Source organism: Herbaspirillum sp. NPDC087042 (genome assembly GCF_044745245.1).
Lineage (GTDB): Bacteria > Pseudomonadota > Gammaproteobacteria > Burkholderiales > Burkholderiaceae_D > Herbaspirillum.
In genome coordinates, this window is record NZ_JBIUZW010000011.1 from 34733 (window position 1) to 90679 (window position 55947).

Genomic DNA, 55947 nt, shown 5'->3' on the forward strand with positions numbered 1-55947 from the left:
TCGACCTATACCTTGGCAAGGTATCGCTCTACCAACTGAGCTACTCCCGCAGGAGACTTTACTGCGCGGCATCAACAACATGCCGCTTGCTGCCGGAATACAGCTGCCAGGCCGTATTCCTGAATTTGGAGCGGGAGAAGAGTCTCGAACTCTCGACCTATACCTTGGCAAGGTATCGCTCTACCAACTGAGCTACTCCCGCAGGAGACTTTACTGCGCGGCATCAACAACATGCCGCTTGCTGCCGGAACACAGCTGCCAGGCTGCGTCCCTGAATTTGGAGCGGGAGAAGAGTCTCGAACTCTCGACCTATACCTTGGCAAGGTATCGCTCTACCAACTGAGCTACTCCCGCATGGAGCGTTTTGGAGGCGGGGGTCGGGATCGAACCGGCGTAGACGGCTTTGCAGGCCGCTGCATAACCACTTTGCTACCCCGCCTTGGGGACACGCATACTACCTAAAACACGTGTTGTTTGCAAACATCTTTTTTGACTTTTTTCGAAAATCGTCGAAGCCAAATTTCAATGCGTGCGCACCTATCACAATAAAAAAAGGAAGCTTTGTTAGGCTTCCTTTTTTCCAAGTAACCTGGAGCGGGAGAAGAGTCTCGAACTCTCGACCTATACCTTGGCAAGGTATCGCTCTACCAACTGAGCTACTCCCGCATCGAAAACAGAACGCTATTATAAGGCCCTGTTGGCCGTTGTCAACTATCAATCTTAATTATTTAATTATTTTTTTGCGATTCCCCGCGTCGGCATCGCGGATCGTCGGCATCGCGCGACGCAGGTAGTACAGCATCGACCAGACCGTCAGCACCGCCGCCACCAGCAGCAGCAGGCTGCCCCACAGGCGGGTATCGACCAGTCCGAACAGGGTGTCGTAGTACAGCAGCATGGGAATGGCGATCATCTGGGCAGTCGTCTTGATCTTGCCCAGGGAGCTGACGGCCACCGATTTGGAGGCGCCGATCTGGGCCATCCATTCGCGCAGGGCCGAGATGGCGATCTCGCGACCGATGATGATGAAGGCGATCACCGGATGCACGCGGCCCAGGTGTATCAGCACCAGCAAGGCGCCGGTGACCATGAGCTTGTCGGCGACCGGGTCGAGGAAGGCGCCAAAGGCGGAGGTCTGGTTCCAGCGGCGCGCCAGGAAGCCATCGAACCAGTCGGTGGCGGCCGCCACGATGAAGATGGCGGTGGCAGCGATGCCTTGCTCGTAGCGGTTCAGGCCGATTTCGGGCAGATAGTAGACACCGACGACCAGGGGAATGAGCGCCACCCGCAACCAGGTCAGCAGAATCGGAATATTGAAGGGCATACGTCTTGGTAGGTTGGAGCGGCGTACACGAAAAAAATTTTACCGAATAGTAGCAGAGTCGCCCCCTGCTGCGCCCGCCTTTACGCGATCGGGCGCAGCCAGGTCTGTGCTCAGTGCAGCTGGCGATAGATTTCCTCGGCCAATTGACGCGAGATGCCATCGACCGACGCCAGGTCATCGACACTGGCATCGACCACCCCGCGCAGGCCGCCAAAGCGCACCAGCAGGCGCTGGCGGCGCTTGGCACCGATGCCTTCGATCTCTTCCAGGCGCGAGGTCTGGCGCGCCTTGGCGCGCTTGGCGCGCATGCCGGTGATGGCAAAACGGTGGGCTTCGTCGCGGATCTGGGCGATCAGCATCAGCGCTGCCGATTCCTTGCCCAGCTCCCTGGCTTCGCGGCCGTCGGCAAAGACCAGGGTTTCCAGGCCGACCTTGCGCCCTTCTCCCTTGGCGACACCGACGATGAGGCTGATATCCAGCCCCAGCTCGCTCAACACCTGGCGCGCCATCTCGACCTGGCCACGGCCGCCGTCGATGAGCACGATATCGGGCATGACGCCCTCGCCATTGGCGACCTTCTCGTAGCGCCGCGTGAGCACCTGGCGCATGGCGGCGTAATCGTCGCCGGGGGTGATGTCATTGATGTTGTAGCGACGGTATTCACCGTTCTGCATGGCGTGGTGATGGAACACCACGCAGGAAGCCTGGGTGGCTTCGCCCTGGGTATGGCTGATGTCGAAACATTCGGCCCGCAGTTCATCCAGGTCTTCGCGCTCCAGCTCCAGCACCTCGGCCAGTGCGCGCGTGCGCGCCTGTTGCGAACCTTGCTCGGAGAGCAGCCGCGCCAGCGCGATCTCGGCGCCCTTGGCAGCCATTTCCAGCCACTGGCGCCGTTGGCCCTGGGGCTGGAAGGTCAAGGTAATACGGTGACCGCACTGCTCCATCAAGGCCATCATCAGCGCCGGATCGTCGAACTCGGTGCCCACGATGAGCGAGCCGGGAATGAACTTGTCGATGTAGTGCTGGGCCAGGAAGGCCTTGAGCACCTCGACCTCGATGCTGTCCTCGGCGGTGTCCATGGCATCGTCGACATGGGTGGGGAAGTAAGCCCGGTCGCCCAGGTGGCGACCGCCCCGCACCATGGCCAGGTTGACGCAGGCCCGACCGCCCTGCACCACCACGGCCAGGATGTCGATATCGGCGTCGCTGACCGTTTCCATGCTCTGCTGGTGCAGCACGCTGGAGAGCGAACCGATCTGGTCGCGCACGGCAGCAGCCTGCTCGAACTTGAGGTCGGCAGCGAAGGCGTGCATCTTCTTTTCCAGCGCATCCATCACCTCGCTCTGGCGACCGCGCAGGAATTTGGAGGCATTCTCCACATCGATGGCGTAGTCCTCGCTGCTGACCAGGTTCACGCAGGGTCCGCTGCAGCGATGGATCTGGTGCAGCAGGCAAGGCCGGGTGCGGTTGGCGAAGACCGTGTCTTCACAGGTACGCAGCAGGAACACCTTCTGGAGGATCTGGATCGACTCCTTGACCGCGCCGGCATTGGGGAAAGGCCCGAAATACTGGCTGCGCTTGTCGACCGCACCGCGATAGTAGGCCATGCGCGGGAAGGCATGCGCGGTGATCTTCAGGTAGGGATAGGACTTGTCGTCGCGAAAGAGGATGTTGAAGCGCGGACGCAGCGTCTTGATGAGGTTGTTTTCCAGCAGCAGCGCCTCGGCCTCGCTGCGCGTGACAGTGGTTTCCAGGCGCGCGATGCGCTCGACCATCATGGCGATGCGCGGGCTGGTCAGTGTCTTCTGGAAATAGCTGGAGACGCGCTTCTTCAGGTCGCGCGCCTTGCCCACGTAGAGCACATTGTCCTCGCCATCGAAATAGCGATAGACGCCGGGCAGGTGCGGCAACCGGGCGACCGTCTCCAGCACCAGTTCGCGTGGATCGAGGGGCTGGGTGGCGGGCGTGGCGGGCGTAGTGGGCGTGGTAGGCTTATCGGACATGGCCAGACGGTCGGACAGTTACAGCGACTGCACCAGTGCGCGTGCTGCCAGATAGCGCGGATCGGCTTGCAGGGCATCCCAGTCCAGGGCCTCGCCGCAGGGCAGCAAGGTAGCACGCCGCGCCGCGGAGGCCGCATCGGTACCGCCCTTGAGGCCAGCCAGGATGAGGTCGGCCTTGTCCGGCGAATTGCAGATCAGGGCGACGTCGCACCCGGCATCCAGCGCAGCCTGGGCGGCCTCCAGCGGGCCGCCGGCGACACTGGCGCCATGCATGCTGAGGTCGTCGCTGAAGATGACGCCCTGGAAGGCGAAGCGCTGGCGCAGCATATCGAGCCAGACCTTGGAGAAGCCGGCCGGTCGGTCATCGACCTTGGGATAGATGACGTGGGCCGGCATCACGGCCGCCAGGCTCATGCCCAGCCAGTCGTAGGGGGTGGCATCGTCACCCAGGATCTCGTCGAGCGCGCGCTCGTCGACCGGAATGGCCACATGCGAATCGGCCGTCACGAACCCATGGCCGGGAAAATGCTTGCCGCAATTGGCCATGCCAGCCAGTGCCAGGCCGTGGTTCAGGCTCTTGGCCAGCATCGTGACCACACGCGGGTCACGGTGGAAGGCGCGATCGCCGATCACGGTCGAGACGCCATAGTCGAGGTCCAGTACCGGCGTGAACGACAGGTCGATGCCACAGGCGCGCAATTCGGCTGCCAGCACGAAGCCGGTGGCCGTGGCCAGCTTGGTGGCCAGCAGCACATCGCGATCCCAGCACTGGCCCAGCTGGCCCATGGCCGGCAGGCGTGTGAAGCCGTCGCTGCGGAAGCGCTGCACGCGTCCGCCTTCGTGATCCACGGCGATCAGGATGCCGGGACGGGCCTGGCGGATGGCGCCGGTCAGCGCGACCAGTTGCGCGCGGTTCTCGTAGTTGCGGGCGAACAGGATGACACCGCCGGTCAGCGGATGCTGGATACGGGCGATATCGGCGGCATCCAGCCGGGTGCCGACCACGTCCAGCATGACCGGACCGAGGGGCTGGGGCTGGGGTTGGGTGGCTTGATTCATGACTTCTCCACGATGACAAAGGCGACGGCGTATTCCGCTTCGTCGGTGATGGAAACCTGGGCGCTCAGGCCCCGCTCGTCCATCCATTGTTGCAAGGCGCCACTGCAGACCACCACCGGCTTGCCGCTGGGGTCGTTCAGGACCTGCATGGCGCGCCAGGTCATGGGCATGCGCATGCCCATGCCGATGGCCTTGGAAAAGGCTTCCTTGGCGGCGAAACGGGTGGCCAGGAAACGGATGCCGCGCACCTCGACCTTGGCCTTGCGGCGCAGGTATTTTTCCATTTCCTGCGGGCCCAGGATCTTGCCGGCGAAGCGGTCGCCGTTACGCTTCAGGGCCGCCTCCACCCGCGAGATCTGGAGGATGTCGGTACCGATGCCGTAGATCATGCGGCCGGCCTCAGCGCTGGCCCTTGAGGGCGTCCAGGCGTGCCTTGACCATGATGGCCTTCATCTCGGAGACCGCATTGCGCCAGCCGGCGAAGACCGCATGGGCCACCACGGCGTGGCCGATGTTGAGTTCGGCGATCTGCGGGATGGCGGCGATGGCCTGTACGTTGGTGTAGTGCAGGCCGTGGCCGGCATTGACCTTCAGGCCGAGCCTGACGCCTTCAAGCACGGCGGCGCGGATGCGTTCCAGTTCTTCCTGCTGCTCCTTCTCGCTGGTGGCGTCGGCATAGCGGCCGGTATGCAGTTCGATCACCGGGGCGCCGGCTTCGGCGGCGGCCTTGATCTGCTGCAGGTCGGCATCGATGAACAGCGACACGCGCACGTTTTCGCCCTGCAGCTGGCGGATGGCCGCCTGCACGTCGGCAAAATGACCGGTCACATCCAGGCCGCCTTCGGTGGTCACCTCGGTGCGTTTTTCCGGTACCAGGCAGACATCCTGCGGCTGGATGGCACAGGCGAAATCGATCATCTCCGGCGTCACCGCTGCCTCCAGGTTCATGCGGGTCTGCAGCAGCGGACGGATGGCTTTCACATCGTCGTCGCGGATGTGGCGGCGGTCTTCGCGCAGGTGCAGCGTGATGGCGTCGGCGCCGGCTTCCTCGGCTTCCAGCGCCGCCTTGATCGGGTCGGGATAGCGGGTGCCGCGCGCATTGCGCAAGGTGGCGACGTGGTCGATGTTGATGCCCAGTTCAATGGTCGGGCCGGCGGGCTGCAGGAAACTCATGGCGTCAGGAAGCTTCGTTCGTGTTCGTATCGGGATGGTCGGATATGCTCAAGGCCGCACTTCAATGACGGTGCGGCCAGACATGGATTGTAGCGACTTGTGCGCGGATGTGGGACGACTGGCGGCCGGCAAGCCGGCGCCAGATCACAATTGCATGAGATCGATCAGGATCTGGCGCGTGTTCAGCTGCGCGCCGCCCAGATGGTGCGCCAGCAGGTAGCGCATCAGGAACTTGCTCTGCAGCTGGGTGGTGGGGTCGCTGTAGTCTTCGCGTTCCATGTCCAGCAGGGTCTTGCCCGACACCTTGGGGGCGCGATCCGAGATGCGCTCGGGGCGGGTGCCCTGCTCCGGGTCGACCACGTAGATGCCATCGGCCTGCACGGTCTTGCCGCTGGAGACGCAATGACTCCAGTTGCCGGCCACGCCGGTCTGCCGGAGCAGGATGCGTTCGAACTGGCGCAGCACGATGGGTGCATTCTCGCCATGGGCCAGCTTGTTGAGGGTGGCGACGTAGTGGTCGAACAGGGCCGGGTGCGCATCTTCGCGCGCCAGCAGCTTGACCAGCAATTCATTGAGATAGAAACCGCACAGCAGCGCCGATTTTTCCAGCGGCAGCAGGCCACCTACCCATTCGGCATCGGTCAGCGTGCGCACCTCGGACTTGCCGCTCCACGACAGCGAGAGCGGCTGGAAGGTCTGCAAGGCACCGCGCAGCTTGGAATGCGGACGCTTGGCGCCCTTGGCCACCAGCGCCACACGCCCATGATCGCGCGAGAAGACGTCGATGATGAGGCTGGTTTCCTTGTAGGGATAGCTGTGCAGCACGAAGCCCGGCTGCGCCAGTACCTTGTGCTCCTTCTCCGGGACGGCGCGACTGCGTGCACGCGGCGCGGCGGGCTTGCGCGCCGGCGCCTTGGCGGGAGCCTGGGGAGTGACCGGTGCGACCGGCGCAACCGCCGTCACTGCCGTGTCGGCCTGGCTTGCCAGCTGGGATTCGGTGAGCATGGTGGTCATGGATGGTCGTCCTGGATGCGGTAAGCCACGTCGTTACGGCGCGGCGCAATCCTGTCATTATGCAGCCATTGCGCGCCGGCCGCACGGCCCGGACTTATTCGTAACCGTAGGCGCGCAGGCCGGCTTCGTTGTCGGCCCAACCCGACTTGACCTTGACCCAGATCTCCAGATAGACCGGACCGCCGAAGAGGCGCTCCATGTCCAGCCGCGCCTGGGTGGAAATCTCCTTCAGGCGCGCGCCCTTCTGGCCGATCACCATGGCCTTGTGGGTGTCGCGTTCCACCAGGATGGCGGCGAAGATGCGGCGCAGATTGCCTTCCTGCTCGAACTTCTCGATCAGCACCGTGCTGGTGTAAGGCAGTTCTTCGCCGACAAAGCGGAACACCTTTTCACGCACGATCTCGGAGGCCAGGAATTTCTCGCTGCGATCGGTGATGTCGTCTTCATCGAACATCGGCGGATTCTGCGGCAGCAGCTTGCGCACCTCTTCCTGCAGGCGATCGAGCTGGAAGTGCTGCTTGGCCGAGACCGGCACCACGGCGGCGAAGTCGTGATGCGAGGACACGTCGCGGGCGAACGGCATCAGCGTGGTCTTGTCCTTGTTGCGGTCGGCCTTGTTCAACACCAGGATACAGGGCACGTTGGAGGGCAACAGGTCCAGCACCTGCTTGTCGGCCGGACCGAAGGTGCCCGCCTCGATGACGAACAGGATCACGTCGGCCGCCGTCAGGGTATTGGTGACGGTGCGGTTCAGGGTCTTGTTGAGCGCATTGCTGTGACGGGTCTGGAAACCCGGCGTATCGACGTAGACGTACTGCGTGTTCTCGATGGTCTGGATGCCGGTGATGCGGTGGCGCGTGGTCTGGGCCTTGCGCGAGGTGATGCTCACCTTGGCACCGACCAGCACGTTCATCAGGGTCGACTTGCCGACGTTGGGACGACCGACGATAGCGATATAGCCGCAGCGATAATCGTTATCGGGGGTCGGTGCCGACGCATCGTCGGTCATGGGGAAATCTGTCATGCTGTTCTGGATTGCGTGGCGGATGAAGCCGCCGAAATGGGTTCTGCTGCGACCGTTTCAGCGCGGTCGCCGATGTTCTTGCCTTCATTGCGGGGAGTCGGGGTCGGGGCCGGGGCTGCACCCGCAACCGCGCCAGCAGCGCGGGCTTCCTTGTGCTCCCTGGCGACCTTGGCCGGCTTGGTACCGGCCGTGCGTTCGGACGCCTCGGCACGATTGCCCTTGCCGGCTTCCTGGTCCGGGGCATCCGGCTGGACGGTGGCAATGCCGGCCAGCTTCAATTGGGTGGTACGGGTACGCGGCTTGCGGCCGGCCGACGGGGTCTTGGCCAGGGCCAGCTGCACCGCTTCCAGCGCCAGCTTGGCCGCGGCCTGCTCGCCTGCGCGGCGACTGCCACCGGTGCCGAAGACCTGGATATCCAGCTTGGGCACCAGGCATTCAATCTCGAATTCCTGGCTGTGGGCGGCGCCGTGGGTGGCGATGACGTTGTACTGCGGCAGCGGAATCTTCTTGCCCTGGAGGAATTCCTGCAACAGGGTCTTGGCATCCTTGCCCAGGGTCTTGGGATCGACATGATCCAGTACCGGCACGTAGAGCGAGCGGATCACCGCGCGCGCCGCCTCGAAACCGGAATCCAGGAAGATGGCGCCGAACAGCGCCTCCAGCGTGTCGGCCAGGATGGACGGACGGCGGAAACCGCCGGACTTCAGTTCGCCCTCGCCCAGGCGCAGGAATTGCGACAATTCCAGCCGCTGGGCGATCTCGTAGAGGGATTGCTGCTTGACCAGGTTGGCGCGCAGGCGCGAGAGGTCGCCTTCGTCGATCTTGTCATAGCGGTCGAACAGCAGCGACGCTACCACGCAGTTCAGCACCGAATCGCCGAGGAATTCCAGCCGCTCGTTATGCAAGGCGCTATGGCTACGGTGCGTCAGTGCCTGCTGCAGGAGGGACGCATCCTTGAAAGTGTGGCCTAGCCGATGTTGCAAGAGTTGAGGATCCATTTTTTCATCCGTCATTCAGTCTGTCCCCGATACGCGCAGCGGCGCGTCGATCGGGGAAAACCAGCCTGACCAGTCAGCGGGATCGGTTCAAAGCAAAGCTGAAAACTGCTCCGGGTCTGCCTCCACAACGCAAATAATGCCAAATGGAAACTACACGAACTGCCCAATCAGGGTCCGGCAGGATACGGCGCTTAGTGGAAGCTGCCGATCCGTTTCAGGTCGCCAAGGTTCATCCAGACGAAGAAGGCCTTGCCGACGATGTTCTGGTCCGGCACGAAGCCCCAGTAGCGGCTGTCCAGGCTGTTGTCCCGGTTGTCGCCCATCATGAAGTATTCGCCCGGCGGTACCGTGCAGGCAAAGCCCTCGGCGTTGTAGGTGCACAGCTCGTGATGCGGGAAGGCATCGGGATTGGGCACGTAGTTGGGGGCACGCTCATCAGTGAGGATCTTGTGCTCCACGCCGGTCAGGTTTTCCTGCCATTGCTTATAGTACGTCAGATTTTCCTCGTCCAGATAATCCGGCAGCGCTTTGTAAGAAATTTCTTCACCATTAACCGTTAAGCGCTTGTTTTTATACACAATTTTATCACCGGGCACACCAACAACACGCTTGATGTAGTCCACCGACATATCCTTGGGATACTTGAAGACCATGACATCGCCGCGCTGCGGCTGGTTCACTTCGATGATCTTCTTGTTGACGATGGGCAGGCGGATGCCATAGGTGAATTTATTCACCAGGATCAGGTCGCCCACCAGCAGGGTCGGCACCATCGAGCTGGACGGAATCTTGAACGGCTCGTAGAGGAAGGAGCGCAGGAAAAACACCAGCGCGATCACCGGGAAGAAGCTGCCCGAATACTCGATCCAGGCTGGCTGCTTCATCAGGCTGGCCTGCAGTTCGGCACGGCCGCTGGCGACTGCGCCATCGCGCTTGATGCCTTCGGCGGTATCGCGTGCCACGCGGGCATCGAACTCGGCCAGGGCGGCATCGGCGCGGGCGCGGCGCTGCTTGGAGAGGAAGAAGGTGTCGGCGAACCAGATCACGCCGGTCACCAGCATCAGGACGAACAGAATCAGGGCGAAGTTACCCAACAATGCCTGCATGTTATTTGTCTTCCACTTGTAAGATTGCCAGGAACGCTTCCTGCGGAATTTCCACCGAACCCACCTGCTTCATGCGCTTCTTGCCGGCCTTCTGCTTTTCCAGCAGCTTGCGCTTACGCGAGATGTCACCGCCGTAGCACTTGGCCAGCACGTTCTTGCGCATGGCCTTGACGTTCTCGCGCGAGATGATGGTCGCGCCGATGGCGGCCTGGATGGCCACGTCGAACATCTGGCGCGGGATCAGTTCGCGCATCTTGGCGGCCACCTGGCGACCGCGGATCTGGGCGGCTGCGCGGTGCACGATGATGGCCAGCGCATCGACCTTCTCGCTGTTGATCAGCATGTCCACCTTGACCACGTCGGCGGCACGGTATTCCTTGAACTCGTAGTCCATGGAGGCATAGCCGCGCGAGGTGGACTTGAGGCGATCGAAGAAGTCCAGCACGATCTCGGCCATCGGCATTTCATAGGTCAGCTGCACCTGCTTGCCGTGGTAGCTCATGTTCATCTGGATGCCGCGCTTTTGCGTGCACAGGGTGATGACCGAGCCAACGTACTCTTGCGGCATGTACAGGTTGACGGTGACGATGGGTTCGCGGATCTCTTCGATCTTCGAGACTTCCGGCATCTTGGACGGGTTGTCCACCATCAGCATGGTGCCGTCGCGTTGCTGCACTTCGTACACCACCGTCGGCGCGGTGGTGATCAAGTCCATGTCGAATTCGCGCTCCAGGCGCTCCTGTACGATTTCCATGTGCAACAGGCCCAGGAAGCCGCAGCGGAAGCCGAAGCCCAGCGCCTGCGATACTTCCGGCTCGTACATCAGCGCCGCGTCGTTGAGCTTCAGTTTTTCCAGCGAGTCGCGCAGGGCGTCGTACTGGTTGGCTTCCACCGGGAAGAGGCCCGCGAACACCTGCGGCTGCACTTCCTTGAAGCCGGGCAGCGGCGCCGGCGCCGGCTTGCCGGCCAGGGTGATGGTGTCACCCACGCGCGCCGACTTCAGTTCCTTGATGCCGGCGATGATGAAGCCCACCTGCCCTGCCGTGAGGGTGTCGCGCGACTGCGACTTGGGCGTGAACACGCCGATGCTTTCGGTCAGGTACTGGGTCTCGGTGGCCATCAGCAGGATCTTGTCCTTGGGACGCAGGGTACCGTTGACGATACGCACCAGCATCACCACGCCGACGTAGTTGTCGAACCAGGAGTCGATGATCAGCGCCTGCAGCGGCGCATCCGGATCGCCCTTGGGCGCCGGCACCTTGGCCACAATCGCTTCCAGCACATCTTCCACGCCCAGGCCGGTCTTGGCCGAGCACGGGGTGGCATCGGAGGCGTCGATACCGATGACGTCCTCGATTTCGCTCTTGGCGTTGTCGGGGTCGGCCGAAGGCAGGTCGATCTTGTTGAGGACCGGCACTACTTCCACACCCAGATCCAGCGCCGTGTAGCAGTTGGCCACGGTCTGCGCTTCCACACCTTGCGAGGCATCCACCACCAGCAGCGCGCCTTCGCAGGCCGACAGCGAACGCGAGACTTCATAGCTGAAGTCGACGTGCCCCGGGGTATCGATCAGGTTGAGGTTGTAGACCTGGCCATCCTTGGCCTTGTAGGACAGGGCCGCGGTCTGGGCCTTGATGGTGATGCCGCGCTCGCGCTCGATATCCATCGAATCCAGCACCTGGGCTTCCATCTCACGGTTGGACAGGCCTCCGCACAATTGAATGATGCGGTCGGCGAGCGTGGACTTGCCGTGATCGATGTGGGCGATGATCGAGAAATTACGGATATTGTTCATTAACAGACTGGAAACGATGAAAAAAGGCGCTCTGTAGCGGGCCTTGCCCAGCCGAGCGCCTTTGCAACAGCTAAATCGACCCGGCATTTTACCGGATTTCAGAGGGACAAGCCGGATTTTCCGGTGCGGAGCAACATCGCATCCCACGCCTACACCCGGAAAAAGCACGGCAAAATATTATTTATCCTGCAACAATCCAGGTCTGATCGGGCCCTATCTTTCCGGCAGGCATCAAGCCTCCTGCCGACCAGCCGCGAGAAACGCCTGCAAAGCCCGCCCATCCAGGTGGTAATGGCACAGGCGCACCCAGCCACCCTCGGCATCCCGCCCCATCAGCACCGGCACCAGCTCGTCGTAGAGCTCCACCAGGGCCGGGTCGGCATCGACATCGACCATCTCGATCTGCGCCGGACGCTCCCCCAGGGCAGCGCGCAAGGCATCACGCAGGTCATCGCAGAGGTGGCAATAGCTACGTGAGTAGATGATGAACTGCAAGGCATCGGGGCCTGCGACATGGGAAGCGATGACAGACATGGATGCGCGCTCGATGGATCCTGGATTGAATGGAAAAAGGCTGCACCCCGCGACAGGGCGCAGCCTCGCAGGAGAGTTCAGGGCCTAGTTGCCGCCGCCATTGGGGCGCAACGGCACGAACTGCGAGGAGTCGCCACGACGCACCAGGACTGCAGCGCGCTTCTTCGCATCGAGCTTGGCCACCAGCTGAGCGAACTGCTTGGCATCCTTGACATCGACCTCATTGACACGCTGGACCACGTCACCCGGGCGAATGCCCGCCGCCGCTGCCGCACCGCTGACACCTTCCACCAGCACGCCGTTGTCGACCTTCAGCTCCTTCTTCTGCCCCTCCGAGAGGTCACTGACGACCAGCCCCAGGGCATTGGGGGTATTGTCGGGCTTGGCCTTCTTGTCTTCGGCCTGCTTGGGCTTGTCGGCTTCCAGCTCGACCACGGTCACGCTGACATCGCGTGCGCTGCCCTTGCGCCAGATATTGACGGTCGCCTTGGAACCCGGCTTGGTGGCACCCACCAGGCGCGGCAGGTCGCTGGGGCGCTCGATGGCTGCGCCATTGAACTTCAGGATGATGTCACCCGCTTCCAGGCCTGCCTTTTCCGACGGCCCGCCGGCTTCGACCCGCTGCACCAATGCGCCCTGGGCACGTGCCAGGCCCAGCGATTCGGCCACATCCTTGGTCACTTCACCGATCTGCACGCCGATGCGGCCGCGGGTGACACGCCCGCTGGACTTCAGCTGGTCGGCCACGCGCAATGCTTCATCAATGGGCACGGCAAAGGAAATCCCCATGAAACCGCCGGAACGGCTGTAGATCTGGGAATTGATGCCGATCACCTCACCCTTGAGGTTGATCAGCGGACCACCCGAATTGCCCGGATTGACGGCCACATCCGTCTGGATCAGCGGCAGATAATCGCCGGTGTCACGCGCCTTGGCCGAGACGATGCCGGCGGTGACGGTATTTTCCAGACCAAAGGGCGAACCGATGGCCAGCACCCACTCGCCGGCGCGGATCTTGTCGGAATCTCCCATGCTCAGGCGCGGCAGGTTGTTGCCGTCGATCTTGAGCACGGCCACGTCGGTGCGTGTATCGGAACCCACAATCTTGGCCTTGAATTCGCGCTTGTCGGTCAGGGTCACGTAGACCTCGCTGGCACCGTCGACCACGTGGGCATTGGTCAGGATGAAGCCATCGGCCGAAATGATGAAGCCCGAGCCGACACCGCGCGGCACTTCTTCCTGCTGGGACTGGCCGCCCTGCTTGCCACTGCCACTGCCACTGCCATTACCACCGCCACTTCCGTTGCCATTGCCATTGCCGCGGGGCGTACCCGGTTGCTGCTGGCGCGGGACAGGGATGCCGAAGAAGCGACGGAAGAATTCCTGCATTTCCGGATCATCGGCACCGCCCTGCCCCTGGGCATTCTGGCGCACGCGTTCGGTGGTGCGGATATTGACCACGCCCGGCCCGGTGCGCTCGACGATATCAGCGAAATCAGGCAAGGCCGCTACTGACGGCGAGGCCACGGGCGGCGCCGCCAGCACGGCCGGCGCAGAGGCAAACACGGAAGCTGCCAGCATGGCGCCGGCCAAGGTATTCTTCAAGGGAGTCATTGCAACGGTCTCTTTTACTTGGATTTCAGTTCAATGGAATTCGATACTTGCCGGATCGCAGCTGCCGGCACTTCACCCACTACGGTCAGCCAGTAATCACCCTGGCGACGACCGAGAACATTCATGGCGCCCTGCTGGAGGGCGCCTTCCTGGCGTCCCTGGCTACCCGGCTCGATAAACACCGAGATGGCCGCCAGGCCGTCGGAAAACACGATCTGCGACACTTCACGCTCAGCCGGCCTGTGCTGCGCCGGCGCCGCGCCCTCAGGTGCGCTGTCTGAAATCATCCGGCGCACCTGTGAAATCTTGCGAAACCCCGGCGGCGGCGCCACCTGCCACCCTGACAGATCGACCGGGCTCATGGCGGCCTTTTCGATGCGCCAGCCGCGCGTATCCTTGTACGTGGGGCTGACCCGTGCACGATCAATCCCGCCAATCTGTATCTGGGTGAAGGAAATCTGCTCCACCACTTCTCCACCCGCATCCAGCGTCTGCGCCCGCAACAGCAGGCCGGACTGCTTGTCGGCCCAGAACCGGTAACCGTAGCGCAGCTTGTCCCGCGGCTCCAGCACAATGGCATGGCACTCGCGACCGGCAACGCGCTCATCGGGTCCGGCACTGAACTGGTAATGACTGGCCAGCGCTTCCGGCCTGACGTCAAGAATAGCAGGGAAGACATCCCGGGTGACGCGGCGCTCCATGACCACGGCCTTCGCCTCGGGCATGTAGCAGGCCACATCCTCGTTGTTGCGGAGGTATTCGCGCGGCTTGCCATCGAGCACTTCCAGCTTTTCCAGCTCGTTCTTGCCGGCCACGATGTGCGTGACCCGCGAAGTCCGTATCAGGGAAGCCTGCTGGTAGACGAAGCTACCGGAATAATCCAGGCGCTGGGCGGCCGTTTGCATCTTTTGCAATTGGGCCAGGAGACGGGAGGAATCAGGTGCCGCGATCTCCCTGGCAGGCGCCGGGGAAAGGGATGGAACACCCTCCGCGGCAAAGGCGGAGGGCGTCATCAACACGGACAGGAAGCACAGTACGCCGTACAGACGCCCCGTTTGACGCATCTTATTTATCGGCGTCAGTGGAGAAGGCTGCAGAACGGGCGTATTGCGCCGAGCTATAGGAAGGCGAGAAACGCTGATGGGCAAAGAGGTAGTCGTCAATGCGCGAATCGCGCTTGACTTCACCCTGCTGGGCCAGCGAACTCAGTTGGTTGGCATTCTGCGCATTGCCAGTGGTATCGGATACCGTGGCGATGGCCGAGGGCACGCTCACCGGCGCCGCGGCCATTTGCACCATCGGCGCAGCAAGCTTGGCGTCAGCCGTCACCACGGCCTGCTGCGGCATGGCCACGAACACGGCCGCCACGGCAGCAGCAGCCGCCGCCGCACTGGGCATCAGGAAACGCACCAGGCGACCCGGACGGGCCGCACGATGGTCACCATTGGCGGCGACCGCGACTTGCGCAGCAGGCGCCTCCTGGACGGCCGGCGCAGCCTGCACCTGCGGTGCCACGATGGCAGGCTCGGCATCCAGCCACGCACTCATCTTGGCCGAGAAGCCCGCACTCAGGGAGACATCCATCTCTTCCGAACGCAGCACCTCGCCGATGCGATGGTAATCCTCCCAGGCCTCCTGTCCCTCTTTCGAGGAACGCAAGGCCGCGAAGGCAATAGTCATCTCTTCAGAACCCAGCTCGCCATCGGCAAGGGCTGAGATCTGTTCTCTGGTTGTTACTTTGGTATCCATAAGCAGTCACCCGGCAAAAATCTTAGTTCCATACCCGCTTTATTGTTTTGCTTTTTTAACAACAGCCTTGCAGCGACATCACCAGCGCTTGTCCGCTGCCGTATCCAGCAGTGGACGCAACTTCTCGGCAATTGCTTCCCGGGCGCGGAAAATACGGCTGCGCACGGTGCCGATCGGACAATTCATCGCATCTGCAATCTCGTCGTAGCTCAACCCCTCGATCTCGCGCAACGTGATGGCAGTACGTAATTCTTCCGGCAATGCCTCCATCGCCACGTTGACCGTTTGAGCAATTTGCTTGGTGGCCAACATCGACTCAGGAGTGTTGATGTCCCTCAGATGGTCTGCGTCGTCAAAAGTTTCCGCTTCTTCTGCATCGGCTTCAGTGGACGTGGGCGCCCTTCTGCCCATGGTAACAAGATAATTCTTGGCGGTATTGATACCGATGCGATAAAGCCAGGTATAAAAGGCCGAATCGCCACGGAATTGCGGCAGTGCACGATAGGCCTTGATGAAGGCTTCCTGCACCACGTCTTCGGCTTCGGCCTGGTCGCGAATAAGCCGCGACACCAGGCGCATCAGCTTGCGTTGATACTTGACTACCAATAGCTCGAACGCCTTCTTGTCGCCACGCTGGACGCGTTCAACAAGCTGCTGGTCAATTTCGCGTTCTGTCGTCAAACCGGGTTCCTTGTTTTTTATGGCCGTATGTTCTGTCGTCATTGCCTTTGACATATCAATGGCAGATGCTTCCAGCCCGGCAATTTTCAAGTCTGCCGGCCTTATTTTTCCAACATCTTCGCTTTGGCCGTATTGTGACTGATCAGCCACCTGCACGCCACGGAAAGTGCACGGAAAGTATCTTCGGAAACCGAGTCCGAAAGGATGGGAATGGTACGGACCTTGCCGTTTTCCAGGCGCAGGCGCAATAACAGCATGCCCGGCCAGATGGTGCTACCAGCCAGCAACTGGGCCAGGCCGGCCTTCACGACTTGCGGTTTGGCACGGCTCGACGCCGTCGCCAGGTGTTCTACGACACGAATCTGTCCGGTGCCGGAGATATGCAACCAGATCGCCTTGCGTCCACGCAAGGTCAGTCCCAGTGCAACAGATGCGGCCAGGATGCAGATGGCCGCCAATGCAGCACGCGCCACACCAGACAGGGGACCCGGCATCCACAGGGATACCAGCACGCCGGTCAGGGCCACGCACAGGCAGGCGAACCCGGTGATCAGCAAGAGCAGGCGGGAAGGTTTGATATCCGCAGAGACCGCTATCGACATACGATGCCAGGATGCTGGGGGCTCATCAAAATGACAAACCCGGCTTCCGTGGAAGCCGGGTTGTGCATTTTACATCTTGCCGATGACCAGGGTGCCGTTGGTTCCCCCGAAACCGAAGGAGTTCTTCACGGCAATATCGATCTTCATGTCCCGCGCCTGGTTGGCGCAGTAATCCAGATCGCATTCCGGATCCTGGTTGAAGATGTTCATCGTCGGCGGGGACACCTGATTGTGTACCGCCAGCACGGTCAACACCGTCTCCAGACCACCGGCGCCACCCAGAAGGTGACCGGTCATGGATTTGGTCGAATTGACAACCATCTTGTAGGCATGGTCGCCGAAAGCGGCCTTGATCGCGTCGGACTCGTTCTTGTCGCCCAGCGGGGTCGACGTGCCGTGCGCGTTCAGGTACTGCACTTCATCCGGATTGACACCGGCATCGCGCAGTGCATTGAGCACGCAGCGACGCGGACCATCCAGGTTGGGCGCAGTCATGTGGTAAGCATCACCGCTCATGCCAAAGCCCAGCAGTTCAGCATAGATCTTGGCACCACGGGCCTTGGCGTGTTCGTACTCTTCGAGCACCATCACGCCGGCGCCCTCGCCCAGCACGAAACCATCGCGATCCTTGTCCCAGGGACGGGAGGCGGTTGCGGGGTCGTCGTTGCGGGTCGACAAGGCGCGGGCCGAGGCGAAACCACCGATGCCCAGCGGCGAAACGCTGGATTCGGCGCCACCAGCCACCATCACATCCGCATCACCGTACATGATCATGCGAGCGGCGGAGCCGATGCAATGCAGGCCAGTGGTGCAGGCGGTGACGATCGCCAGGTTGGGTCCCTTCAGACCGAACTTGATGGACAAGTTGCCCGAGATCATGTTGATGATCGAGGCCGGAATGAAGAAAGGACTGATGCGGCGCGGACCACGGTTGGTCAGTTCGGCGTGGGTTTCTTCGATCAGCGGCAAGCCGCCGATGCCCGAACCGATCATGACGCCAATGCGCTCGGCATTCTCGTCCGTTACCGTCAATCCGCTATCCTGGATGGCCTGGACACCGGCGGCCATGCCGTAGTGGATGAAGGTATCCATATGACGCGCTTCTTTGGCGGGGATGTAATCCTCGATATTGAAGCCCTTTACCTCACCGGCAAAATGCGTGGTGAAGGGGGTAGCGTCGAACTTGGTCACGGTAGCGATGCCGGACTTGCCTTCCTTGATGGCACTCCACGTATCGGCGACGTTGTTGCCGACAGGCGAGATGCATCCCAGGCCGGTAATGACTACACGACGTTCACGAGTGCGGCTCAAGCAATTCTCCTGAAACTATTACAAAGCCCTTATCAGGCCTTGACTTGCGACTTTGCGTAGTCGATCGCCTGTTGCACGGTGGTGATCTTTTCAGCTTGTTCGTCGGGGATTTCCATTTCGAACTCATCTTCCAGTGCCATGACCAGCTCGACGGTGTCCAGCGAGTCGGCGCCCAGGTCGTCCACGAACGACGATTCGTTCTTGATGTCGGCTTCGGCGTGGCCCAGTGGCTGAGCGAAGATGTTCTTCACGCGTTGTTCGATATCGGACATAGTGTTCCTCCAGAGGGATGATAGGTTACAAAAGTGCGCGCATTTTAGCAGGTTTGCGCGCGGAAAATTTACTTTTAACTATTCTTGGCAAGATTGCGCCAAGTCCAGCATAACTGCAAACAACAGACGTCAAAAGGACTTAAATCAAGCCCTTCGAACAGACTTAACCCATGTACATGCCGCCATTCACATTGAGCGTGGTACCGGTGATGTAGGCCGCTTGCGGCGACGCCAGGAAGGCCACCGCATAAGCGATCTCCTCGGCCGCGCCCAGGCGACCCAGCGGGATCTGCTGCAAGATGGCGGCGGACTGCTGTTCGTTCAAGGCCTTGGTCATGTCGGTATCGATGAAACCAGGCGCCACGCAGTTCACGGTGATGTTGCGGCTGCCGATTTCACGGGCCAGCGCACGGCTCATGCCGGCCACGCCGGCCTTGGCGGCGGCATAGTTCATCTGCCCCGGATTGCCGGCCTCGCCCACCACCGAGGTGATGCTGATGATGCGGCCGGTACGGGCCTTCATCATGCCGCGCAGCACGGCACGCGAGAGGCGGCCGACGGCGGTGAGGTTGGTGGCGATGACGCTGTCCCATTCCTCATCCTTCATGCGCATGGCCAGCTGGTCCTGGGTAATGCCGGCATTGTTGACCAGGATGGACAGCGAACCGAATTCCTTCTGCACCTGTTCCACCACGGCCACGCTGGCCTCGGCGTCATTGACGTTGAGCACCACGCCGCGACCGGCTTCGGGGCCCAGCGCGGCCAGATATTCAGTGATGGCGGCAGCACCGGCCTCGGAGGTGGCCGTACCGACCACGCGCGCGCCCTGACGGGCCAGCTCGGTGGCGATGGCGCGGCCGATGCCACGGGATGCGCCGGTCACCAGCGCGACTTGTCCTTGCAGATTCTGTGCACTCACTTGAGCAGCTCCAATACTTTGTCCAGGGATTCCTGATCGACGATGGCTTCACCCACCAGTTCGCCGTTGATACGCTTGGTCAGGCCGGTCAGTACCTTGCCCGGACCACATTCGACCAGATGGGTGACGCCGTCGGCGGCCATCTTCTGCACCGTCTCGACCCAGCGCACGGGAGCCGCCGCCTGACGCACCAGGGCATCCCGGATGGCAGCCGGATCGCTGACCACAGCCACGTCAACGTTGTTGATCAGCGGGATCTGCGGTGCCGCGAACGCCACGCCGGCCAGGTAGGCCTGCAGGCGATCCGAGGCGGGCTTGAGCAGCGAGGAATGGAACGGCGCCGACACCGGCAGCGGCAGCGCGCGCTTGGCACCCTTGGCCTTGGCGATATCGCAAGCGCGGCCGACAGCGGCCTTGCTACCTGCGATCACGACCTGGGCGGGCGCATTGAAGTTGACCGCTTCGACCACTTCGCCTTGTGCGGCTTCGGCGCAGGCAGCGCGCACGTCATCGTCGGACAGGCCGAGGATGGCCGCCATGCCACCCTGCCCGACCGGCACGGCTTCCTGCATGGCCTGGGCGCGGAAACGCACCATCGGCACGGCATCCTTGAACTGGATCACACCAGCGGCGACCAGCGCCGAGTACTCACCCAGGCTGTGGCCGGCCACCAGTGCCGGCGCCTTGCCGCCTGCCGCCAGCCAGGCGCGATAGAACGCCACGGCGGCCGTCAGCATGACCGGCTGGGTATTGGTGGTCAGGTCCAGGTCTTCCTTGGGGCCTTCGGCAATGAGCTTGCCCAGGTCGAATTGCAGGGCATCGGAGGCTTCAGCGACGGTCTGGCGGACAACTTCGTTGCCGGCGAAACCATTGAGCATCCCGATCGCCTGGGAACCTTGGCCCGGGAAAACAAACGCGAATTTTGTCATGCTTGGATGAAATTGAGGTTGGATAAAAATACGGGGTGACAAGTGGCGCCGGGCGACACTTCGCCCGCGCCGCCCAGCCTTACATGCGGACCAGCACCGCACCCCAGGTGAAGCCGCCGCCCACGCCTTCCATCATGACGGTGTGGCCAGGCTTGACGCGACCATCGCGCACTGCCTGGTCCAGCGCCAGCGGAATCGAGGCAGCCGAGGTATTGCCATGTTCATTGACGGTCACGACCATCTTCTCCGCCGGCAGGCCCAGCTTCTTGGCGGTGCCCTGCATGATGCGGATATTGGCCTGGTGCGGAATGAGCCAGTCGATCTCGCTGGCATCCACGCCGGCGGCGCCCAGCGCTTCGCGGGCGACCTTGTCCAGCACCGAGACGGCCAGCTTGAAGACCGCCGGACCATCCATGTACAGGTAGGCGCTACCAGCCACGGCGCCGTTGTTGACACTGCCCGGGACACACAGGATGTGACCGTGGCTGCCATCGGCGTGCAGCTTGCTGGCCAGCACGCCCGGCTCCTCGGAGGCGCTCATGACGATGGCGCCAGCGCCGTCGCCGAACAGCACACAAGTAGTGCGATCCTTGAAATCGAGGATGCGCGAGAAGACTTCGGCACCGATCACCAGCACGTTCTTGTGCGCGCCGGACTTGATGAAGCTGTCCGCCACCGACATGGCGTAGACGAAACCACTGCACACCGCCTGCACATCCATGGCCGGCGCGCCATTGGTCACGCCCAGCTTGCGCTGCACCACGCAGGCCGTGCTGGGGAAGCCCCCCAGGTGATCCGGCGTGGAAGTGGCCATGATGATCAGGTCGATATCATTGGGCTGCATGCTGGCCGCTTCCAGCGCACGCTGGGCGGCCGCCAGGGCCAGATCGCTGGAGAGCTGGGTCGGCTCGGCATAGTGGCGCGCAGAGATGCCGCTGCGCGTGAAGATCCACTCATCCGAGGTTTCGATGCCCTGCCCGGCCAACTGGGCTGCCAGTTCGTGATTGGTCACGCGCTTGGTCGGCAGGTAGCTGCCGGTACCGACGATTTTGCTGTAAATGGTCATGCCGTCTTCTTGCTTTGTTAGTTCGGTTGATCCAGCGAAACAGGTGCCGCCGGCTCCAGTGCCACGACAGCCGCCTCGGCCGTGCGCCCCTGTCCCTGGGGCATCAGCTCCGCCATGCTGGCGGCGATGCGCGCGAGCACATCGTATTTGGCAGCATCATACGCCCGACGGATCGCCCACTCGAAGGCATACACATCGGCGCCGCCATGGCTCTTGAATACCAGGCCCTTGAGACCCAGCAGACTGGCGCCATTGTAACGGGAAGGATTGAGCCGGCGCGACAGGGCCTTGATGGCACCATAGGCGATCAGCGCACCCAGCTTGTTGATGATGCCCTTCTTGAATTCACTGGTCAGCACCGACTTGACGAAGCGCCCCAGTCCTTCGGACGCCTTCAGGGTCACGTTGCCGACGAAACCGTCGCACACTACCAGATCAGTGGTGCCTTCGAAGATGTCATTACCTTCCACGTTGCCGTAGAAGTTGAGGATACCCTTCTCGTGTTCGGCGCGCAGCAGGCCGGCCGTGGCCTTGACCAGTTCATTGCCCTTGATGTCTTCCTCGCCCACGTTGAGCAGGCCCACCGTCGGCTTGGCCTTGCCCTCCATGACCGCGACCAGGGCCGATCCCATCAATGCGAATTGACGCAGATGCTGCGGCTCGCAGTCAACGTTGGCGCCCAGGTCGAGCATGTAGGTAGGGCCATCCTTCTGGTTGGGCAGGATGGTGCAGATGGCCGGACGATCCACGCCCGGCAGGGTCTTGAGCACATAGCGCGACACCGCCATGAGTGCGCCGGTATTGCCGGCCGAGACAGCCGCATGGGCCTGGCCATCCTTGACCAGGTTCACCGCCACACGCATGGACGAGTCCTTCTTGCGACGCAGGGCGACCTCGATCGGGTCTTCCATGGTCACGACTTCGGAGGCATTGTGGATACGCACGCGTGGCTCGCCGGCCAGCTTGTACTTCTTGAGCAAGGGCAGCAGGACGCTTTCCTGCCCGACCAGGATCAGCTCGGCATCGGACTGGCGAGCCAGGAAGGAGGCAGCGGCCGGGAGCGTGACTGACGGGCCATGATCGCCACCCATGCAGTCGATTGAAATTTTGATGGTCATCGATTTGATTCAGAGCCTTGCCAGCCCACATTATGAGGCAGATTGGATACCGTTCAAAATGGCACGCTCAGACAAGAGCTGACATGAAGGTCCAGGCAAGCAGGCAGGCACGTCCGCACACGAATTACACGGATGCAACGGACATAAAAAAGCGGCGCAAAATGAACCTCTTGAAACAGAAGCTCATTGCGCCGCTTTTCTCCAAAAACAGCAAGCTCAATGAAGAGATTACTCGTCGTTCTTGGTCTTCAGCACCTTGCGACCACGGTAGAAACCGTTGGGGCTGATGTGGTGACGCAGGTGGGTTTCACCAGTCGTCGGCTCGACAGCCAGCGGGGGTGCAGTCAGAAAGTCGTGTGCACGATGCATACCGCGCTTGGACGGGGTCTTTTTGTTCTGTTGAACGGCCATGATTACTCCTAAACCTTACTTAAGATTGAAAATTTTAACACATCGGAGTTCCGTTGCCGACAACCCGCTGTGCCGCTGCCCGGCACTTGCCAGACATCCCCAAACAAATTACTGCTTCAACTTCTTCAGTACCTCAAACGGGGAAGCCCGTTCAGCACCTTTGGCCTCGGCCGCCACACCAGTCTCGGGACAGGTTTCATGCTTGGGCGCCACCGGCAATGCCAGCAACGCCTCGTCCTCGATCAGGTAGTTCACGTCGAAAGTCGCCGAACCAACGATGACATCGATCTCGTCATCATCGATCAGCTCTTCGATCGAGTCGGCCTGCGCCTCATCTTTTGCCAATACCAGCAGCGACTTCGAATCAATCTCGAAATTCAATGCCGTCAGGCAACGCTGACAGATCAGATTAACTGCACCCGACACTGCCAGACTGAGTTGAGCATGTCCCAGCTTGTCGATATCGCCGGACAAAGCCCAGCGGATCGTGCCAGAACGGTCAACCGTCTCTTGCGCCAGACGACCTAATTCAGCAACCGGAATCTCACCCTGCGCCTGCTGTTTCAGCCTGCAGAATTCGAACGCGTCGATAACAAATGCATTCATAGCCAAAGCAGAATCCGGAAAACCTGCGATCATAACAGAAAAATTCCTTACCAGTCAAAGCCTTAGCCGGGCGTTTGCAATTTTCTGGCGAAATATTTCACACATTGACGAAGAAACTCGTCTTTTCCCGCGACTTTCAGCCAAAATCCGGCTTCCAGGCGCCTTCACCGCGCTTTTCCCAATCCGAACCGACCGCATTCCATGTTGCATCAACACACCACCAGCACCCCACCCCGCCTGATCCTGGGCTCCAGCTCGGTCTATCGCAAGGAGTTGCTGAGCCGCCTTGGCCTGCCCTTCGAGACCATGGCACCGGACATCGACGAAACACCCCATTCCGGCGAAACCCCGCAGGCCACTGCCCTGCGCCTGGCGCGCGAGAAAGCCGCCGCCATCGCCACCCGCGCTGGCGCGGCCCTGGTCATCGGCTCGGACCAGGTCGCCACGCTGGACGACCTGCAGATCGGCAAACCCGGCAATCATGCCAATGCCTTGAAGCAACTACAGATGATGCGCGGACGAGAAGTGATCTTCCATACCGCCCTGTGCCTGTGGGATGGCCGTCGCGCCGATGCCGCCAGCACGGCCCAGCTCTGCAATGTACAGACCCTGGTACGCTTCCGCGATCTCGATGACGCCGAGCTGGATGCCTACCTGCGCATCGAGCAACCCTATGACTGCGCCGGCAGCGCCAAGAACGAAGGATTGGGCATTGCCATCCTGGAGAGCATTCGCAGCGACGACCCTACCGCCCTGACCGGCCTGCCACTGATTGCGCTGACCAGCATGCTGCGCCAGGCCGGCGTGCGCTTCTTCGGTACGACACCCGCGTAACGCCAGGAACCCGCCCTCAGTAGTTGCGGCGCGGGTAGCCCTGGGCCAGGATGCGCTGCCACACGACTTCGCGCTGCTCCACATCCATGAAGACCCACTGCGCCACCTCGTCGACGGTGCGACCACAACCGCGGCAGATATCGTCAAAGGTGGTGGAACAGACGGCCACGCAAGGCGTATCGGGCCGCTCGGGCATAGGCTGAGGGGAATTTCCGGAAGACGATGTTGAAGACATTGACTGAATCTGAACTGGGAACATGAAGCGGCACGCACGAGAAAACCGGTGCCGCATGCGACATCTTACCAAGAAGCGCAGCACTTCCATCCACATCGCAAGAAGGGATACCCCGCCACCAGGCGAACGGGCAAAAAAAAGCCCGCGACCAAGAGGTGCGGGCTTGAATCCAATTTCTTAAGGAGGAGATTGGAGGAGACAGGTCCAACTATAGCGATGCGCCATGAACGAGTCTGCTTTATTGTGGCAATAGCAGATATTCACGCGGTCGATAACTCTTGTGGCACAAGCATCACAAGCCCGCCCCCCCCCCCTCAAGCCACACTGCGCAGGCCAGGCACACCGCGCGCAGCCGCCAGGTTTTTCTCATACAGCGCGGCAATCATGTCCGATTGCGTCAGCATCCCCGCCAGCTTGCCGTCCGCCTCGACCACCGGGATCTGGTGCAAGCCCTCTGCCATGCGCGGCACCAGTTCCAGCACCGGCGTATCGACCTGCGCGGTGATTACGGGGCGACTCATGATCTGCCCGACCACCTCGGGTTTCTCCGAATGCGTGAACGGCACCCGATGCAGGAGCGCGCGCAATTGCGCCACCAGCCCGGTATGCACTTCCACCCCGGCATGCTCCAGGAAATCACTGCGACTGACGATGCCGATGACATGCCGGCCACGATCCAGCACCGGCAAGGCACGCAGACGATGCTGCTGCAGCAGCGTCCAGGCCTCGTCCAGGGTAGTGGCGAACTCGGCCACCACGACATCGCGCGACATCACCGAGGCACACAGCGTCTGGCCGAAACGGCGGTGGTAAGCCCGCATCTCGGTACGCATGAAGATCTCTTCGAGATCATCGCGACCGATGTCGATGACCTGGTTGTAGTTCTTCAGCACCTCATCCAGGTCTTCATGGGAGAAGCCCAGCCGCGTGATCGGCAATTCATCCCGGGTCTGGTGCGGATGCGGCGCAGCGCTTTGCTGGGCGTGCGGATAGCGCCGCCCGCTGGCATTGTTGAAGAACAAGGCCGTCAACAGCAGCAACACCGAGTTGAGCATCACCGGCGAGAGCACGAAGGCATAACCCATGTCATGCACCACCGGCCCACCCAGCACCGCCGTCAGGGCCACGGCACCACTGGGCGGATGAATGCAGCGCAGCATGAACATCGCCCCGATCGCCAGTGCGATCGCCAGAGCGGCAGCCAGCGCCGGCTCCTGCACCAGGCGGGCGCAGGTCACGCCGATGAGCGCCGCGCACAGGTTGCCGCCGATGATGGACCAGGGCTGCGCCAGCGGACTGGAAGGCACGGCAAAGAGCAACACCGCCGAGGCCCCCATGGGCGCGATCAGCCAGATGGTCCGGGTGTCGTGCGGCAGGATGGCATAACTGACCAGCCCCACCAGCAGGATACCGAACAGGCTGCCGGCGCAAGAGCGCATGCGCTCGAAGCGATCGACATTGCTCCTGGCGGGAATGAAACTTTTGAACCACAGCAAGATAGAATCGGGCATATCCGTTTCCGTAACGACATGACTATCGGAATGCCTCCGCCGTTGCGGCGGAAGAGCAAACCGCAATTACATCACAAGATGATATATATGTCCCGATCCAGCCGTTTTTTACCCTATGCCAGCCGGCACGCCACTCCCACCATTGAAGGCCGGCAGCCATGAAAAGCCCGTCCCGCCTGCAAAAGGATGATTTCGAGGCATTGTCGGAATTTCGCTACCAGTTGCGCCGCTTCCTGCGCTTTTCGGAAGAGGCCGCCCAGGGCGAAGGACTCACGCCGCTGCAATACCTGCTGCTACTGCATATCAGGGGCTATCCCGGGCGCGACTGGGCCAGCATCAGCGAACTGGCCGAGCGCCTGCAGTCGCAGCACCATGGCGTGGTAGCCCTGGTCACACGCTGCGTGAAGGCCGGACTGGTCACGCGCACGCCCGACGACCGCGACAAGCGACTGGTACAAGTGCGGCTGACCGAACTGGGCGAGCAATACCTGCACCGGCTGGCGCAATTGCATCGGGACGAACTGCATTCGCTGTCGGGCGTGTTCCAGGTCTCGCACATCTCGGCCTTCAACGACCGCGACTGAGGCCACCCCACTCCCGCGCCTGCGGATATCCGCAGGCGCCAGCGGCACAGGCTACTGATATGCTTGCGACAACACCCTCACCCACCCAGCCATGATCCGCAAACCCGATACCCCCACCCCTGCCGCGCCGTCGCGTGCCATCACCAAGGAAGACGTGGCCCGCGCCGCCGGGGTATCGCACATCACGGTCTCGCGCGTCATCAACACGCCGGAAAAGGTCTCGCCCGCCACCCGCGCCCGGGTCGAGGCCCTCATCACCAGCATGGGCTACATCCCCAACCTGCTGGCCGGCGGACTGGCCTCGCGCCGCACCCGCATCGTGGCCGCCATCGTTCCCACCATCAGCCACTCTATCTTTGCCGAGTCGGTGCGCGGCCTGTCGGAAGCATTGAGCCAGCGCGGCTACCAGCTGTTGCTGGGCCAGACTGATTATTCGGAAGAGGCGGAAACCGGCCTGGTCGAAGCCTTCATCGGCCGCCGCGTGGATGGCCTGGTGCTGACCGGCGTGCAGCACTCGGCGCGCACACTACAACGCCTGAAGGCCGCCGGCATCCCGGTGGTGGAAACCTGGGACCTGTGCGAACAGCCCATCGACATGCTGGCCGGCTTCGACAACCATGCCGCCGGACGCGCCATGGGGGATTATCTGTACGGGAAAGGCTATCGCCGCATGGCCTTCGTGGGCGGCGACGATCCGCGCGGCATGGCCAGGCTGGCCGGCCTGCGCGAGGCCTTGCGCGCACATGGCGCCAGCGAGCCCGCGCATGTCCGCATCCAGATGAACTCCTTCCTGCAGGCCGGGCGCGACGCCATCGGCCGGCTGCTGGAGCTGCACCCAGCCATCGACGCCGCCTTCTTCAGCAATGACGTGATGGCCGCCGGTGCCGCCCTGGAGTGTGCGCGGCGCGGCGTTGCCGTGCCGGGACGCATCGCCCTGGCCGGTTTCGCCAACCTGGAAATCGCGCGCGAAGTCTTGCCGGCACTGACCACGGTACAGATCAGCGCGCACCAGATCGGCCTGACGGCAGCCGACATGCTCCTGACCCGCTTCGACGGCGGCGAAGTAGCGCAAACGACATGCGACCTGGGCTATTCCATCCTGGAACGTGACAGCACCTGAGCCGCGCCTGGCCAATGTTCAATGCTCAATGCGCCTCGGAGTCGGTCTCCATGTTGCGCCCGGCCAGCTCGACGCGATTGCGCCCCAGTTTCTTGGCACGATAAAGCGCCTGGTCGGCTTGCCGGATCAGGTATTCCAGGCCCTGCTCGCCGCAGACAGCAGCGACGCCGAAACTGGCGCTGACCTTGATGCGCATGCCGCCATCGACCTCGAAATCACCCTGCTCCAGCGCCTGACGCAACTTCTCGGCGACACTGCCGGATTGCACCAGATCCGACTCCGGCAGCAGGACAATGAATTCCTCGCCACCATAGCGCGCCAGCACATCCACCTTGCGCAGCAGGCCCGACACGGTCTGCGCCACGCCGCGCAGGATGGCATCTCCAGCCTGGTGACCATGGGTATCGTTGATGCGCTTGAAGTGATCGATATCAAACAGGATCACCGCCAGCTCGCGCTGGTAGCGCTGGGCCACGCTCATCTGCTGCTGGCCGTGCGAATAGAAGGCGCGCCGGTTCAGCACGCCCGTGAGGAAATCTGTATTGGAAGATGTCTGCAGCTGCGTGATCAGAGCCTCGCGCTCACGGGCCAGGCTATTGCGCTCACGCATGCGCTGCTTGAGCACGCGCAGCGCGCGCATCATGGCGCCAATTTCGTCATCGTGCGGCGTCTGCGGAATCTCCCGCTCCAGTCGCCCTTCCACCAGGCCCGCCACCAGGTCGGTGGCCTGGACCAGCGGCTGCACCACGCGGCGCCGGATCAGCACCATCAGTAACTGGAAGAACAGACAGGCCACCACCGTCAGCGCCACCACCAGCACCAGGATATTGCGTGCCTGGGTATTGTGCCGCTCGGCCTGCGCCATCATGTCGTCCAGCAGCAGATCGCGCAGGTCGATGATGGACTTCATCTGCGGTACGTAATATTTGTAGAGGTCGGCCGGCGTGACGTTGTACTCCCCCGAGCCCAGACCCATCTGCAAGAGGTAATCGAGAAACTGGAAACCGCTGTCGAAGTACTGGCGATCCACCATCTCCAGCGCATGCGCGAACGCCGGCTGGGACGAATATTCGGCCGTCTGCGTCGCCAGCAGGCTGCGCAGCAGCTCGATGCGGCCGTAGAGCCGCCCGATCTCGACCACCTCCTCCTGGGTCAGCTTGCGATGGGCGATCAATGGCGGCACGAAGCGCGAACCGACCTGGCCGGCATACTCCCGCAGACTGGCGGCGGCGCGCACGGCGGCCAGGCCATCGCGCAGGGACGGATCAGCGCGGTCGACTTCGCCACCCAGGTCGGCCACCACCCGGATCATCTGCGGCATCAGGTCCACCATGCCGTTGACCGAGGCCAGCACCCCGCTATCGGTGCGTAACTGCGGCGCCTGCTGCCCGACGCCATCCACATTGGCCCGCACGAACTCCAGCCGGTCCTGCACCGTCTTGACGCGTTCCAGCGTCCCCGACTGGCGCAAGCCGGCATCGGCCTCCAGGGCCGTGCGCAGTTGCGCCAGCGAGGCATCGGTCGTATCGCGGGCGGATTTCAGGGTCTGGTAGAGGGCCGCGGCTTCGTCAGGCGCTGCGCCCATATAGGCGTTGGCCGGACCACGCTCGGCCGAGAGTTTTTCCATGGCCACCAGGGCCTGCCGGAAATGTCGCAAGGCCGGCACGCTGCTGGCGCCGCTGCGATAGGCATGCCATTCCATCCAGACCAGCGAAATCGCGAATGCCAGAAACAACATCAGCAGCGCGATGGAAATCAGCCGGAAAAGACGATTCAAGGACATGGTAGGTCCGCTACGAAGGCATGCACGTTTGAAGACTATAACAAGGCCGCCAGGCGGGCGGCACTGCATCGTGAGCGGGGATGAAAATAAACCACAGGCACATTCACCGAAGTGACGCTGCCGCGTGACACACCCGGGAACCCGGATGCCATTGATGCCGGCAGCGCACTCCCCCCTCGAGAATACGCTGCGACCCATGAGAATCCTGATGCGCGCCCAGACCATCAAACCAACACACGGGCGCACCATCATGCGAGATCGCGGAATGACTGCGAAAACGCGGCACATAAAAAAATAAGGCCCTGAAAAAATCAGAGCCTTATCTCTACTACTGTCGAGCCAACTGGCGGAGAGGGTGGGATTCGAACCCACGGTACGATTTAACGTACGCCTGATTTCGAGTCAGGTACATTCGACCACTCTGCCACCTCTCCGGTTAACTTCGGTCGTTTCACTGCGTGGTGCAGCAAAGACAGCGACTATAGCAGAACAATTTTCGGAAGGGAATAGTTTTCTTGGAAAAAGAATAAAAAATTAATTGAGCGACATCAAAGACAAGCCAAGCCCTGCGATCCCCGCTCTTATTTTCACATTGAGAAGCGCGAGTGTGTGGTTCCATCATCATCTTGTCATAAATGACTTCTAGCATCCGTAAACTATTTTCCGTTCTTTGGAACCTTCTCACCCCGGATCCTGCCACATGGCGCCCCTTTCTCACGCTTCCTTCCCGCTCGGTGCCGAAGTTGCCGACCTGATCGCCCGCGCCGCGGGCGCCGCCCCGACGGGCAATGAGGATCCGATGTTGTTGCTGCTGCATGAGATCATCGCCCAGCGCAAGCTGACGGCCCTGTTCCAGCCCATCGTGCGCATGCGCAATGGCGAGATCCTGGGCTACGAAGGTCTGATCCGCGGCCCCTCCAATACCCCGCTGCATTCGCCGCTGGCGCTGTTCAAGGTGGCGCGCGCACACAACCTGTCGGTACAGATGGAATACCTGTGCCGCCACATCGTGCTGACCCGCTTCGCCCAGCTGGGCTTGCAGGGCAACCTGTTCCTGAACGTGTCGCCGGGCGCGCTGATGCAACCCGAGGCGATCCAGGGCGAGACCCTGCGCTACCTGGAAAGCCTGGGCGTCAATCCCAAGCGCATCATCATCGAGCTCACCGAGAACGAGCCGACCTACGATTACGCCCAGTTGCGCAACGCCGCCATGCACTACCGCGACATGGGCTTCCAGATCGCCATCGACGACCTCGGCGAAGGCTTCTCCAGCCTGCGTCTGTGGTCGGAGCTGCAGCCCGAGTATGTCAAGGTGGACATGCACTTCGTGCAGGGCATCAACCACGACCCGATGAAGCTGCAGTTCGTGCGCTCGATCCAGGAGATCGCCGAGAAATCCGGCTCCATCGTCATCGCCGAGGGCATCGAGTCCCAGGCCGAGCTGCTCACCATCCGCGATCTGGGCATCGCCTGCGGCCAGGGCTACCATATCTCGCGCCCGCTGGCCGACCCGCCGGTGTCGATCTCGGACGATGTGACCAAGACCCTGCGTCGCGACAAGGTGCCGCTGGACACCAACAAGTACGGCCCCGGCAAGCGCAATGCCACCGCCTTCAAGCTGCTGCGCGAAACCCGCTATGTCAGCCCCGAGGTGACCAATGACGCGGTCTATCACATGTTCGTCAACGATCCGCAGCTGCAGGCCCTGCCGGTAGTCAGCAACGGCCTGCCGATCGGACTGATCAACCGCTACAGCATGGTGGAACGCTTCGCCCGCCTGTATGGCCGCGAACTGTACGGCAAGAAGTCCTGCGCCTTCTTCATGGATCCCAACCCCATCCTGGCCGAGCAGGATACCAGCCTGCAAGAGCTCTCCAACCTGCTGGTCCATGCCGAGTCGCACCACCTGTCCAACGGCTTCATCATCACCGACCGTGGCCAGTACATGGGCCTGGGCACCGGCCACGACCTGCTGCGCGAGATCACCCAGATGCAGATCGACGCGGCGCGCCATGCCAATCCGCTCACGCAGCTGCCGGGCAACGTGCCCATCAACGACCACATCGAATACCTGCTGCAAAGCGGCGTGGAATTCTGCATCTGCTACGCCGACCTGGACCTGTTCAAGCCCTTCAACGATGTCTACGGCTACCGCAAGGGCGATGACATGATCCAGGCCACCGGGCGCGTGCTGCAGCAGGCGGTCGACCCCGACCTGGATTTCATCGGCCACATCGGCGGCGACGACTTCCTGATCATGTTCCAGAGCGAGGACTGGGAAAAGCGCTGCCGCAACGTGCTGGAGAATTTCGAAGCCGCCACCCGCGCCTTCTACTACGACGAAGACCTGGACCGCCGCGGCTACTTCACCGAGGACCGCCAGGGCAAGCGCGTCTTCCATCCGCTGGTCACGCTCTCGCTGGGCGCGGTCAAGATCGAGCCCTCGCAATACTCCTCGCCTCACCAGATCGCCTCGGCCGCCACCCGCGCCAAGATGCAGGCCAAGAAGACCACCGGCAGCAACCTCTTCATCGAGCGCCGCATCCCGGCCACCTTCTCCTGGGCCCTGAAGGAAGGTTAGCCAGCACGGTCGCGAAAACGTTTTCGCCCTCCGCAGCGCCATAAAAAAACGGCTGCCTCATCACGAGGCAGCCGTTTTTGCATGCAGGCGGCGGCAAGCCTCCCGATGTCACGCACCAGGCATCACGCGCCCGGCACCAGCTTGGTCACGCCACCCATGTAGGCTTGCAGCACGTCGGGAATATCGACGCTGCCATCGGCCTGCTGGTAGTTCTCCAGCACGGCCACCAGGGTACGGCCGACCGCCAGGCCGGAACCGTTCAGGGTATGCAGCAGTTCCGGCTTGCCCTGGGCATTGCGGAAGCGCGCCTGCATGCGACGGGCCTGGAAGGCTTCGCAATTGGACACCGAGGAAATCTCGCGATAGGTATTCTGCGCCGGCAGCCAGACTTCGATGTCATAGGTCTTGGCCGCGCCAAAGCCCATGTCACCGGTGCACAGGGTGATGACGCGATAGGGCAGACCGAGCTTCTTCAGAATGGTCTCGGCATGGCCCAGCATCTCGTCGAGTGCCTCGTAGGACTTTTCCGGATGGACGATCTGCACCATTTCCACCTTGTCGAACTGGTGCTGGCGGATCATGCCGCGGGTATCGCGACCATAGGAACCGGCTTCCGAACGGAAGCAAGGCGAATGGGCGGTGAACTTCAACGGCAGCGCATCGCCGGCCACGATCTCGTCGCGCACGAAGTTGGTCAGCGGCACTTCGGCCGTGGGGATCAGGTACAGCGCCGCATTTTCGGCCTCACCTTCCTGGCCGCCCTTCCTGGCCGCGAACAGGTCCGCCTCGAACTTGGGCAACTGGCCGGTGCCGCGCAGGCTGTCGGCGTTGACGATGTAGGGCGTGTAGCACTCGGTGTAGCCATGCTCCATGGTATGGGTGTTCAGCATGAACTGCGCCAGCGCGCGGTGCAGGCGGGCGATGCCGCCCTTCAGGACGGCGAAGCGCGAACCGGTCAGCTTGGTGGCGGTATCGAAATCCAGCCCCAGCGGGTTGCCGACGTCGACGTGATCCTTGATCTCGAAGTCGAACTGGCGCGGCGCGCCGACCTTGCGCACTTCGACGTTGCCGCTCTCATCGGTCCCCACCGGCACGGATTCGTGCGGCAGGTTGGGCACGGCCTGCAGGAACAGGGTCATCTGCTGCTGCACTTCTTCCAGACGGGTCGCCGAGGCCTTGAGCTCGTCGCCGATGCCGTTGACTTCGGCCATCACCGCGGAAGCATCCTCGCCCTTGCCCTTGAGCATGCCGATCTGCTTGGACAGCGTATTGCGCTTGCCCTGCAGTTCTTCGGTACGGGTCTGGATCTGCTTGCGCTCTGCTTCCAGCGCATTGAAGCCGGCCACGTCCAGGACGAACTTGCGGGCCGCCAGGCGGGCCGCGACGTTCTCGATGTCTTTACGGAGGAGTTGGATGTCGATCATGGGAAGAAAAAACAATTGAAATTGATGCCTGAAAACGCGATTGTACCAAGCCGCGAGCCTGCAACGGGCTTCCGCAGGCGCTTTGGCACAAGAAATTGCTGTAGGTGCGGTAGCCGGGGGCGCCGGCACGGGTTACCATTCGGGCCAATCCCGCAACCCGACCACCCTTTTCCATGTCCGACCAGCAAGATCCCCGCGCCCCGCGCGATGTCCCCGTCCTGTTATCCCTGCTGGGCCTGGTAGCGGCCTTTGCGATCGGTCTGTGGGCCGGGATCCACTACATGTCCAACGAGGCAAGCCTGTTCTACGGGCTGATCGCCGGCCTGTCCTTCGGTGCTGCCTTCGCCTTCGGCCAGCAGATCAAGAACCGTTTCGTGCCGCCCAGGGTGAAGACCAGCGACTGGAAGGTGCAGGCCCCGGGCGCAGCCGAATTGTCGCCGGCCAGGATGGCGGCCCAGCAGGCGCGCAAGATCGATGTGGCGTTCGATGATGAAGAGATCCGCACCGTGGTGCGCGGCGCCAAACGGGAGGGTATCGCCTGGAGCGAGGTCAGCGACGTGACCATCCGCATCAGCGAAGGCAGCCTGCCGCAACCGCAATGGATCATCGCCGGCAAGAGCGGCGACGCCATCAAGGGCGTGCTCGTCCCCAACGATGCCGAAGGCCTGGATGCGCTGCAGGAAGCAATGAAGCAGCGCCTGCCCGGCTACGACAACGAGCGCAGCGATGAGACGGTGATTGCCGCCATGTCGGCCATGGAAGGCAGCTTCCCGGTCTGGAGCCGCCCGGCTGCCTGAGCCGGGCTAGCGGGCTGACCGGTCCGCCTCCGCCAGTGTCGTCTCTGCCGCCAGCCGCCGGGACAGGAAATCCACAAACGCACCCAGCCTGGGCGGCAAATGCCGCGTGGCCGGATAAAGTGCCCAGAGATCGCCGCAATAGGCTGTCCTGAAGGTCCACTGCGGCAAGACCTGGACGATACGCCCCTCTTCCAGCGCCGGCCGGGCGATGAAATACGGCAGGCTGGCGATGCCGATATCGCGCAGCACTGCATCGAGCCGCACCCCGGTGTGGTTGGCCGCATAGCGCCCGCGCACCTCCACATTGACCACCTTGCCCTGGCGGCGAAAACGCCAGCGCGCGTCTCCCGGCGTCTCGCCCAGATAGATGCAGCTGTGCTCCCTGAGTGCCTGCGGATGGGCGGGCGTTCCATGCGCCGCCAGATAACCGGGCGTCGCGCACAGCAGATGCTCGATCCGCATCAGCGGGCGCCCCATCAGCCCCGGTGGCGGCTTGTCCGTGATGCGGATAGCCAGATCGACCTGGTCGTCGATCAGATCCATGTAGCGGTCTTCCAGCCGCAGCAGCACATCCACCTTCGGATAGGCCTGGAGGAAATCCGGCATGTGCGGATGGACCAGATAGCGCCCGACGGCCTTGGGCACGCTGACCCTCACCTGCCCTTGCGGCTCGGCCTCGAACGAGCCTGAGACCGCCAGCACGGACTGCGCGGCATCGAGCATGTCCTGGCAACGCGCATGGATCTCGCGACCGCTGTCGCTCAGGCGTAGCTTGCGGGTGGTCCGCTGCAGCAGTTGCGTGCCCAGCGCCTTCTCCAGGCGCGCCACCGAGCGGCTGACGGCAGACGGCGTCGCCCCGAGCTGGCGCGCGGCCTCCGAAAAACTCCCGGCCTCCACCACCTTGGCGAACACAGCCATTTCACTCAACAGGGCGATGCTTTGATTTGTGCTCATGGCGCAAAGAATATTTGCTGCGGTGACGGATTATCGCAACTTCACCCCATCGATACAATGGCGGCAACCCTTGAAAGGCAAGCCATGACCGAGCGTCTGTACCTGACCCAGCCAGCCCTGAGCGCTGATATCGATGTGTTGAGCTGCACCCTCCTGGAGGATGGCCGCCATGCCGTGCGCCTGTCGGCCACACCCTTCCATCCGCAGGGTGGCGGACAGCCCAGTGATGTGGGATGGCTGGGCGCGGTGGAGGTGCTACGCGTGAGCAACGAGAACGACGACATCATCCACTACACCAATGCGGCGATTGCCCCCGGCCCCGTCCTGGCCCGGGTCGACCAGGTGCCGCGCCAGCTGCATGCGCGGTTGCATTCGGCAGGACATGTCATCGGCCATGTCATGATGCAGCTGGGATGGACACCTACCAAAGCCCATCACTGGCCGACCGAAGGCCGTGTTGTCGGCATCGCCAACGAGGCCGTGTCGGCGCTGGATAGCGGCGAGATCGAACGCCGTTGCAATGCGCTCATCGCCGAGGACCTGGCCTGTGCGCTGTCGTTTGAAGGTGGTGTGCGCAAGGTCGCCTTCGGCCATCTGCCGGCCTTTCCCTGCGGCGGAACGCATGTGGAGTCGCTGGCGCAGATCGGCAGGATCGAGATCCAGTCTGCGCGCGTCAAGAAGGGCGAGGTTTCCGTGCGCTATGACGTGACGGCCTGAGGCCGGCAGCATCGCTCAGTCCTTGCCGGCCTCTTCATCCCACTTGCGCAGGACGGCCAGCTTTTCGCCGATCTTGATCTCCAGCCCGCGCGGCACCGGCTGATACCAGCCGGGCTCATCGATGCCATCCGGCAGGTAGGTCTCGCCGGCCGCATAGGCATTGGGCTCGTCATGCGCGTAGCGGTACTCATGCCCGTAGCCCAGCTCCTTCATGAGCTTGGTCGGGGCATTGCGCAGGTGCACCGGCACTTCCCGGCTCTTGTCCTGCTTCACGAAGGCACGCGCGGCGTTGTAGGCGTTGTAGCCGGCATTGCTCTTGGCTGCCACCGCCAGGTAGATCACCGCCTGCCCCAGCGCCAGCTCGCCCTCGGGGCTGCCCAGGCGCTCGAAGGTCAGCGCGGCATCGTTGGCGATCTGCATGGCGCGTGGATCGGCCAGGCCGATATCCTCCCAGGCCATGCGCACGATGCGCCGTGACAGGTAGCGCGGATCGGCGCCGCCGTCGAGCATGCGGGTCAGCCAGTACAGGGCCGCATCCGGGTGCGAACCCCGCACCGACTTGTGCAGGGCCGAGATCTGGTCGTAGAAATTGTCGCCGCCCTTGTCGAAGCGGCGGCTGTTCAGCGTCAGCGCATTCTGCAGGAACTCGGCCGTGACCAGGCTGGTCCCGGTGGTGCGGGCAGCGGTATCGGTCTGCTCCAGCAGGTTCAGGAAGCGGCGCGCATCGCCATCGGCATAGCCGATGATGGTGTCAGCGGCCTGCTCGTCGAATTGCAGCTCACCCAGCGCCTTGTCCTGGGCGCGTTGCAGCAGCTGCTTGAGCTCGGTGTCGGTGAGCGACTTGAGCACATAGACCTGTGCCCGCGAGAGCAGCGCCGAGTTCACCTCGAAGGAGGGATTCTCGGTCGTGGCGCCGATGAAGGTCACCAGGCCACTCTCGGCGTAGGGCAGAAGCGCATCCTGCTGCGACTTGTTGAAGCGGTGGATCTCGTCCACGAACAGGATGGTGTGCTTGCCCATGGACAGGTTCTGCTCGGCCTGTTCCATGGCCGCGCGGATATCCTTGACGCCCGAGAACACCGCCGACAAGGCAATGAACTCACACTTGAAGGCCGTCGCCGTCAGGCGCGCCAGCGTGGTCTTGCCCACGCCCGGCGGCCCCCAGAAGATCATGGAATGCGGCTTGCCCGACTGGAAGGCCAGGCGCAGGGGCTTGCCTTCACCCAGCAGGTGCGACTGCCCGATGACCTCGTCCAGGGTCTTGGGGCGCAGCGCTTCGGCCAGCGGCGCGGCGGGTTCTTGCGCAAACAGGTCAGCCATGGCGAGGCTCCCCGGCGCGGGCGCCAACGAGGTCAGCAAAAAGGAATGGCCGTGTCGGCAGGGCCTGGGGAATCTGGTTCATGTCGTTTCAGGATGCAGGCGCAGCGCCGGATGGCCGGGCGCGTTCGCCAAAGGCCGTAGTCTAACGCAGGCACCGTGGATGAGGGGACTACCGGGGCGTCTGCAAGCATTTTGCGCAGACGTTAGAATGACGCCGCGCCGGCACTCCACCGCCGCGCCTCCCCTCCACTACCCGCCGTGCCTGCCATGCCCTTTGTCGTCACCGATTCCTGTATCCAGTGCAAGTACACTGATTGCGTCACCGTCTGCCCGATGGATTGCTTCGTCGAGGGACCGAACTTCCTGGCCATCGATCCGGATGGCTGCATCGATTGCTCCATGTGCGTCCCCGAATGCCCGGTCGGCGCCATCTACAACGCCACCGACCTGCCCGCTGCCCTGGCGCATTTCGAAGACCTCAATGCCAAGCTGTCCAAACTGCCCGGCTGGAAGCCCATCACCCAGGCCCAGGCCCCGCTGCCCGAGCACGAGAAGTGGAAGGATGTGCCCGACAAGCTGCCCCTGCTGAAGATGCCAGAGACCTGAGACCAGGCTCTCGCGTCACCATGACAACAGCCCCGCAGGCTTGCGCTTGCGGGGCTGTTGTCATTGGAGCCTGGCACCGGAAAACCCACCCCGGCGCATCACGCTCAGTTGTTGAACACGTCCGCGCCCTTGGGAACGGTGAAGCTGAAGCTGTTGGGCTTGAGCGCCGGGTTCTTGTCGAAGCTGTCGAAGCTCAGTACCGAAACCTGGCCAAAGGAATCATGCAGCTCCATGGCCACCGGCATGCCATTCTTCAAGCCGATGCCGATACGCTCAAAGGTCGTGTCGCGGCTCTTGGGGATGGCTTCCAGCCACTCCAGGCCATCCTTGTCGCCGGCTTCCTTGAGGGTGAAGTTCTTTTCCAGGTCGTTGCTGCCGAAGAGGATCGCCGCCGGCGAGGAGCCCAGGGCATTGCCCAGCTTCTTGGTGGTGACCTGGTTCAGGTCCTTGTCGTAGATGAACAGCTTTTCGCCATCGGCCTGGATCACCTGCTCATAGGGCTTCTGGTAGGTCCAGATGAACTTGCCCGGACGCGAGAACACGAAGCTGCCGCTGGAGGTATTGATGATCCTGGTGGTGCCGTTCTCGGTCCTGACCATGCGCTGGGTGAAGGCGCCCTTGGCCGATTGTGTGCTGGTGACGAATTGCTTGAACTGGTCCAGCGCGGCCGCCGAGGCGCGCCCCGGGGTCAGGGCCGTGATGGCGATGGCGCCGGCCACGGCCAGTGCCGACAGGCCGACGGCCATGATCCTGCGACGCAGGTTCAGGGATTGGGCTTGCGCGCTGCGCAAGCGGGAAGTTGTTCTGGAGTTGTCCATGTTGTTCGATTCCATTGTTGCTAGGTACCACCACCGGGGGCGGCCGCGACGCGCTGGCGCGCGGCCTTCAAGGCAAGAAGATCACTGCTCGGCGTCACCGCCGCCGGCGCCCGCCGGCACCAGGATTTCACGGTTGCCATTGGTTTGCATGGTCGACACCAGACCGCTCTGCTCCATCTGTTCCAGGAGCCGTGCGGCACGGTTGTAGCCGATGCGCAGGTGGCGCTGTACCAGCGAGATCGAGGCCCGGCGATGCTTCAGGACCACGGCCACGGCCTGGTCGTACATCTCGTCGCCCTCGCCGCCGCCGGCACCAGCGCCGGCACCGCCGCCACTGCCACCGCCATCGGCGTCTTCCAGCACGCCACCCTCTAGGATGCCTTCGATGTAATTCGGTTCCCCCTGGGCCTTCAGGTGTTCCACCACGCGGTGGACTTCGTCATCCGAGACGAAGGCGCCGTGCACCCGCACCGGCAAGCCGGTACCGGGCGGGTTGTAGAGCATGTCGCCCATGCCCAGCAGGGCTTCGGCGCCCATCTGGTCGAGAATGGTGCGCGAGTCGATCTTGGAAGAGACCTGGAAGGCAATCCGCGTAGGCACGTTGGCCTTGATCAGGCCGGTGATCACGTCCACCGACGGACGCTGCGTGGCCAGGATCAGGTGGATGCCGGCCGCGCGCGCCTTCTGGGCGATACGGGCGATCAGCTCCTCGACCTTCTTGCCCACCACCATCATCAGGTCGGCCAGTTCGTCGATGATGATGACGATGGTTTCCAGCTGCTCCAGCGGTTCCGGGGCATCCGGGGTGAGGCTGAAGGGATTGGGGATCTTCTCGCCGCGCTTCTCGGCATCGGCGATCTTCTGGTTGTAGCCGGCCAGGTTGCGCACGCCCAGCTTGGACATCTTCTTGTAGCGGCGCTCCATCTCTTCCACCGCCCAGTTCAGGGCGTGGCCGGCCTGGCGCATGTCGGTCACCACTGGTGCCAGCAGGTGCGGAATGCCTTCGTAGATCGACAGTTCCAGCATCTTGGGGTCGATCAGGATCAGGCGCACCTGGCGCGGCGTGGACTTGTAGAGCAGCGAGAGGATGGTGGCATTGATCCCCACCGACTTGCCCGAGCCGGTGGTACCGGCCACCAGCAGGTGTGGCATCTTGCCCAGGTCGGCCACCACCGGGTTGCCGGCGATGTCCTTGCCCAGCGCCACCGTCAGGCTGGAATGGCTGTCGTGGTAGACCTTGGAGCCCAGGATCTCGGTCAGGCGCACGATCTGGCGCTTGGGGTTGGGCAGTTCCAGGCCCATGTAGTTCTTGCCCTGGATGACTTCCACCACCCGGATCGAGGTCAGCGACAGCGAGCGCGCCAGGTCGCGCGCCAGGTTGACGATCTGGCTGCCCTTCACACCCGTGGCCGGTTCGATCTCGTAGCGGGTGATCACCGGGCCCGGATAGGCCGCCACCACCTTGACCTCGACACCGAAATCAGAAAGCTTCTTCTCGATCAGGCGGCTGGTGAATTCCAGGGTTTCCACCGAGACCGTCTGCTGGGCCGGTGGCGCCTCGTCGAGCAGCGACAGCGGCGGCAGGTCGGTATCGGCATCGTCGAAGAGGCTGGTCTGCCTTTCCTTCTGCACGCGCTCGGATTTCTGCACCTCGACGATCTGCGGCTCGATGCGGATGGGCGGCGCCTCGACGATCTTGGCGCGCTCCTGCACCACGGTTTCCTCGCGCTTGACGGCGGCTTCCTGGCCGGCACGGCGATCGGCGCGGGCCGAGAAGAAGTCACGTATCCAGAACAGGCCATCCTCGATGGCGCCGCCGAGACGCTCCACCGCCGCCAGCCACGACACCTGGAACAGCAGCGAGAAGCCCAGTCCGAACAACAGCAGCAACAGCAGTGAGGAGCCGGTGAAACCGAAGGTCGGCTGCACCGACGAGCCGATCATCTCGCCCAGCACACCGCCGGAGGAATGCGGCAGCTTGGGCGCAAACCGGTGCATGCGCGAGAATTCGATCCCCATGCTGCCGGTGAGCATGAAGACAAAGCCCACGGCGCGGATCAGGGGTTCCTGCTGGTGCTCCGGCTCGACCGGCTGGGCCACCAGGAAACGATTGGACAGGCTGCGATAGCCGTTCCACACCGACCGGCCCAGCAGCACGCACCACCACCAGGCCGACAGGCCGAAGATGTACAGCAGCAGATCGGCCATCCAGGCGCCCACACGGCCGCCCCAGTTGGCCACGCGCGGCACCGAACTGGCCACCGACCAGCCCGGATCGGTCTTGGAGTAGCTCAGCAGGATCAAGGCCAGGTAGACCAGCAATGCAGACAGCGCCAGCCAGCGCGCCTCGGATAGCAGCCGCACCAGGCGGTTGGGCATCGGCGGCGCCGCGGCCTTGGTGGTGCGGATGTGGGCTTGACTCGTCTTCGACATAACTTCCGTGCAAAAAAAACTCGCCGTCATTGTAACGGCATTGAATTGGCGCTTCGCGGTTTTGCGCATGGCCACTGGCAACCATGCTGCACTGACCGGCATTTCCCGCTATCGTTCTTGTCTTGCTGCAAACTCACCTGCATCAGCTGCCTACCCGTGCCGACTATCGGCGACATAGCGTAATTCCATCGGCCGGCCGAATGGCTTGGACTATAATCTTACCCGTTTTGCAGCGCGGCAATCAGTCTGGCGCTGCCAATCATGCACATCAGATGCACCAGAGTCGTCTCCTGGTCGGCCGCCGGCGGCGGTTCGCGGTCAGGAATTGAAATCCCGGGTGTCGCCTCCAGCTGGAGGGGTGAACCCACAACATACAAAGAGTAGCTTATGAGCACGCCCAAACATGCCAAGGTCCTGATTCTCGGCTCCGGCCCCGCCGGCTATAGCGCCGCCGTCTACGCCGCGCGCGCCAACCTCAACCCGGTGCTGGTCACCGGCGTGGAGCAAGGCGGCCAGCTGATGACCACCACCGACGTCGAAAACTGGCCGGGTGACCCGCTGGGCGTGCAAGGCCCGGAACTGATGCAGCGCCTGCTGCAGCATGCCGAGCGCTTCAATACCGAGATCATTTTCGATCACATTCATACCACCAAGCTGTCCGAACGCCCCTTCCGCCTGATCGGCGACAGCGGCGAATACACGGCCGACGCCCTCATCATCGCTACCGGCGCCTCGGCCCAGTACCTCGGCCTGCCCTCGGAACAAGCCTTCATGGGCCGTGGCGTGTCGGCTTGCGCCACCTGCGACGGCTTCTTCTACCGTGGCCGCGAAGTGGCCGTGGTCGGTGGCGGCAACACCGCCGTGGAAGAGGCCCTGTACCTCTCCAACATCGCCAGCAAGGTCACCATCGTGCACCGCCGCGACAAGTTCCGCGCCGAACCCATCCTGATCGACCGCCTGCTGCACAAGGTCACCGAAGGCAAGATTGCCATCCAGTGGCATTCGACCCTGGATGAAGTGGTCGGCGACGACAGCGGCGTGACCGGCATCAAGATCAAGTCGACCCAGGACGGCGCCATCACCGAGATCCCGGTGCACGGCCTGTTCATCGCCATCGGCCACAAGCCCAACACCAGCATCTTCGAGGGCCAGCTGGAGATGCACAACGGCTACCTCAAGACCCGCACCGGCACCGAAGGTTTCGCCACGGCAACCAGCGTCGAAGGCGTGTTCGCCGCCGGTGACGTGCAGGACCACGTGTATCGCCAGGCCATCACCAGCGCCGGTACCGGCTGCATGGCGGCACTGGATGCACAACGCTATCTGGAAGGTCTCGAATAAATTCGTGACAATTCGTGATAAATTGCTGCGCTGCGAGAACTCGTAGCCAGTCAGGGCGTCAAAAAGCCGGTAACGAGTGATCGTTCCGGCTTTTTTTGTTTTCACTCTATCAACTATAACGAACAAGGAAAACACTGTGCCCCGCCTCACTCCTGCCACCCAGAGCCTGCTTGCCCTGCTGGGCGTGGTTGTCGTCCTGGCCGCCTGTAGTGCCTCCCGCGAACCCCAGGCCAGCGACACGGCCGCCTCCGGTCGCTGCGATGCCGCCAAGGCCGAGCACCTGATCGGTGAAAACCTCAGTGGCTACGTGGAGCGCCAGGCGCAAGCCGAATCGGGCGCCAGCGACACGCGCGTGCTCAAGCCGGGCGACGCCGCCACCATGGACTTCAATCCCCGCCGCCTGAACATCCATGTCGATCCCGGCGAAATCATCATCAAGGTCGCCTGCGGCTGATCCGTACAGCTTCACAGATATCACTTCAGAGCTGAAGTCATGACGAGCTTCTGATACAGTAGCCAGCTCAGGAAACATTCGCTACAGGGTTGGGTGGCTGTCATGGCGACAATGAAGGATTTCTCGGCGCTCAAGGAATTGCGCCAGGATTTGAAGGAACAGGAAAAGGCGCGTGCCGAAGCGCTGGCGCAACAACAACGCCAGGCCGCGCAGGCCCGCGAGGAAGCCAATCTCTTTCGCAACAGTATTGGCCAGATAGCGCCACTGCGACCCAAGACGGCCGACACGGCGCACCATGCGCTGGTGCCACCGGCGCCCATCGCCCGCCAGCACCTGGCCGATGAACAGGCGGCCCTGCTGGAATCGCTCTCCGACGAATTCACCGTCGAGACGCTGATGGACAGCGATGAAAACCTCAGTTTCGCCCGCCCCGGCGTCGGTGCCGACGTACTGGGAAAATTGCGTCGCGGCAACTGGGTGATCCAGGCCCAGCTCGACCTGCACGGCTACCGCCGCGACCAGGCCCGTGAGGCGCTGGGCGAGTTCCTGCGCCAGTCGCGCCGGCGCGGTCTGCGCTGCGTGCGCGTGATCCACGGCAAGGGACTGGGCTCGGTCAACAAGGAGCCCGTGCTCAAGCACAAGGTGCGCAACTGGCTGGCCCAGAAGGATGAGGTCATGGCCTTCTGCCAGGCACGCGCCGCCGATGGTGGCGCCGGCGCGCTGGTGGTGCTGCTCAAGTCCAGCGAACGGGCCTAGGCCCGCAGCACACCACCGGCCATTTCAGGACGTGGCCAGCGTATCGAGCATGGCCACGATGGCCTCGAAGTGCGGTCGCGCTGCGACATCGGCAGACAGGCAGGCCTGGCGCAAGCCGGCCAGGGTCGCGCGCTGCTTCTGGCCCGCCGCATCGTCAGGCTGGCCATGTGCCAGCAATTCGTCCAGCAGACAGCCGTAGGCCCGTACTTCCATGGCCTGCATACCCCAGGCGTGCGCCTGCCCCGGATCGTAGAGCCATGCGGCGCCAAAATCCCCCAGCAAGGCTTCTCCCTCGCGATGCAGGATGTTGTGGCCGTACAGGTCGCCATGCACGATGCCCTGGGCATGCAGGTGCGCCGCCGCCGAGGCGATATCGCGCGCAATGGCCAGCACCTGGGTCCAGGCCAGGCTAAAACCTGGCGCGTAGACATCACGCGTGCAGGATTGCAGGCTGGGCGGACCGGCCAGGGTCGTGAAATCGGCAGCAATAAGCGGCATCACCAGGCCCTGCACCGCTTGCGGATGCCCCTGCAGCCGTCCCAGCACGGGGATCAGCCCGCGATGGCTGCCGGCCATGATGCAGGCGGCCATCTCGCGCTCGGGCAGGCCGTCGCTGGTGACGGCGCCCTTGAAGAGCTTGACCGCCACCGACTGGCTCTGCTCGCCCGCCGTCCACCGTGCAGCATGGATCACGCCGGAGGCACCCTCGCCCAGCTTGTCCTCCAATTGCAGATCCTTCCAGTCGATCGCCGTCACCTGGACGTCGCGATCGGCGCCCTCTTCCACCGCCGCGCACCAGGGATTGCCGGCCATGGCCAGCCAGCTCAGGCGCGGCAAGGTCAAGAGCCAGTGCGGAAACGCCGCCAGCGCATTGGCCGACAGGCGCAGCAACTCCAGATTGCGGCAGGCCGCCAGCTCCGGTGGCAAGGTGCTCAGGCGGTTACCGGCCAGCATCAGCTTTTGCAGACGCGTGCACCGACCGATGCTGGCCGGCAGTTGGCTGATCCGGTTGTCGGTCAGCACCAGCCAGCGCAGCGAAGGCGGCAGGGATTCGTCCGGCACATGCGCGATGCGGTTGGCCTTGAAGCCGATCATCTCCAGCGCGGGACAGCGCCCCAGCACGGCCGGCAGTTCGGTGAAGGGATTGTCGGAACAGAAGACGATGCGCAGCCGCGTCAGGCGTGGCAGGTCATCGGGCAGGCTGGTGAGTTCATTGCCGCTGAGGTCGAGGATTTCCAGCGTATCGGCCAGCGTGAAGATCTCGCGCGGGAATTCGCGCAAGCCGCAGGACAGCGACAGCCGCGTGATGCCGGCCAGCGCGCCGCTGCGCAATTGTTCCAGGGTGTGCATGCAAAGAGAGGGGATGCGATCAAAGCGCGCAGTGTAGCAGCCGGCGTCGACGCATGGGCTCAGAACAGGTCAAGCTGCTGGTCATTGGCGCGCCCGGCCGGCGCGGCAGGGACCACCTGAGGCCGCCGGAAACGGCTGGCATCGAGCGTGGCAAAGGCACGGTTGCGGTGATCGATGCCCAGCCGCTGGCTGGCCTTCTCGAAGCGCTGGTGCAACAGGTCCGCCCAGACGCCCGTGCCGCGCATGCGGGTGGAGAATTCGGCATCGTAATCCTTGCCGCCGCGCATGTCCTGGATGCGGTTCATCACCCGCGCCGCCCGGTCCGGGAAATGCGCCTGCAGCCACTGGCGAAACAGTGGGCTGACCTCCCATGGCAGCCGCAGCACGATATAGCCGGCCTGCCGCGCCCCGGCCTCGACGGCCGCCTCCATCACCCGTTCCAGATCCGGCTCGGTCACGAAGGGGATCACCGGCGCAATCGACACGCTCACCGGGATGCCGGCCTCGGCCAGGGTACGGATCACCCGCAGGCGCCGCGCCGGACTGGCCGCACGCGGCTCCAGCGTGCGCGCAATGGCGCCATCGAGGGTGGTGATGGTGACCGCGGCAATGGCCTGGCGCTTGGCCGCCATGGCGGCCAGCAGGTCGATGTCGCGCTCGATCAGTGAGGATTTGGTAATCAGCGCCACCGGGTTCTCGCAGTCGTGCAGGATCTGCAGTATGCGGCGCGTCAACTGGCGCTCGCGCTCGATGGGCTGATAGGCGTCGGTATTGATGCCCACCGTGATGGTGTCGGGCTGGTAGGACGGCCGCGCCAGTTCGCGCAGCAACAGCTCGGGCGCATTGGTCTTGGCCACCAGGCGGCTCTCGAAATCCAGCCCCGGCGAGAGGCCCAGGTAGCTGTGCGAGGGCCGGGCAAAGCAATAGATGCAGCCGTGCTCGCAACCGCGATAGGGATTGAGCGAGAGCGAAAAAGGCAGGTCCGGCGAACTGTTGCGGCTGATGATGGACCTGGCCTGTTCCTCGGTGACGATGGTCTTCAGGCGCGGCGGCTCGTCGCCGTCGTCCCCATCTTCCCCTCCCTCTTCCACCGATGCCGCCGAGCCGGCGGACCTGTCGACAAAGTCCAGCGCCTGCCAGCCATCGTCGAACGCTTCGCGGTTCACCGATTCATAGCGCCCGCGCAAGTTGGTCACCGCGCCCCGGCCCTTCTGCGCGACCTGCGGCCGATGCACGAAGCCCTCCGGCGTCAGGGTCGGATCATCATCGCTCGGAGGCTGCGGCTGCTCCGGAAAAGGAGTAGCGATGCCTTGCGGAAACTTGGGGAAACGGGCCACGTCGGACTCAACAATACTGTATGAATGAACAGTATTTTGCCTTCACTTCGGCCCGCCCGCAAATGCTGTTTCAATTTATCCCGGTGCCGCGTTAATCGGGTATGCTTGTTCACCCCCGGCTTCCCGAAACACAAGAAAGCGATAACAAAGGGGGAGCCCGAACCGGACAGGTTCCAAGGAGACAAGGATGCAATACCACCAGGCAAACCGGCCCGGCGCCGGTGCATTGCTGGGCGCCACGCCTTTGCTGCAGGCCACGACCGATGGCATGCCGGACCTGCAGGCGATCGAACGCTCGCACCAGCGCAGTTCGTCCTATGGCATCACGCGCGGCCAGCGCCCCGACCTGGAACAGCTCTCGCGCGCCGACCTGGCGCAGATGCTGGAAGCCAACCAGGTCCTCTCCGGCCATGCCCGGCCGGTCATGGAAACCCTCTACGACCAGATCCGCAATACCCATAGCATGGTGATCCTCTCGGATGCCGAGGGCACCATCCTGCATACCCAGGGCGACAGCGACTTCCTGACCAAGGCCGATCGCGTGGCACTCGGCCCGGGTGGACGCTGGTCGGAGCAATTGCGCGGCACCAATGCCATCGGCACGGCGCTATTCGAGCAAAAACCCACCACAGTGCATGCCCAGCAGCATTACCTGGATGCCAATGGCTTCCTGACCTGCTCGGCCGCGCCCATCTTCGACCATCGCGGCCAGGTGCTGGGCGTGCTGGATGTCTCGGGCGAATGCGGCAGCTTCCACAAGCACACCATGGCGCTGGTGCGCATGTCGGCGCAGATGATCGAGAACCACCTGCTGGCCGGCAGCTTCCCCGATTGCCTCACCCTGCACTTCCATAGCCGCGCCGAATTCGTCGGCACGCTGGTGGAGGGTATCGTCAGCTTCACGCCCGGCGGGCGCTTCCTGGCCGCCAATCGCAGCGCGCAGTTCCAGCTGGGACTGTCGCTGGCGGCGCTGCAATCGCATACCTTCGCATCGCTCTTCGGGGTGCCGCTGTCGCTGCTCTTCGAGCACCACCGCAAGGCTGCCTCCGGCTTGCTGGAGCTGTGCCTGCACAATGGCATCCGCATCCATGGTCGCGCCGAGCTACGCTTGCGCGACCAGCACTTCCAGAATGCCCGTGAAGCCGTCATCGAAGCGCCCGGAGCGAATCCGGCCGGCGCCGCCCTGCCGCTACCGGCGCAACAGCGTCCGGCGCCCACCACAGCCCGTCCCGACCTGGCCGCGCTCGACACCGGCGACGCCCGCATGAGCGCTATCATCGCCAAGCTGCGCAAGGTCATCGATCGCGACATCCCCGTGCTCATCACCGGCGAGACCGGCACCGGCAAGGAATGGCTGGCGCAGGCCATCCACCGCGCCAGCGCGCGCTTTGGCGCCACCCAGAGCCGGGGCGGCGCAGCGCCCTTCGTGGCGGTGAATTGCTCGGCCATCCCGGAAAACCTGATCGAAGCCGAACTGTTCGGCTATGAAGACGGGGCCTTCACCGGCGCACGTCGCAAGGGATCCATCGGCAAGATCGCCCAGGCCCAGGGCGGCACCCTCTTCCTCGACGAGATCGGCGACATGCCGCTGGCCCTGCAGGGCCGCCTCTTGCGCGTGCTGCAGGAGCGTTCGGTCACGCCGCTGGGCAGCAACCGGGTCATCCCGGTGGAGTTCGCGCTGGTGTGCGCGACCAACCAGCCGCTGCGCGAGATGGCCGCGCGCCACGCCTTCCGCGAAGATCTCTACTACCGCATCAATGGCTTGCAGGTGCGCCTGCCGGCGCTGCGCGAACGCAGCGACCTGGCGCAGCTGGCCTACCAGATCCTGCAGCAGGAAGGCGGTGCCGATGCGCCGCGCTTCGATGCCGAGGTGGAGGCCTTGCTGATAGCTAGCCGCTGGCCCGGCAACCTGCGGCAACTGGCCAACCTGGTGCGCACCGCCCTGGCCATGGCCGACGGCGAGGCCGCCATCGGCCTGCACCACCTGCCCGACGATTTCCTGGAGGAAGCCGGCTCAGCGGCCCCGCTGCATGAGCTCGCCAGGGAGCAGCGGCCCGCATCGCTGTCCATCGAGGACAATGAATGGGCCACCATCGAACGCGCCCTGCGCACCCATGGCGGCAACGTCAGCGCCGCCGCCAAGGCGCTGGGGGTGTCGCGCAATACGATCTACCGCCGCCTCAAGTCACGCGAGCACTGAGCGGCGCCAGGGCGTCATACTCCTCATCGGAAAACAGCCGCGAGCGCGTCAGGAAGCGCTTGCCGCTGCCGTTCTCCAGCGAGAACATGCCTCCATTTCCATTGACCACATCGATGATCAGTTGCGTGTGCTTCCAGTATTCGAACTGGTCGGCGCCGATATAGAACGGCACCCCATCGATCTCGCCCAGATGGACGTCGGTATCGCCCAACGTGAAATCTCCCGCCGGATAGCACATCGGTGCGCTGCCATCGCAGCAGCCGCCGGACTGGAAGAAGATCAGCTCGCCATGCCGCGCCTTCAACTGGCGCAGCAGTGCCACCGTGGCCTCGGTGGCCGTTACCCGTTGCGATGCTGCCATCGTTGCCCTCCCTTGTCGGGTTGCATGTAAAAGCGGCGCCGGCCGCAACGCGGTCCGGCGCCGAAGCTGCCTTGCATCAAGGAGTCAAACGGAGATCAGAAGAAGCCCAGCGCCTTGGGGCTGTAGCTGACCAGCAGGTTCTTGGTCTGCTGGTAGTGGTCCAGCATCATCTTGTGGTTTTCACGTCCGATGCCGGATTGCTTGTAGCCGCCGAAGGCCGCGTGCGCCGGATAGAGGTGGTAGCAGTTGGTCCACACGCGACCGGCCTGGATCTCGCGACCCATGCGGAAGGCGCGCGTGCCATCGCGGGTCCACAGGCCAGCGCCCAGGCCGTAGAGGGTGTCGTTGGCAATGGCCAGGGCTTCTTCCTCATCCTTGAAGGTGGTCACCGAGACCACCGGGCCAAAGATCTCTTCCTGGAAGATGCGCATCTTGTTGTTGCCCTCGAAGACCGTCGGCTTGACGTAGTAGCCCGAGGCCAGGTCGCCACCCAGCGTCTCGCGACCGCCGCCGGTCAGCACCTTGGCGCCTTCCTGCTTGCCGATGTCGATGTAGGAGAGGATCTTTTCCAGCTGCTCCTGCGAGGCTTGCGCGCCGATCATGGTGCTCTTGTCCAGCGGGTTGCCCTGCTTGATGGCGGCCACGCGCTTCAGGGCGCGTTCGATGAAGCGCTCATAGATCGACTCCTGCACCAGCACGCGCGAGGGGCAGGTGCAGACCTCACCCTGGTTCAGCGCGAACATGGCAAAGCCCTCCAGCGCCTTGTCGAAGAAGTCGTCATCCCGCTCCATCACGTCGGCGAAGAAGATGTTGGGCGACTTGCCGCCCAGCTCCAGGGTCACCGGGATCAGGTTCTGCGAGGCGTACTGCATGATCAGGCGGCCGGTGGTGGTCTCGCCGGTGAAGGCGATCTTGGCGATGCGCTTGTTGGAGGCCAGCGGCTTGCCGGCTTCCACGCCAAAGCCCTGGACGATGTTGAGCACGCCCGGCGGGATCAGGTCGGCGATCAGTTCGATCAGCACCATGATCGAGGCCGGGGTCTGCTCGGCCGGCTTCAGGACCACGCAGTTGCCGGCGGCCAGCGCCGGGGCCAGCTTCCACACCGCCATCAGGATGGGGAAGTTCCAGGGGATGATCTGGCCGACCACGCCCAGCGGCTCATGGAAGTGATAGGCGTAGGTATCGTTGTCGATGGTGCCGATGCTGCCTTCCTGGGTACGCACGGCGGCCGCGAAGTAGCGGAAATGGTCGATGGCCAGCGGGATGTCGGCGGCCATGGTTTCACGGATGGGCTTGCCATTGTCCAGGGTCTCGGCGGTGGCCAGCAGCTCCAGGTTGGCTTCCATGCGATCGGCGATCTTCAGCAGCAGATTGGCACGATCGGTGGGCGAGGTCTTGCCCCAGCTCTTCTTGGCGGCGTGGGCGGCGTCCAGGGCCAGTTCCACGTCTTCGGTGCTGGAACGGGCCACTTCACAGAAGGCGCGTCCGATCACCGGGCTGATGTTCTCGAAGTATTCCCCCTTGACCGGCGGGACGAATTTGCCGCCGATGAAGTTGTCGTAGCGTTGCTTGAACGGGTCGCGTACGCCGAGTTTGCTGATGTCTGCCAGGTTCATGTCGTCTCCGATGGTTATGGTTTGAAACCCCGCGCAACTCGGGCGGCCGTGGCTGCCAGGGCGGGCGTTCATCCCCATCAGGGGCAAGTCGCATGCCAGCCGCGCCAGGCCCGGTGGGCGCGGCTGGCCGCGGCGACACGCAGTCAGGCTGTGTCAATCTGGCGCAACCCGGAACACGGCCGCGCAACACCCTGCAACACCTGCTGGCACATCAGGAGCCGGCGATGGACGTAAAAAAACCGGCCAGCGGCCGGTCTTTCTTGCTGCGGGACAAGGATCAGACGGCGTCCGGGCCGGTCTCGCCGGTACGGATACGGATGACCTGCTCCACTTCCTGGACGAAGATCTTGCCGTCGCCGATCTTGCCGGTGCGGGCGGCCTTGATGATGGCATCCACGGCCTGCTCGACCACCTTGGCATCGACCACCACCTCGATCTTGACCTTGGGCAGGAAATCGACCACGTACTCGGCGCCGCGATAGAGCTCGGTATGACCCTTCTGGCGACCGAAGCCCTTCACTTCGGTGACCGTCAGGCCCGTGACGCCAACCTCGGCGAGGGATTCACGCACCTCGTCCAGCTTGAACGGTTTGATGATGGCGGTCACTTGTTTCATGGCAATTCCTCTCTTGATATGTCGTAAAGAAACGATCTGGTAAATATCGGTTGCTGCGTTGTTATTATCCTGGCGTCAGGGCCGGGCCTCCCTGCCCACCTGCGCATTGTCAATCAGGCGCCCGCCGCTTTCAACCTCTGCGAGCATGTGGCAGCGCAAAAAACCTGGATTCAGGCCTCCAGGTCCGGAATCCGGGCCAGATCCTCCAGCCAGACCGTGGCCTCGCCATCGCTGGGCGCGCGCCAGTCGCCACGCGGCGAGAGCGAGCCACCGCTGCCGACCTTGGGCGCGTTGGGCACGCAGGAGCGCTTGAACTGGCTGGTCTTGAAGAAGCGATAGACGAAGATGCCCAGGTTTTTCTTGATCTGCGGCAAGCTGTATTCGTTGTGCGCCCCGTGCAGGCCGTCCGGCCAATGGCCGGCCTCGCGGTCATGCCAGGCGCTGTGGGCCAGGAAGGCCACCTTGCTGGGGGCAAAGCCGTAACGCAGGATGTAGTACAGGCTGAAGTCCTGCAGTTCATAGGGCCCGATGAAGTCCTGGGTACGCTGACCCGGCTCGCCGGCCGTAGCACCCGGCACCAGCTCGGGGCTGATCTCGGTTTCCAGGATGTGGACCAGCACTTCCGGCTGCGTCAGCTCCAGCGAGCCCGATTCGGCCACCCAGCGTACCAGGTGGGTAATCAGGGTCTTGGGGACGCTGGCATTGACGTTGTAGTGCGACATATGGTCGCCCACGCCATAGGTGCACCAGCCCAGCGCCAGCTCCGACAGATCGCCGGTGCCGATGACGATGGCGCCCTGGTGGTTGGCCAGGCGGAACAGGTGGTTGGTACGCTCGCCGGCCTGGACGTTCTCGAAGGTGATGTCGTAGACCGGCTCGCCACGCGAGTAAGGGTGGTCCAGGTCCTTCAACATCTGTTCGCAGCTGGGACGGATATCGATCTCGCGGGCCGTGCAGCCGACCTGGGTCATCAGCTGGTGCGCCTGCACCAGCGTGCGGCTGCTGGTGGCAAAGCCGGGCATGGTATAGGCCAGGATGTTGGCGCGCGGCAGGCCCAGCTTGTCCATGGCCTTGGCGCAGACCAGCAGCGCATGGGTCGAATCGAGTCCGCCGGAGACGCCGATGACCACCTTCTTCAGGCCCGCGGACGACAGCCGCTGCACCAGCGCCTGCACCTGGATGTTGTAGACCTCGCGGCAGCGCAGCTCGCGCTGCTCGGCATTGGCCGGCACATAGGGGAAGCGTGCCACGCGGCGTTGCAGCGGCAGCGCCTGCTGCTGTTGCGGCAGTTGCACCTCGAAGCCGACCACCTCGAACTTGCGCACTTCCTCGGCATGGCGGCGTACCGACTGGCCGAAGGTGGTCTGGTGGAAGCGCTCACGCGAGAGCCGTTCCAGGTCGATGTCGGCATAGATCACATGGCCGCCCTCGGCGAAGCGCTCGGACTCGGCCAGCAGCTCGCCGTTCTCGCAGATCAGGGCCTGGCCATCCCAGGCCAGGTCGGTGGTCGATTCGCCATTGCCGGCGGAGGAATACAGGTAGGCCGCCAGGCAGCGCGCCGACTGCTGCGCCACCAGTTGATGACGATAGCCCGACTTGCCCACCACGATATTGGAGGCCGACAGGTTCACCAGCACGGTGGCCCCGGCCAGGGCGGCAAAGGACGACGGCGGGATCGGCACCCAGACGTCTTCGCAGATCTCGATGTGGAAGCGCAAGTCAGGGATATTGCGGATATCGAACAGCAGCTGGCTGCCAAAGCCCACCTCCTGGCCCAGCAGGGTGACGCTGCGCGTGACGGCGCAATCGGCGCTGCTGAACTGGCGCGCTTCGTAGAATTCGCTGTAGTTGGGCAGGTAGCTCTTGGGTACCACGCCGTGGATGCGGCCGGCGCTGATGACCACGGCGCAGTTATAGAGCTGGTGGTCCACCTTCAGCGGCATGCCCACCACCAGCGCGGCGGGGATGCGCGAGGATGCCGTCACCACCGACTGCAGGGCCTGCAGCGACGCCTCCAGCAAGGCGCGCTGCTGGAACAGGTCTTCGCAGCTATAGGCCGACAGGCCCAGCTCGGGGAAGGACACCAGCACCGCGCCGCGGGCAGCGGCCTGCTCGGCCAGGGCGATGGTGCGTTCGGCGTTGAAGCCGGGATCGGCCACCTTGCAGTCCGGCACCGCCACCGCGACGCGGGCGAAACCATGGCTGTAGAGATTGAAGAAATCGCTTTGCATATCTTGCCTTCGTGCTTTCGTGCTCTCGTATTCTTGTGCTCTGCGCGGGTCGCCCGTGCGCCGACGCGCGCCCTTCATGTTGGGCGCACGCCTGGGAGGTACGCACCCGGCCCGCTCCACAGGGGCAGAGCCCGGATTATCGCATGTGTATCGTTTCTGTTCCGCTAGGCCTGGCGCTTGAAGGGCGAACTGTCCTCCAGTTGCTCCACGAAGCGGTCCATGGCCACCGTCTCGCGCTCCAGGAAGTCGCCGATGGCCTCGGCAAAGCGCCGGTCGGCAATCCAGTGGGCCGAATAGGTCTTGGTGGGCAAGAGGCCGCGGGCCATCTTGTGCTCGCCCTGGGCACCACCCTCGAAGGCGCCGATGCCGTTCTGGATGCAATAGGCGATGGATTGCAGGTAGCAGGTCTCGAAGTGCAGGCCGCGGGCGAACTCGGTCGTCCCCCAGTAGCGGCCGTAGAGGATATCGGCCCCCAGCACGTTCAGGGCGCAGGCCACCGGCTGACCCTGCCGGTGCGCCAGCATCAGCACCAGGTGCAGCGAGCGGTCGCGATGCATCTGGCGGAAGAACGCCAGGCTCAGGTAGGGCGAAGACCAGTGTTCCCGGTAGGTGTTGCAGTAGCACTGATAGAAGAACACCAGGTGCTCGTCGGTCAGGGCCTCGCCTTCCAGCCATTGGTAGGCGATCCCGGCCTGGGCCACGTAACGGCTGTCCTGGCGGATCTTCTTGCGCCTTTCCTGGTGCAGGCTGGCCAGGAAATCGTCCAGCGTCGCATAGCCGGCATTGGTCCAATGGAACTGCACAGCCTCGCGGATCATGAAGCCCGCCTCGCGCAGGGCCTCGCGGTCGGCGTCTTCCACGAACAGCACGTGGGCCGAGGATGCCGAGCCCGAGCGCGTGAGGGCGATGATCCCCTGGGCCAGCGCCGTGCGGGCCTGCTCATCGGCCGCCAGCAGGCGCGGTCCCTGCACGGGCGTGAAGGGCGCCGCCACTACCAGCTTGGGGTAGTACTCGCGCCCATGGCGCTCAAAGGCATCGGCCCAGCCATGGTCGAACACGAACTCGCCGCGCGAATGGGTCTTGAAATAGCAGGGTGCCGCGCCCACCAGGACGGCGTCGCGATAGAGCAGCAGGAATTTGGGATACCAGCCGGCATCGGGCACTGCACAGTCGGTGTCCTGCAAGCCCTGCAGGAAGCCATGGCCGACGAAGGGATTGCCCTGCGTGAGCGCTTGCCAGTCTTGCGCGCTGACCTCGTCGAGGGAGTCGGCGACCTTCAGTTCATGGCGGGAAGAGGCATTCGTACTGGCAGATGGGCTCATGCCGGCGATGGTATCACGGTATCAGGCTTGGCTTTTTGGGCCGGCCGCCCTGCCGCGCCGGTACAAGGCGGCCACCAGCGCCACGATCATGACCAGGAAGATCACGCTGGTCAGCGTCGTTCCCAGCCCCAGGCCACCCTCCCCCGAGGACTGCGCCAGACCGTCGCCAATGGATGCCCCCAGCGGACGCGTGAGCACATAGGCGATCCAGAAGCACCACACAGGGGATGCCTTCAGGATGTAATGGGACAACGCCACCACGCCGATGGCCGCAGCGAAGATGGCTGCCGAGGGCCAGTAGCCCAGGTGCAGCCCTTCCGCGAACCAGTCGCCCGCGGCGGTCCCCAGGGCAAAGGTAGCGAGGATGGCCAGCCAGTAGAAGGCTTCGCGCGCCGGGGTATCGACATGATGGATGGACAGCGTGTGCTCGCGCGCAAACCACAGTGCGAAGACCGCCAGCAGCAGGATCAGGAAAGCCGCCGTCGACCAGGCCAGGGGGATGGCCAGGACGTCGCTCAGGTTGTCGGTGATGAGCGTGCCGAACACGCTGATGAACAAGACCGCCGTCCAATAGCGCAAGGCTTGGTGCGCCGTGGCACGCATCTGGAAGTACAAGGCCGCCAGCAACAGCACGCCGACCACGAGCGAGGTGCCGGCCAGTCCGAAGCCCAGGTCGGCATTGAGGAAATCCGCCGCCGTCTCGCCCACGGTGGTGGACATCATCTTGATGAGCCAGAAGACCAGCGTCACCTGCGGTACCTTGTTGGTCCAGCGCATGGGCGCTGGCAGACCTGCCTGGATAGTCATGCTGCCTCCATTGAATGCATTCAGGCCCGCAGCATGGCGCGCCAGACTTAGGAAACGCTTAGCCGCATGGCATGCGCAGATCTTCCTTTCACCACCCTGATCCTCAGTCACGCCTAAGTCTGGCCCCTTACGATGGCCAGCTTCAGTCATGGCGATATGAACATGGAACAATTGAATCAACAGATATTCCTGCTGCTCAACAGCGGCGCCGGCACCACCAGTCCCTGGCTGGACCACCTGGCGGTCTTCTCGGCCCAATGGCTGGTCTGGGTCTTGCTGCCGGCGCTGGCCTGCGGCTGGTTCAGGGGCGATCTCCGGTACAAGAAGGCCATCGTCAATGCCGTCCTGGCAGCGATCATGGCGCTGGGCGCCGGTGCACTCATTGGCTGGCTCTTCCCGCATCCCCGCCCCTTTGCGCTGGGATTGGGCCGGCTGCTGATCGACCATGTCCCGGATGCCTCCCTGCCCAGCGACCACCTGACACTGTGGTGGAGCCTGGCCCTGGGCCTGGCGTTTTGCCCGCAGACCCGA

Annotated in this window: 52 protein-coding genes and 6 tRNA genes (2 of these 58 only partly in view); 12 read left to right on the forward strand and 46 right to left on the reverse strand. The window is 63.2% G+C overall.

The genetic code is table 11. The annotated features are described in order from the left end of the window. The 29 genes from ACIPHN_RS15710 to ACIPHN_RS15850 all read right to left on the reverse strand — a co-directional run. Positions 1–50: transfer RNA gene (locus ACIPHN_RS15710), tRNA-Gly, on the reverse strand; it reaches 126 nt to the left of the window's first position. Positions 51–126: 76 nt separating this feature from the next. After that, positions 127–202 (reverse strand) — tRNA-Gly (locus tag ACIPHN_RS15715). 76 nt (positions 203–278) lie between these two features. Further along, positions 279–354, reverse strand: a tRNA-Gly gene (locus tag ACIPHN_RS15720). 11 nt (positions 355–365) lie between these two features. Continuing rightward, positions 366–439, reverse strand: a tRNA-Cys gene (locus tag ACIPHN_RS15725). A gap of 151 nt (positions 440–590) precedes the next feature. Continuing rightward, a tRNA-Gly gene (locus ACIPHN_RS15730) sits at positions 591–666 on the reverse strand. A 58-nt stretch (positions 667–724) separates the two neighbouring features. Further along, a complete protein-coding gene (gene pgsA / locus ACIPHN_RS15735; RefSeq protein WP_400437633.1) occupies positions 725–1324 on the reverse strand; it encodes a CDP-diacylglycerol--glycerol-3-phosphate 3-phosphatidyltransferase in 600 nt (199 codons plus the stop codon). Positions 1325–1434: 110 nt separating this feature from the next. After that, positions 1435–3327, reverse strand: coding sequence for an excinuclease ABC subunit UvrC (gene uvrC, locus ACIPHN_RS15740; RefSeq protein WP_400437635.1), 1893 nt, complete (start codon positions 3325–3327; stop codon positions 1435–1437). Between the two features lie 18 nt (positions 3328–3345). Then, a complete protein-coding gene (gene nagZ / locus ACIPHN_RS15745) occupies positions 3346–4386 on the reverse strand; it encodes a beta-N-acetylhexosaminidase (RefSeq protein ID WP_400437636.1) in 1041 nt (346 codons plus the stop codon). Then, on the reverse strand, positions 4383–4775 hold the full coding sequence (gene acpS / locus ACIPHN_RS15750; RefSeq protein WP_400437638.1) for a holo-ACP synthase: 393 nt from the start codon (positions 4773–4775) through the stop codon (positions 4383–4385). The genes nagZ and acpS overlap by 4 nt, the downstream gene beginning before the upstream one ends. 10 nt (positions 4776–4785) lie before the next feature. Beyond that, a complete protein-coding gene (gene pdxJ, locus ACIPHN_RS15755) occupies positions 4786–5559 on the reverse strand; it encodes a pyridoxine 5'-phosphate synthase (RefSeq protein ID WP_400437639.1) in 774 nt (257 codons plus the stop codon). 144 nt (positions 5560–5703) lie between these two features. Next, entirely contained in the window at positions 5704–6573 is an 870-nt protein-coding gene (recO, locus tag ACIPHN_RS15760) for a DNA repair protein RecO (RefSeq protein WP_400437640.1), read from the reverse strand. A 94-nt stretch (positions 6574–6667) separates the two neighbouring features. Beyond that, positions 6668–7597 carry a GTPase Era gene (era, locus tag ACIPHN_RS15765; RefSeq protein ID WP_400437642.1) on the reverse strand — a complete coding sequence of 310 codons (930 nt, stop codon included), beginning with the start codon at positions 7595–7597 and terminating at the stop codon, positions 6668–6670. Then, the gene (gene rnc, locus ACIPHN_RS15770; protein WP_400437644.1) at positions 7594–8595 is read right to left on the reverse strand and encodes a ribonuclease III; all 1002 of its coding nucleotides are present in this window, start codon (positions 8593–8595) and stop codon (positions 7594–7596) included. Before rnc ends, era begins: the two co-directional genes overlap by 4 nt. 191 nt (positions 8596–8786) lie before the next feature. Then, the gene (gene lepB, locus ACIPHN_RS15775) at positions 8787–9701 is read right to left on the reverse strand and encodes a signal peptidase I (protein ID WP_400437646.1); all 915 of its coding nucleotides are present in this window, start codon (positions 9699–9701) and stop codon (positions 8787–8789) included. A gap of 1 nt (position 9702) precedes the next feature. After that, a complete protein-coding gene (gene lepA / locus ACIPHN_RS15780) occupies positions 9703–11496 on the reverse strand; it encodes a translation elongation factor 4 (protein ID WP_400437648.1) in 1794 nt (597 codons plus the stop codon). A 231-nt stretch (positions 11497–11727) separates the two neighbouring features. Then, on the reverse strand, positions 11728–12030 hold the full coding sequence (locus ACIPHN_RS15785; protein WP_400437649.1) for a glutaredoxin family protein: 303 nt from the start codon (positions 12028–12030) through the stop codon (positions 11728–11730). Between the two features lie 84 nt (positions 12031–12114). Further along, positions 12115–13644 carry a DegQ family serine endoprotease gene (locus tag ACIPHN_RS15790; RefSeq protein WP_400437651.1) on the reverse strand — a complete coding sequence of 510 codons (1530 nt, stop codon included), beginning with the start codon at positions 13642–13644 and terminating at the stop codon, positions 12115–12117. A gap of 14 nt (positions 13645–13658) precedes the next feature. After that, positions 13659–14708, reverse strand: coding sequence for a MucB/RseB C-terminal domain-containing protein (locus ACIPHN_RS15795; RefSeq protein ID WP_400437653.1), 1050 nt, complete (start codon positions 14706–14708; stop codon positions 13659–13661). 1 nt (position 14709) lies between these two features. Then, positions 14710–15393, reverse strand: a complete 684-nt coding sequence (locus ACIPHN_RS15800; RefSeq protein WP_400437655.1) for a sigma-E factor negative regulatory protein — start codon at positions 15391–15393, stop codon at positions 14710–14712. A 78-nt stretch (positions 15394–15471) separates the two neighbouring features. Continuing rightward, entirely contained in the window at positions 15472–16116 is a 645-nt protein-coding gene (gene rpoE / locus ACIPHN_RS15805; RefSeq protein ID WP_400437816.1) for an RNA polymerase sigma factor RpoE, read from the reverse strand. 59 nt (positions 16117–16175) lie between these two features. Beyond that, positions 16176–16676, reverse strand: coding sequence for a protein YgfX (locus ACIPHN_RS15810; RefSeq protein WP_400437656.1), 501 nt, complete (start codon positions 16674–16676; stop codon positions 16176–16178). A gap of 69 nt (positions 16677–16745) precedes the next feature. Further along, entirely contained in the window at positions 16746–17987 is a 1242-nt protein-coding gene (fabF, locus tag ACIPHN_RS15815; protein WP_400437658.1) for a beta-ketoacyl-ACP synthase II, read from the reverse strand. Positions 17988–18019: 32 nt separating this feature from the next. After that, positions 18020–18259, reverse strand: a complete 240-nt coding sequence (gene acpP, locus ACIPHN_RS15820) for an acyl carrier protein (RefSeq protein WP_400437660.1) — start codon at positions 18257–18259, stop codon at positions 18020–18022. 163 nt (positions 18260–18422) lie between these two features. Next, entirely contained in the window at positions 18423–19178 is a 756-nt protein-coding gene (gene fabG / locus ACIPHN_RS15825; protein ID WP_400437662.1) for a 3-oxoacyl-ACP reductase FabG, read from the reverse strand. Beyond that, on the reverse strand, positions 19175–20107 hold the full coding sequence (gene fabD / locus ACIPHN_RS15830; protein ID WP_400437663.1) for an ACP S-malonyltransferase: 933 nt from the start codon (positions 20105–20107) through the stop codon (positions 19175–19177). Before fabD ends, fabG begins: the two co-directional genes overlap by 4 nt. A gap of 79 nt (positions 20108–20186) precedes the next feature. Beyond that, the gene (locus ACIPHN_RS15835) at positions 20187–21173 is read right to left on the reverse strand and encodes a beta-ketoacyl-ACP synthase III (RefSeq protein WP_400437664.1); all 987 of its coding nucleotides are present in this window, start codon (positions 21171–21173) and stop codon (positions 20187–20189) included. 17 nt (positions 21174–21190) lie between these two features. Beyond that, complete coding sequence (gene plsX, locus ACIPHN_RS15840) at positions 21191–22291, reverse strand: phosphate acyltransferase PlsX (RefSeq protein WP_400437665.1); 1101 nt, start codon at positions 22289–22291, stop codon at positions 21191–21193. A 228-nt stretch (positions 22292–22519) separates the two neighbouring features. Continuing rightward, positions 22520–22702 carry a 50S ribosomal protein L32 gene (rpmF, locus tag ACIPHN_RS15845; RefSeq protein ID WP_006463510.1) on the reverse strand — a complete coding sequence of 61 codons (183 nt, stop codon included), beginning with the start codon at positions 22700–22702 and terminating at the stop codon, positions 22520–22522. A gap of 108 nt (positions 22703–22810) precedes the next feature. Continuing rightward, positions 22811–23341 carry a YceD family protein gene (locus ACIPHN_RS15850; RefSeq protein WP_400437667.1) on the reverse strand — a complete coding sequence of 177 codons (531 nt, stop codon included), beginning with the start codon at positions 23339–23341 and terminating at the stop codon, positions 22811–22813. Positions 23342–23509: 168 nt separating this feature from the next. Here ACIPHN_RS15850 and ACIPHN_RS15855 point away from each other — a divergent pair, with 168 nt between their 5' ends. Then, the gene (locus ACIPHN_RS15855; protein WP_400437668.1) at positions 23510–24142 is read left to right on the forward strand and encodes a Maf-like protein; all 633 of its coding nucleotides are present in this window, start codon (positions 23510–23512) and stop codon (positions 24140–24142) included. Between the two features lie 16 nt (positions 24143–24158). On the opposite strand, the gene ACIPHN_RS15860 is transcribed toward ACIPHN_RS15855, so the two are convergent. Together ACIPHN_RS15860 and ACIPHN_RS15865 are read right to left on the reverse strand one after the other, a co-directional pair. Next, complete coding sequence (locus tag ACIPHN_RS15860) at positions 24159–24377, reverse strand: DUF1289 domain-containing protein (RefSeq protein WP_400437669.1); 219 nt, start codon at positions 24375–24377, stop codon at positions 24159–24161. 314 nt (positions 24378–24691) lie between these two features. Next, positions 24692–25888, reverse strand: a complete 1197-nt coding sequence (locus ACIPHN_RS15865; protein ID WP_400437671.1) for an HPP family protein — start codon at positions 25886–25888, stop codon at positions 24692–24694. Positions 25889–26046: 158 nt separating this feature from the next. Here ACIPHN_RS15865 and ACIPHN_RS15870 point away from each other — a divergent pair, with 158 nt between their 5' ends. Both ACIPHN_RS15870 and ACIPHN_RS15875 read left to right on the forward strand, forming a co-directional pair. Then, positions 26047–26472, forward strand: a complete 426-nt coding sequence (locus ACIPHN_RS15870) for a MarR family winged helix-turn-helix transcriptional regulator (protein ID WP_400437673.1) — start codon at positions 26047–26049, stop codon at positions 26470–26472. 91 nt (positions 26473–26563) lie between these two features. Next, positions 26564–27592: a LacI family DNA-binding transcriptional regulator gene (locus ACIPHN_RS15875; RefSeq protein WP_400437675.1), complete on the forward strand. Its 1029-nt coding sequence runs from the start codon at positions 26564–26566 to the stop codon at positions 27590–27592. Between the two features lie 25 nt (positions 27593–27617). On the opposite strand, the gene ACIPHN_RS15880 is transcribed toward ACIPHN_RS15875, so the two are convergent. Together ACIPHN_RS15880 and ACIPHN_RS15885 are read right to left on the reverse strand one after the other, a co-directional pair. Further along, a complete protein-coding gene (locus tag ACIPHN_RS15880) occupies positions 27618–29375 on the reverse strand; it encodes a diguanylate cyclase (RefSeq protein ID WP_400437676.1) in 1758 nt (585 codons plus the stop codon). Positions 29376–29719: 344 nt separating this feature from the next. Further along, positions 29720–29809 (reverse strand) — tRNA-Ser (locus ACIPHN_RS15885). A gap of 266 nt (positions 29810–30075) precedes the next feature. On the opposite strand from ACIPHN_RS15885, the gene ACIPHN_RS15890 reads away from it, so the two are divergent. Next, positions 30076–31956, forward strand: a complete 1881-nt coding sequence (locus ACIPHN_RS15890) for a GGDEF domain-containing protein (protein WP_400437678.1) — start codon at positions 30076–30078, stop codon at positions 31954–31956. A gap of 122 nt (positions 31957–32078) precedes the next feature. Here ACIPHN_RS15890 and serS read toward each other — a convergent pair whose 3' ends face one another. Next, the gene (gene serS / locus ACIPHN_RS15895) at positions 32079–33380 is read right to left on the reverse strand and encodes a serine--tRNA ligase (protein ID WP_400437680.1); all 1302 of its coding nucleotides are present in this window, start codon (positions 33378–33380) and stop codon (positions 32079–32081) included. A 173-nt stretch (positions 33381–33553) separates the two neighbouring features. Here serS and ACIPHN_RS15900 point away from each other — a divergent pair, with 173 nt between their 5' ends. After that, a complete protein-coding gene (locus ACIPHN_RS15900; protein WP_400437681.1) occupies positions 33554–34177 on the forward strand; it encodes an anaphase-promoting protein in 624 nt (207 codons plus the stop codon). Between the two features lie 6 nt (positions 34178–34183). Here ACIPHN_RS15900 and ACIPHN_RS15905 read toward each other — a convergent pair whose 3' ends face one another. Next, on the reverse strand, positions 34184–35131 hold the full coding sequence (locus ACIPHN_RS15905; RefSeq protein ID WP_400437682.1) for a LysR substrate-binding domain-containing protein: 948 nt from the start codon (positions 35129–35131) through the stop codon (positions 34184–34186). Between the two features lie 84 nt (positions 35132–35215). Between ACIPHN_RS15905 and ACIPHN_RS15910 the strand changes: the two genes are divergently transcribed. Next, a complete protein-coding gene (locus ACIPHN_RS15910; protein ID WP_400437684.1) occupies positions 35216–35848 on the forward strand; it encodes an alanyl-tRNA editing protein in 633 nt (210 codons plus the stop codon). A gap of 15 nt (positions 35849–35863) precedes the next feature. Here ACIPHN_RS15910 and ACIPHN_RS15915 read toward each other — a convergent pair whose 3' ends face one another. Further along, positions 35864–37168, reverse strand: a complete 1305-nt coding sequence (locus tag ACIPHN_RS15915; RefSeq protein WP_400437686.1) for a replication-associated recombination protein A — start codon at positions 37166–37168, stop codon at positions 35864–35866. A 267-nt stretch (positions 37169–37435) separates the two neighbouring features. On the opposite strand from ACIPHN_RS15915, the gene fdxA reads away from it, so the two are divergent. Beyond that, the gene (gene fdxA, locus ACIPHN_RS15920) at positions 37436–37774 is read left to right on the forward strand and encodes a ferredoxin FdxA (RefSeq protein ID WP_400437688.1); all 339 of its coding nucleotides are present in this window, start codon (positions 37436–37438) and stop codon (positions 37772–37774) included. Between the two features lie 104 nt (positions 37775–37878). On the opposite strand, the gene lolA is transcribed toward fdxA, so the two are convergent. Then, the gene (gene lolA, locus ACIPHN_RS15925) at positions 37879–38592 is read right to left on the reverse strand and encodes an outer membrane lipoprotein chaperone LolA (protein WP_400437689.1); all 714 of its coding nucleotides are present in this window, start codon (positions 38590–38592) and stop codon (positions 37879–37881) included. An 81-nt stretch (positions 38593–38673) separates the two neighbouring features. Next, on the reverse strand, positions 38674–41025 hold the full coding sequence (locus tag ACIPHN_RS15930; RefSeq protein WP_400437691.1) for a DNA translocase FtsK: 2352 nt from the start codon (positions 41023–41025) through the stop codon (positions 38674–38676). Positions 41026–41412: 387 nt separating this feature from the next. On the opposite strand from ACIPHN_RS15930, the gene trxB reads away from it, so the two are divergent. The 3 genes from trxB (at position 41413) to ACIPHN_RS15945 (ending at position 43576) form a co-directional block, all read left to right on the forward strand. Further along, the gene (gene trxB / locus ACIPHN_RS15935; protein ID WP_400437692.1) at positions 41413–42366 is read left to right on the forward strand and encodes a thioredoxin-disulfide reductase; all 954 of its coding nucleotides are present in this window, start codon (positions 41413–41415) and stop codon (positions 42364–42366) included. A 136-nt stretch (positions 42367–42502) separates the two neighbouring features. Beyond that, on the forward strand, positions 42503–42820 hold the full coding sequence (locus ACIPHN_RS15940; RefSeq protein WP_400437694.1) for an I78 family peptidase inhibitor: 318 nt from the start codon (positions 42503–42505) through the stop codon (positions 42818–42820). A 102-nt stretch (positions 42821–42922) separates the two neighbouring features. After that, a complete protein-coding gene (locus ACIPHN_RS15945; protein WP_400437696.1) occupies positions 42923–43576 on the forward strand; it encodes a Smr/MutS family protein in 654 nt (217 codons plus the stop codon). Positions 43577–43600: 24 nt separating this feature from the next. Here ACIPHN_RS15945 and ACIPHN_RS15950 read toward each other — a convergent pair whose 3' ends face one another. Beyond that, the gene (locus ACIPHN_RS15950; protein WP_400437697.1) at positions 43601–44926 is read right to left on the reverse strand and encodes a leucine-rich repeat-containing protein kinase family protein; all 1326 of its coding nucleotides are present in this window, start codon (positions 44924–44926) and stop codon (positions 43601–43603) included. 59 nt (positions 44927–44985) lie between these two features. Continuing rightward, positions 44986–46263: a PA0069 family radical SAM protein gene (locus tag ACIPHN_RS15955; RefSeq protein WP_400437698.1), complete on the reverse strand. Its 1278-nt coding sequence runs from the start codon at positions 46261–46263 to the stop codon at positions 44986–44988. Positions 46264–46450: 187 nt separating this feature from the next. Here ACIPHN_RS15955 and ACIPHN_RS15960 point away from each other — a divergent pair, with 187 nt between their 5' ends. After that, positions 46451–48463, forward strand: a complete 2013-nt coding sequence (locus ACIPHN_RS15960) for a sigma-54-dependent Fis family transcriptional regulator (protein ID WP_400437700.1) — start codon at positions 46451–46453, stop codon at positions 48461–48463. Here the strand turns inward: ACIPHN_RS15960 and ACIPHN_RS15965 are convergent. The 6 genes from ACIPHN_RS15965 to ACIPHN_RS15990 all read right to left on the reverse strand — a co-directional run bounded on the left by ACIPHN_RS15965 (position 48444) and on the right by ACIPHN_RS15990 (position 55416). Then, positions 48444–48824, reverse strand: a complete 381-nt coding sequence (locus ACIPHN_RS15965) for a DUF779 domain-containing protein (RefSeq protein ID WP_400437702.1) — start codon at positions 48822–48824, stop codon at positions 48444–48446. The two genes, ACIPHN_RS15960 and ACIPHN_RS15965, sit on opposite strands and share 20 nt — an antisense overlap. 95 nt (positions 48825–48919) lie before the next feature. Next, positions 48920–50440, reverse strand: a complete 1521-nt coding sequence (gene adh / locus ACIPHN_RS15970) for an aldehyde dehydrogenase (protein WP_400437704.1) — start codon at positions 50438–50440, stop codon at positions 48920–48922. Between the two features lie 277 nt (positions 50441–50717). Then, positions 50718–51056: a P-II family nitrogen regulator gene (locus tag ACIPHN_RS15975; RefSeq protein ID WP_400437706.1), complete on the reverse strand. Its 339-nt coding sequence runs from the start codon at positions 51054–51056 to the stop codon at positions 50718–50720. Positions 51057–51226: 170 nt separating this feature from the next. Next, the gene (locus tag ACIPHN_RS15980) at positions 51227–53287 is read right to left on the reverse strand and encodes an NAD(+) synthase (RefSeq protein ID WP_400437707.1); all 2061 of its coding nucleotides are present in this window, start codon (positions 53285–53287) and stop codon (positions 51227–51229) included. Positions 53288–53451: 164 nt separating this feature from the next. Further along, on the reverse strand, positions 53452–54609 hold the full coding sequence (locus ACIPHN_RS15985) for a GNAT family N-acetyltransferase (RefSeq protein WP_400437709.1): 1158 nt from the start codon (positions 54607–54609) through the stop codon (positions 53452–53454). A gap of 21 nt (positions 54610–54630) precedes the next feature. Continuing rightward, the gene (locus tag ACIPHN_RS15990) at positions 54631–55416 is read right to left on the reverse strand and encodes a hypothetical protein (RefSeq protein WP_400437710.1); all 786 of its coding nucleotides are present in this window, start codon (positions 55414–55416) and stop codon (positions 54631–54633) included. Positions 55417–55578: 162 nt separating this feature from the next. Here ACIPHN_RS15990 and ACIPHN_RS15995 point away from each other — a divergent pair, with 162 nt between their 5' ends. Beyond that, positions 55579–55947, forward strand: the 5' portion of a protein-coding gene (locus tag ACIPHN_RS15995) for an undecaprenyl-diphosphatase (RefSeq protein WP_400437711.1). The gene runs 210 nt beyond the window's last position; the window shows 369 of its 579 coding nt (coding positions 1–369); it begins with the start codon at positions 55579–55581; the stop codon falls past the right edge of the window.

Excerpts from the sequence above, each read along its gene's own strand:
- pgsA (WP_400437633.1), bottom strand. The coding sequence starts at position 1,324 with ATGCCCTTCAATATTCCGATTCTGCTGACCTGGTTGCGGGTGGCGCTC.
- uvrC (WP_400437635.1), bottom strand. The coding sequence starts at position 3,327 with ATGTCCGATAAGCCTACCACGCCCACTACGCCCGCCACGCCCGCCACC.
- nagZ (WP_400437636.1), bottom strand. The coding sequence starts at position 4,386 with ATGAATCAAGCCACCCAACCCCAGCCCCAGCCCCTCGGTCCGGTCATG.
- acpS (WP_400437638.1), bottom strand. The coding sequence starts at position 4,775 with ATGATCTACGGCATCGGTACCGACATCCTCCAGATCTCGCGGGTGGAG.
- pdxJ (WP_400437639.1), bottom strand. The coding sequence starts at position 5,559 with ATGAGTTTCCTGCAGCCCGCCGGCCCGACCATTGAACTGGGCATCAAC.
- recO (WP_400437640.1), bottom strand. The coding sequence starts at position 6,573 with ATGACCACCATGCTCACCGAATCCCAGCTGGCAAGCCAGGCCGACACG.
- era (WP_400437642.1), bottom strand. The coding sequence starts at position 7,597 with ATGACAGATTTCCCCATGACCGACGATGCGTCGGCACCGACCCCCGAT.
- rnc (WP_400437644.1), bottom strand. The coding sequence starts at position 8,595 with ATGGATCCTCAACTCTTGCAACATCGGCTAGGCCACACTTTCAAGGAT.
- lepB (WP_400437646.1), bottom strand. The coding sequence starts at position 9,701 with ATGCAGGCATTGTTGGGTAACTTCGCCCTGATTCTGTTCGTCCTGATG.
- lepA (WP_400437648.1), bottom strand. The coding sequence starts at position 11,496 with ATGAACAATATCCGTAATTTCTCGATCATCGCCCACATCGATCACGGC.
- ACIPHN_RS15785 (WP_400437649.1), bottom strand. The coding sequence starts at position 12,030 with ATGTCTGTCATCGCTTCCCATGTCGCAGGCCCCGATGCCTTGCAGTTC.
- ACIPHN_RS15790 (WP_400437651.1), bottom strand. The coding sequence starts at position 13,644 with ATGACTCCCTTGAAGAATACCTTGGCCGGCGCCATGCTGGCAGCTTCC.
- ACIPHN_RS15795 (WP_400437653.1), bottom strand. The coding sequence starts at position 14,708 with ATGCGTCAAACGGGGCGTCTGTACGGCGTACTGTGCTTCCTGTCCGTG.
- ACIPHN_RS15800 (WP_400437655.1), bottom strand. The coding sequence starts at position 15,393 with ATGGATACCAAAGTAACAACCAGAGAACAGATCTCAGCCCTTGCCGAT.
- rpoE (WP_400437816.1), bottom strand. The coding sequence starts at position 16,116 with ATGACGACAGAACATACGGCCATAAAAAACAAGGAACCCGGTTTGACG.
- ACIPHN_RS15810 (WP_400437656.1), bottom strand. The coding sequence starts at position 16,676 with ATGTCGATAGCGGTCTCTGCGGATATCAAACCTTCCCGCCTGCTCTTG.
- acpP (WP_400437660.1), bottom strand. The coding sequence starts at position 18,259 with ATGTCCGATATCGAACAACGCGTGAAGAACATCTTCGCTCAGCCACTG.
- fabD (WP_400437663.1), bottom strand. The coding sequence starts at position 20,107 with ATGACAAAATTCGCGTTTGTTTTCCCGGGCCAAGGTTCCCAGGCGATC.
- ACIPHN_RS15835 (WP_400437664.1), bottom strand. The coding sequence starts at position 21,173 with ATGACCATTTACAGCAAAATCGTCGGTACCGGCAGCTACCTGCCGACC.
- plsX (WP_400437665.1), bottom strand. The coding sequence starts at position 22,291 with ATGACCATCAAAATTTCAATCGACTGCATGGGTGGCGATCATGGCCCG.
- rpmF (WP_006463510.1), bottom strand. The coding sequence starts at position 22,702 with ATGGCCGTTCAACAGAACAAAAAGACCCCGTCCAAGCGCGGTATGCAT.
- ACIPHN_RS15850 (WP_400437667.1), bottom strand. The coding sequence starts at position 23,341 with ATGATCGCAGGTTTTCCGGATTCTGCTTTGGCTATGAATGCATTTGTT.
- ACIPHN_RS15855 (WP_400437668.1), top strand. The coding sequence starts at position 23,510 with ATGTTGCATCAACACACCACCAGCACCCCACCCCGCCTGATCCTGGGC.
- ACIPHN_RS15860 (WP_400437669.1), bottom strand. The coding sequence starts at position 24,377 with ATGTCTTCAACATCGTCTTCCGGAAATTCCCCTCAGCCTATGCCCGAG.
- ACIPHN_RS15865 (WP_400437671.1), bottom strand. The coding sequence starts at position 25,888 with ATGCCCGATTCTATCTTGCTGTGGTTCAAAAGTTTCATTCCCGCCAGG.
- ACIPHN_RS15870 (WP_400437673.1), top strand. The coding sequence starts at position 26,047 with ATGAAAAGCCCGTCCCGCCTGCAAAAGGATGATTTCGAGGCATTGTCG.
- ACIPHN_RS15875 (WP_400437675.1), top strand. The coding sequence starts at position 26,564 with ATGATCCGCAAACCCGATACCCCCACCCCTGCCGCGCCGTCGCGTGCC.
- ACIPHN_RS15880 (WP_400437676.1), bottom strand. The coding sequence starts at position 29,375 with ATGTCCTTGAATCGTCTTTTCCGGCTGATTTCCATCGCGCTGCTGATG.
- ACIPHN_RS15890 (WP_400437678.1), top strand. The coding sequence starts at position 30,076 with ATGGCGCCCCTTTCTCACGCTTCCTTCCCGCTCGGTGCCGAAGTTGCC.
- serS (WP_400437680.1), bottom strand. The coding sequence starts at position 33,380 with ATGATCGACATCCAACTCCTCCGTAAAGACATCGAGAACGTCGCGGCC.
- ACIPHN_RS15900 (WP_400437681.1), top strand. The coding sequence starts at position 33,554 with ATGTCCGACCAGCAAGATCCCCGCGCCCCGCGCGATGTCCCCGTCCTG.
- ACIPHN_RS15905 (WP_400437682.1), bottom strand. The coding sequence starts at position 35,131 with ATGAGCACAAATCAAAGCATCGCCCTGTTGAGTGAAATGGCTGTGTTC.
- ACIPHN_RS15910 (WP_400437684.1), top strand. The coding sequence starts at position 35,216 with ATGACCGAGCGTCTGTACCTGACCCAGCCAGCCCTGAGCGCTGATATC.
- ACIPHN_RS15915 (WP_400437686.1), bottom strand. The coding sequence starts at position 37,168 with ATGGCTGACCTGTTTGCGCAAGAACCCGCCGCGCCGCTGGCCGAAGCG.
- fdxA (WP_400437688.1), top strand. The coding sequence starts at position 37,436 with ATGCCCTTTGTCGTCACCGATTCCTGTATCCAGTGCAAGTACACTGAT.
- lolA (WP_400437689.1), bottom strand. The coding sequence starts at position 38,592 with ATGGACAACTCCAGAACAACTTCCCGCTTGCGCAGCGCGCAAGCCCAA.
- ACIPHN_RS15930 (WP_400437691.1), bottom strand. The coding sequence starts at position 41,025 with ATGTCGAAGACGAGTCAAGCCCACATCCGCACCACCAAGGCCGCGGCG.
- trxB (WP_400437692.1), top strand. The coding sequence starts at position 41,413 with ATGAGCACGCCCAAACATGCCAAGGTCCTGATTCTCGGCTCCGGCCCC.
- ACIPHN_RS15945 (WP_400437696.1), top strand. The coding sequence starts at position 42,923 with ATGGCGACAATGAAGGATTTCTCGGCGCTCAAGGAATTGCGCCAGGAT.
- ACIPHN_RS15950 (WP_400437697.1), bottom strand. The coding sequence starts at position 44,926 with ATGCACACCCTGGAACAATTGCGCAGCGGCGCGCTGGCCGGCATCACG.
- ACIPHN_RS15960 (WP_400437700.1), top strand. The coding sequence starts at position 46,451 with ATGCAATACCACCAGGCAAACCGGCCCGGCGCCGGTGCATTGCTGGGC.
- ACIPHN_RS15965 (WP_400437702.1), bottom strand. The coding sequence starts at position 48,824 with ATGGCAGCATCGCAACGGGTAACGGCCACCGAGGCCACGGTGGCACTG.
- adh (WP_400437704.1), bottom strand. The coding sequence starts at position 50,440 with ATGAACCTGGCAGACATCAGCAAACTCGGCGTACGCGACCCGTTCAAG.
- ACIPHN_RS15975 (WP_400437706.1), bottom strand. The coding sequence starts at position 51,056 with ATGAAACAAGTGACCGCCATCATCAAACCGTTCAAGCTGGACGAGGTG.
- ACIPHN_RS15980 (WP_400437707.1), bottom strand. The coding sequence starts at position 53,287 with ATGCAAAGCGATTTCTTCAATCTCTACAGCCATGGTTTCGCCCGCGTC.
- ACIPHN_RS15985 (WP_400437709.1), bottom strand. The coding sequence starts at position 54,609 with ATGAGCCCATCTGCCAGTACGAATGCCTCTTCCCGCCATGAACTGAAG.
- ACIPHN_RS15990 (WP_400437710.1), bottom strand. The coding sequence starts at position 55,416 with ATGACTATCCAGGCAGGTCTGCCAGCGCCCATGCGCTGGACCAACAAG.